Raw genomic sequence first — 57,671 nt, 5'->3', positions numbered from 1 at the left:
TGCACTCGAAAATGCATCTGAGCATCAACGGTCACAGTTAGAAAGGTTCCAGCAGGACTTACGCAGCATCGTAAATGAAGTGAACATGGAATAACAGGAAAAAGCGGAAGGGGAGCCTTCCGCTTTTTGTTCTTCTATTGATTCTTTTTTCGCTTCTTATTATTTTGCTTTTCAATTTCAGTCATCGGTTCATTTGCCATTTCTTCGTTATAGCCTGCGCCATTGCCCTGGGCTTTAGCGGCATTCGCTCCAGGAATGACATGATTTGCTTTTCTTTTTACCACAGTATTCACCTCCATCTGCCATATTTTTTCCCATAAGTCACTGTGCAATCCAGCTTTTTCATTTTAGTGAAATAGTTTTAGTCCGGAGAAGCTTTAAATGGAAAAGGATTTACCCATTGATAAAATCCCATAAAAATTGTTTTCATCATGTTTATGATTTTTATAATAAGAAAAACTTATCAATCACAATAACTTTCTTGTTATTTACTTATACACAAGGTTATATTAATATGAAATTGTGAGAAAAGTTAGGATGGAATACAAGATTCAAACTTTTCGACAATTACTTTTAATTAGTTTATGATGTTTACGTAGAAGAAGGGGGTAAACATATGTCAAACCAAGATATTTTTAACGCCCGCAGTTCATTTGAAGTTGACGGGAAACGCTATCATTACTATAGCCTGGCAGCATTAGAAAAGGCTGGAATCGGCAATGTATCAAAACTGCCTTACTCTGTGAAGGTTTTGCTTGAATCCGTGCTTCGCCAGCATGATGGCTTTGTAATCACAAAAGAGCATGTTGAAAATCTAGCAAAATGGGGAACCAGCGAAGTGAAAGAAGTGGATGTGCCATTCAAGCCTTCACGTGTCATTCTTCAGGACTTCACTGGTGTACCAGCAGTCGTTGACCTTGCTTCACTTAGAAAAGCAATGGCTGACATGGGTGGAGACCCAGACAAAATCAATCCTGAAAAGCCGGTTGATCTAGTTATTGACCACTCTGTACAGGTTGATAAATACGGAACTCCAGACGCACTTAATGTGAACATGGAACTTGAATTCGAACGTAATGCTGAACGTTACCAGTTCTTGAGCTGGGCACAGAAATCATTTGACAACTACCGCGCTGTTCCGCCGGCAACTGGTATCGTTCACCAGGTGAACCTTGAGTACCTTGCAAGCGTCGTTCACGCTGTAGAAAATGCAGATGGTGAATTTGAAACTTTCCCAGATTCGTTAGTAGGTACTGACTCACATACTACAATGATCAACGGTATTGGTGTTCTTGGATGGGGCGTAGGCGGTATCGAAGCAGAAGCTGGAATGCTTGGCCAGCCATCATACTTCCCAGTACCAGAAGTAGTAGGTGTTAAATTAGTAGGTGATATGCCTAATGGCGCTACTGCAACTGACCTTGCACTTAAAGTGACCCAGGTTCTTCGCAGTAAAGGTGTTGTTGGTAAATTCGTCGAGTTCTTCGGACCTGGCGTTGTTACACTTCCACTTGCTGACCGTGCAACTGTTGCAAACATGGCACCAGAATACGGTGCTACTTGCGGATTCTTCCCAGTAGATGGAGAAGCATTGGATTACATGCGTTTAACTGGCCGCCCAGAAGACCACATTAAAGTGGTTGAGGCATACTGCAAGGAAAACGGATTATTCTTCGATCCTGCATTAGAGCCAGTTTATACTGATGTAGTAGAAATCAATCTTTCTGAAATCGAAGCAAACCTTTCTGGTCCTAAGCGTCCACAGGATTTGATTCCGCTTTCCGCAATGCAGAAATCCTTCCAGGAAGCATTGACTGCTCCTGCAGGAAACCAGGGATTCGGCCTTGATAAGAAAGAAATTAATAAAGAAGCGGTTGTTGAGTTCGCTAATGGCGATAAAACTACTATGAAAACTGGTGCTATCGCAATCGCAGCGATCACTAGCTGTACAAATACATCTAACCCATACGTACTAGTAGGTGCAGGCCTTGTTGCCAAAAAAGCTGTTGAACTTGGAATGGAAGTTCCTAAGTTCGTTAAGACTTCGTTGGCACCAGGTTCAAAGGTTGTAACTGGATACCTTCGCGATTCAGAATTGCTTCCTTACCTTGAAACTCTTGGTTTCAACCTTGTTGGTTATGGATGTACGACATGTATCGGTAACTCCGGTCCATTAAAGCCGGAAATCGAAAAGTCTGTTGCTGAAAGTGATCTTCTAGTTACTTCTGTCCTTTCCGGTAACCGTAACTTCGAAGGACGTATCCATCCGCTTGTAAAAGCAAACTACCTGGCTTCACCGCCGTTAGTAGTTGCTTATGCACTTGCTGGTACTGTGGACATCGATCTTCAGAATGACCCAATCGGAAAAGATAAAGATGGAAATGATGTATTCTTCAAGGATATCTGGCCATCAACTGCAGAAGTGAACGAAGTCGTTCACCGCGTTGTAACACCAGAACTATTCCGAAGAGAGTACGAAACTGTATTCACTGACAACGAAAAGTGGAACGAGATCCAAACAAACAGCGATCCGCTTTACACTTTCGATGAGGAATCAACTTATATCGCAAATCCGCCATTCTTTGAAGGTTTAACTCCAGAGGCTGGGGAAGTTGCTCCATTGAATAACTTGCGTATTGTCGGCAAGTTCGGTGACTCTGTAACAACTGACCATATTTCTCCTGCAGGTGCGATCGGAAAAGATACGCCAGCTGGAAAATACCTTCGTGAAAAGGGTGTAGAGCCACGCGACTTCAACTCTTATGGTTCACGCCGTGGTAACCACGATGTCATGATGCGCGGAACATTCGCGAACATCCGCATCCGCAACCAAATCGCTCCTGGCACAGAAGGCGGCTTCACGACTTACTGGCCAACGAACGAAGTCATGTCCATCTTTGATGCTTGCATGAAGTACAAAGAGCAGGGCACAGGCCTAATGGTTATCGCAGGAAAAGATTACGGTATGGGATCATCCCGTGACTGGGCTGCAAAGGGTACTAACCTATTGGGAATCAAGACTGTTATCGCTGAAAGCTTCGAGCGTATCCACCGTTCAAACCTTGTATTGATGGGCGTTCTGCCTCTTCAATTCAAAGCTGGTGAAAACGCTGAAACTCTTGGCCTGACAGGAAGAGAATCATTCGATGTCCAGATTGATGAGAAAGTTCGCCCACGCGACATCATCACTGTGACTGCAACTGATGAAGATGGAAACAAGAAAACTTTCGAAGCTCTTGTTCGTTTCGATTCAGAAGTAGAAATCGACTACTACCGTCACGGCGGCATCCTGCAAATGGTACTTCGTGATAAGTTAAAGGCATAAAATAATACAGACAGAACCCCCTGGTCGTAATGCGGTCCAGGGGGTTTTTAATTTTTCAAGAAAAAGATTTGAGGTGAACGGTACCCTCATGAGGAAGGAATGGTATGCACAGGGTACGATACTGTGAGAACGGTACCCTTATGAGGGAGGAAAGGCATGCATAAGGGTACGATACTAGGAGAACGGTACCCTTATGCGGGAGGAAAGGCATGCATAAGGGAACGATACTGCTTGAACGGTACCCTTATGAAGAAGGAAGTGCTTGCATAAGGGAACGATACTGCTTGAACGGTACCCTTCTGGGAAGGAATTGACTCCATGAATCTCTATCAATTCGTATAGTCTTCACATATTGGCCTTGTTCACTCTCTCAGATCACGAGTCTTACAAAATACGCGAAAACTTCTGATTAATCGACAACTTCTCCTATTGATATTTGCTCCCAAAGAGGTATGTTTAAGGTAGATGGAACATAAGGAGTGATTTCTATGGGCCTTGTATCAATTGTAGCGAGAGAAGATTTTATTTCATTGGTTACTGATTTTGGGATTCATCAGGTGATCGATGATATGAGGTTTAAAGAGTTAATACCGGATACTGCCTTCATTGCTTTTTCAGGTGATGAAGAATATACCTTGATGGCCGCCAGTGCTGCTGAAACTCTTATTAAGCAAGGATTCAGTCTTAAGGAGTTGGCAGAGTCAATCCAATCCTCAATCAATAATTCCATGCTATTAAATAATGGACGGCCGTTTGAAGCCGTGGTGGCTGGGTACTCACAAAATGGCGAGGCACAGTATCATATCATATCCAATGCTAAGCCTCTTGAATCCTATTATCCGCGTGCTGGTGAGAGTCTCTACTATGTAAATGGTCATGAACCGATGCTCGTGCTTGAGAGATCCCTGAAGATGTATGGAATGGGTACGGCTGATCAGGCACTAGCTGCGCAAATCCATTTATTCCAGGAAGCTGCTAAGTTCATACCGAATGTGAATAATCAAGCTGAGTCCTATATCCTCACAAAAGCAAATTAAAACAGCCTTGGAATTCAAGGCTGTTTTTCGCAGGCTACTATCATTGTTTCCGGTACTAGAATCTATACGAAAGACAAACTAACTGAATGTTAGTTTTCAAAGTGTGTAAAAATAAACGGATAAATTTCGCTTATTTTGCAAACGACCCTTATTTTATTAAAAATAAGGGTCGTTTTTCCGTCTAATTAATCCAAATCAAAGAAATTTATCTTTTTTTATAGCAGTTAACCGGAATATCTCCACTTATTTCACCTTAAAAAGGGTCATCTATATACAATAGCCGGAATATCTCCGCCTATTAAATCTCTTGCCTACACAAGAATCAACAATGAATGATTTTCGTCAGCCTTTCATTATTATAAGGCATATTGCAAAACAAAATTCCCAAGGAACAGCAATGCGATCATATAAAGGGCAGGCTGGATTTCCCTGCCTTTACCCATCAGAAGTTTCAATAGTGGATAAAGAATGAAGCCAATTGCCATGCCATCGGCGATGCTGTAGGTTAATGGGATCAACACAATAATTAAAAGTGCAGGGAAGCTTTCGAGAAGATCATCAAGCTTGATGTTCGTGATATTCTGAAGCATCAATATTCCTATTAAAATTAAAACTGGTGAAACTGCACTTTCCGGCACTACTTTGATCACAGGAATCAATACGATGGACGCAAGGAACAGGACACCAGTAATTATGCTCGTCAATCCTGTTCGGCCCCCAGCTGCTATCCCTGCAGCACTCTCTACGGAAGATACTGTCGGACTAGTACCGAAAATTCCCGCTGTAGCTACAGAAATCGAATTAGCCTGGAGGGATTTCTTGAATTTTTGAGGCTGTTTCAGCATTTTAGTATGCCCATGGATCAGTCCGATGTTCTCGAATATGACGACCATGGCAAGCGAAAAGGCTGTCAGCCAAAATACGAAATTACCCGCCTGGGCAAATGACATTTGACCAAAAACAGAAGTATATTCTCCAAATGAAGGCATGCTCCAAGAAACTCCGCCGCTTTTAAAATCCCCAAAGAATAATGAAAGGACAGATGTGAAAACAATACTCAATAATAGATTACCTGGAATATTTTTTATGAACAAAATCACCGTGACAATTAATCCAATCAATGTGATCAGTGCAGTGGAGCTGCTTAAGTCACCTATTTCCAACAAGGTGTGCTCTGAACTTGCAATAATTCCGCTATTATCAAAACCGATCAAAATCAATAGTATTCCAATGCCGACTGTAATGGCCTCTTTCAAAGAGTCCGGGATGGAGGCGACAATGGTCTTAGCCAGCGGAGTGAAGGCTAAAAGCATGAATAGAATACCCGAAACGAAAACCATGGCAAGTGCCTCTTGCCAAGAGAAACCGCCGGATTGCACGATTGTATAAGTAAACATCGCGTTTAAACCCATACCCGGAATCACTAGAATTGGAGTATTACTCCAGAATCCCATAAGCAAACACCCTGCGAACACGGTGAGGATCGTAGCGATGATCCCGGCTTCTAATGGTATTCCTGCTGCTGCTAATATAGTTGCGTTGACAATGATAATGTATACAACAGTTATATAGGAGATAAGACCTGCAGATAGCTCTCTACCGAACGTTGTATCATGTCCCTTTAAATCAAATAATTTATCCATTTTTTCTCCTCTCTTTTATAGATAAATTTTTCCGTTTTGAAACGAATGAAAATATCGTAACATAGACTTTATCTATATATAAAATATATAATTTATATCAAAACTATATCTTTTTTAAATAGAAGGAGATTTTAATGGATATTAGGCAAATGAGGTATTTCATCGCAATAGCAGAGGAAAGGAATATAACAGCAGCAGCCCATAAACTTCATATGTCACAACCACCCTTAAGCCTTCAATTAAAACAAATGGAAGAAGAACTAGGGGTAATGCTTGTTGAGCGGCACGGAAAAAAGCTTGAATTGACGGATAAGGGTGAATTGTTATACAGGCATGCACTGAATATTGTCCATGCATTCGAAGAAGTGAAGAATGAACTCCAAGAGACGGATGAAGGCAGGAAGGGGAATTTATCCATTGGAATCAATACACTTTCTGTACCGGAATTTCCTGAATGGCTGGAAGCATTTCATGCATCCTATCCGCTTGTTTATTTGCGAATCGTCCAGAATGATTCCGCGTACCTTGCTGAACTTGTGAAGAATCGGACAATTGAACTTGGTCTTGTCAGGCTGCCACTGGCCAATCAGGATTTGAATTACCTACATTTATATAATGAATCCTTCATTTTTGTTTGCAGGCAAAATGAGACAGAAAAGATTTCAATGGAAGAAATCAGTCATGTACCATTAATTCTTCCTTCGACAGAAGGGCTGGGAAGCTATAGTATCATACACGACGCTTTTACTAAAGCCCAGCTTCCGCTTCAAGTCATTAGCGAATGCTCGGACATGAATGTATTGATGCAATTGGTCTCCTCGGGAATTGGTTCGACTATAGTACCTGAATCAGTTTTTCAATCATATGGACACCCAAATCTCTTCGCACGGGAAATAACTGATGCTGGTTTGAGATCTTCTGTAGGGTTAATCTGGTTAAAGCAACATCACCTCTCCAGACCTGCAAGGAATTTTATTGATTTGGTAAAATTGAGGCTCGGGATCAATGATACTGGTCATGAATAGAAAGGTAATATTCTTCCAATAATAACTGCAAATTCTAAAAAGAAAGGAAGGTGTCCTGCTTTGAATATTTTTGAAGTCATGAAGGATGCTTTCAGCCCTTTTATGGACGGCGAAAAAAAGCCATTGCACGTTGGAGAAGTAATGAATTTATGGTTTTATCTCCATGGCACGGAACAAACCCTTAGATATGACCAGCACGCATATAATTTAGCCCAGGATCCAGAATTAAAAGAAAAAATCGTGGATATAATCAATAATGTACACAGGCCAATGATTGATGAATTGACTAAGTTTTTCAAGGATGAAGGAATCCCTCTCCCTGATGTTGGAGCAGAAAAGGTGGTTGGTGAATACCAGGCACTTCCTGAAGGAGCAAGAATGAACGATGAGGAGATTGCCAATCTGATCGCCTATAATCTAGTGGTCGGAATTACATCTGCTACAAGAGGAATCACCGAATCTGTCAGGTCGGATGTTGGCTATTTATTTGCAAAGTACCATATGATGAAAATCACCTTTTCTTTGACACTAAAAACACTTATGCAGGAAAAGGGCTGGCTGAGAGTACCGCCTTACTATATTACCGGAAAGAAGTAAAAACAGCGCCTAATAGCGCTGTTTTTAAATATTTTTCAACTCATGGTTTGCTTAGGTTTCAAGAAGTGTCTTTTCACGGTCCCGGGCTATTCCTGCTTTCCAAGTATAATTAGCTTCCTCCATTGATTGTATCCAACCGTGTACCTCTCGAATGGTCTCTTCGATTGGTCGAAAGGTAAGGTCGGATTGAAGGGCTTTGTCAATATTAATATGGAAGGCTCCTTTCCATGGTTCTTGATGCTCAGGCCCTAACGGTGTATTTTCCGGAATCCAAAGAGGCATCTCTGTCCAGGGTACAACATTATTTTCAAGAAGAAATTTCTCACCTGCCCAGTTAAATTCCGCATCACTGCCTGTAGATTCCTTGATTTTAGTGAAAAGATCCAGCAAAGGCATTGGTTTTCCTGTCACGTTGTAAGTGCCGGCATTTTTTTCCTCCATCATTTTTAAAATCCATTTCGACATGTCCTTCACATCAATTAATTGAATGTACGATGTTTGCGGATTTCCAGGAGCAAGCACTTGGCCTCCTTCAGAAATACGATTAACCCAATACGGCAGCCTGTCAGTATAGTCATTTTCTCCAACCAATTGTCCGGCGCGAATGTTTAAAACCCTTCCTGGCATGTTCCTTTCGGCTTCTTGTTCTGACAATGTTTTAAACTGACCATAATATTCTAATAAATCGCCATTAGGGTCCTTTGTGAGTTCATCTGCTTCTTCTAAAGGCATTGTTTGAACTGGGTAATCCTCTGTGATTCCTTTTAGAATCCAGTCCTTGTAAACTGAAATACTTGATACAAAGGCATAGAAGTCTGTTTGCGTTTTTAGAATTGATGTTAAGTTCCGAACAGAACTTGGTATTAGACCAGAAGTATCCAGAATGGCATCCCAATTACGTCCTTTTAGTTTATCTAAGTTTCCATTCCTATCGCCAATCAATACCTCAACATTTTGCAACACTTCATTATTATTTCCTCGATTAAATACTGAGATTTCATGGCCTTTTTTTTGCGCTTCCTCTACAAATGCCCTGCCAAGAAATCGGCTTCCGCCAATTACTAGAATTTTCATAATCAAGCCCCCAGTCTATCCGAATGATTTCTGATCAATCTTATTGCGTGTTTATACGATAACATATTAATAGATAATTTAGAAAATTTAATATTAGACAAAATTTTTTCTTAGGTCGATTTTTATTTGCTGTAAAGAAGAAAATTGTTAAAATGATATTTAGTTTCAGAATTGTCTTAAAAGGCAGAAGGAGGACCCATTTTGGAAGAAACATTTTTACAATCCGTTAAGTATGACGGTGAAAAGCTCTATATATTAGATCAAACAAAACTTCCCCACGTTACAGAATTCCTGGAAATCAGCAATATAGATGATGTATGGGATGCTATTAAACAGCTCAAAGTAAGGGGGGCTCCGGCAATAGGCATTGCCGCTGCTTACGGTCTGGTGCTAGGTATTATTGATGCCCCCGAGAAGGATTTTGAGACATTTTATACGTATTTCAAAAAGCAAGCGGATTACCTGGCTACATCTAGGCCGACTGCAGTCAATCTTTTCTGGGCACTCAAAAGGATGGATACTCGAGCAAAGGTTGAAAATAGAAAGCCGGTAAAGGAAATTAAAGAGCTATTGGAAGAAGAAGCTCATTTGATTCGCCAGGAGGATGAAAATGTATGCAGTTCCATTGGTGAGCATGCATTGACTTTATTTAAAGATGGGATGACTGTGTTGACTCATTGCAACGCCGGTGGAATAGCTACAGCAAAATACGGTACCGCGCTCGCTCCAATCTATTTGGCCAAGGAACGAGGAATGGATATCAAGGTATTTGCTGATGAGACGCGTCCTCTGCTCCAGGGAGCGCGACTGACAGCCTGGGAACTGATGCAAGCTGGAATCGATGTTACCCTTATCACTGACAGCATGGCAGCAATGGTGATGCAACAGGGAAAGGTACAAGCAGTCATCGTAGGTTGCGATCGCGTGGCAGCCAATGGGGACGTAGCTAATAAAATTGGTACCTATGGTGTTGCTTTACTTGCCAAAGCGCATAATATCCCATTTTATGTAGCTGCGCCACTATCGACAATTGACCTAGAAACGAAAACTGGCGAAGAAATACCGATTGAGGAACGAGCGGCAGAGGAGATTACTGCAGGCTTCGGAAAATCGACAGCCCCTGAAGGCGTTAAGGTTTTTAACCCGGCATTTGATGTAACACCTCATCATTTAATCACAGCAATCATAACAGAAAAAGGAATCATGCGTGGAAATTACAGCGAAGACCTGCCGCGCTTATTTGAAAAATAGCAAGCAGTATGCCAGGGATGCACTCCCTGGCATTTTTATGCTGCGCTTTTAATGTCGGCATAAGAACGGAATGAGAGGTGGAATACAAATGCTGGAGCTGCTTAAATTTCAATCGATGGTGAACCAAGATTCGGACCCATCGACTAGTGTCAGGGCAACTTTCAAATAAAATTCACATAATCCTCAAATATTCTCACATTTCCACTTTCATTATCTTTGTATACTTGGGATATCCTACTTGTAAACAAATCAAAGGGGGTTTTCCAATGATCAAAAAAGCGATTGGAGCAGGTATACTGGCTGGATTAGTGTTATTTGCAATTTTTCAGCAATTAAATACGGCCGATGAACCACTTGCAATTGAAGCATCTAATGCAACGACTGGCATCGGTGCCGGGATGGCAGCACCGAATTTCACATTGAAAAACCTTGATGGAGAAGAGGTCAGCCTGAAAGACTACAGAGGTAAAAAAGTGATGGTGAACTTTTGGGCCACATGGTGTCCGCCCTGCAAAGAGGAAATGCCGGCAATGGAGAAATTTTATAAGGAAAATTCAAAAGAAGTGGAAATTCTGGCAGTAAATCTTGATCCTCAAAATAATGTAAAGGGATTTGTCGAGGAGAATGGATTAACCTTCCCTATTTTACTTGATAAAGAAGGAAGGACGCAGCAAACCTATTCAGTCATATCCATTCCTACCTCATTGATTATTGATGAACACGGCTTGATTATTAAAAAGCAAATTGGTTCGCTGACATTCGAGCAAATGCAGGAACTTTTGAAGTAAATCCCACACCAGTTTGACTACTGGTGTATTTTTTATGGGAAAAATTGCTTGTAAGAACTATGGATTTATCGGGTATGAGTAAAATACGATTAAATTTTCAAAAAGTTGTAATAATTGCAACCGTTTCCGGACATAATAACTGTTACAATGATGACAAAGGATGGTGAACACGATGAGAAAACCAAGAAAGCGTTCTTTTCAAGAGCTTGTAATGGAAAATAAACGCCAACTTCTAAATGACCGTGATGCACTCGAGAAAATAGAGGCCAAGTTAGAACAAAAACACTTAGGCAAAGCTGAGTAACTATCATACATTACCATTTATGAATACCTCTTCTTTAGGAGAAACTTATTCTAGAGGAGGGATATACATGAGCAATCCTAAAAGGGACAGTAAGCATCATGTTCCAAGCCACCTTGGAACACAGCCACGTGGATTCAGCGGTAATAAAGGCAAGAAAATGAACGACAAGTCGGGTGAACATGCCCAGGTCATGCAAACCAAAGGCGAATAGTTGAATGAATACGCCTGCCATATAAATGGCGGGCTTTAATTTTTCCCGTGAAAAGATATCCACTGTTTTCCGCTAATAATCGATATGTGTAGTTGCATACTATTGATGTACTTTTTAAAAGGAGGTACATGACAATGGCACAAAATACACCAAAGCCAGACGATCGAAGCGATAATGTGGAGAAGCTGCAATCCATGATCCATCATACGATTGAGAACATGGAAGATGCAGAAGCTGCAATGGTCAATTCTAGTCCTGAAGACCAGCAAAGAATTAAGGAAAAAAATGAACGCCGCCGCGAGAGCATTGATGCTTTTCGGGCAGAAATCAAAGATGAAGCGCATAACCAGCAGTAAAGCGGAGAAGACTCGTCGTCAGGCGAGTCTTTTTCCGTTTGGTCAAAATTGTGATAATATACGGATTGTGAACAAAGTTTATAAATATTCATGACGAATGCCACATTTTCAAACTTTAAGATAAAGAAGTGATTAGGATGGACCAGCAAAAAAAACAAATTCCTGTGGATGAACAAATCAAGCTATGGGAAGAAGAGATACATACAAAAGGCTTTATTCAGGAGGAAGCAAGCTTAATCACGGCAATCAGGAGCTTGACTTTAAGTGAAGACAAACAAAGGCTGTCGAAAGCACTGACTCTTGCTGCACAATCTCGAGCACAACGAAACGGGTATGACTCACTAGTACTTGAGTGGTTAAGGGCAGCGATAGATCGTGACTCCACAAACAAAAAAGCAAAATCCCTGCTCGCCCGGAATCAATGGAAAAACAAAGGAAATCTATTTGACCAGCTCGTATATCCCCGAATCAGGGAAACAGATAATCGTGCCTTGAAAAAGAAAACAGCTGAGCAGTATATCGATATCTCGCAGCAATTCCTTTCTCATGCCGAAGAAGAGCTAGATGATTTAATAGGACAGAATTTTAACAAAGACACTGAAGCGGAGTCGAAGAAGTTCAGCAGGCTAACTGAATTGCTTGAAAAGGCTATAGAAGAAACGGCAGCTCTTTTGAAAGCAACAGAGCTATATGAAGAGTCAGTCACCGGTGTTTTTCATACAGCCATCCATTATGAAGAAATGCAGAAAAGACTGCAATCTCTTGAAGAAATAAGGCTGCTTTGGGAACTTGAATTCCAAGAGGATGATGATAGTGAAAGACAGGCTGAAAGCGATCCTCTCGCTGAACTAAATAAATTGGTGGGTCTCGAGTCGGTTAAAGAGAGAGTGAATGATTTTTATCGCTTTCTCAAGTATCAGCAAAAACGGAAAGAACTTGGCCTGCAAACTAAGGATGATCAAAGCTTGAATATGGTCCTGACCGGGAATCCGGGAACAGGGAAAACTTCGTTAGCTCGGTTGCTTGCAAAAATTTATCATCAGCTAGGAGTACTTCCACGAGAAGAAATAATCGAGGCAGACCGTTCCCAGCTTGTCGGAGCTTATGTCGGGCAAACAGAAGAAAATGTCAGGAAGGTCGTTGAGCAAGCACTTGGCGGGGTTTTATTCATTGATGAGGCATACAGCCTTAAACGTGAAGGACAGACTGGAAATGACTATGGTCAAACTGCAATCGATACCCTGGTATCACTAATGACTGGGAAAGAGTACGGGGGCAAATTTGCCGTTATACTTGCTGGGTATCCAGAAGAAATGCGACAATTTCTTGATGCAAATCCAGGCTTAAGATCACGTTTTCCTCAATCTAATTTGTTCCACCTTCCGGATTACTCAAATGATGAGCTGTTGCGAATTGCTGAGCTGGCGGCACAGGATAATGATTTTGCAATGACAGAAGGAGCAAAGCTAGAGCTCAGAGATCGCATTGAAAACGAAAGAGTAGATGATACCTTCGGAAATGCAAGGACAGTTCGGAATCTCGTGTTGGAGGCCATTTTCAAAAAGGGATCCAGACAGACAGAACAAGATGACTTTTCCACATATACATTGTTGGAAAAAGAAGATTTTGAATCTCCATCGAATCAATCAGCGGAAAGACCCCTAGACAGGCTGAACGCACTAGTTGGATTGGACACTGTAAAATCAGAAGTCACATCCTTAATCTCATTTGTCAGGATGCAGCAGCTGCGAAAGAATAATGGACTGCCAGCTGTGCCGATACAGCTTCACTCTGTTTTCACCGGCAATCCGGGCACAGGAAAAACCACGGTAGCAAAGATTTACGCAGAACTGCTGAAAGAATGTGGAATGCTGAAGCGTGGCCATCTAATCGTCAGCAGCAGGGCAGATTTTGTCGCTGGCTATGTCGGTCAAACAGCCATCAAGACAAAGAAAAAAATTCGTGAGGCTCTCGGAGGCGTTTTATTCATCGATGAAGCTTACTCATTGCTAGGTCAAAGCTCTGGTGATTTTGGCAAGGAAGTTATTGATACGATTGTCGATGAAATGACACGGCATAATGAAAATCTAGTCGTGATCCTTGCTGGCTATCCTGCGGAGATGGATTTGCTGCTAGAAAGCAATCCTGGTCTCAGATCAAGATTCAAGAAGTTTTTCCACTTTCCGGACTATAGTGTGAGCGATTTATTGCTAATCATCAAGAACTATGCTGGTAAATATCAATATAAGATCAGCGAAGATGTGGAATCGTTTTTGTCGGTGAAACTTTCGGAAGTCGATATGAAAGGGAACGGACGATTTGCTACGAATTTAGTGGATGAAGCTGTTCAATCCCAGGCATATCGTTTGATTGACCAAGAGCTTTTTGAGGATTTCGATGAAGATGTTTTATACTTAGACAAGCAGGACTTTGAAGCAGCTCTAAAAAAGATTATAGGATAAGGATATTTTCATAAGATTGTTTCTTGTATAACAAAGGCTCTATTAATGCCAATTGTTGTTTTTAAGCCCTGTTGATTGTAGTGGAAGGCGCCTAGACTCCTGCGGGCTTAGCTGGTCAGATGAGACCCCGCAGGAGCAAAGCGACGAGGAGGCTCAGCGCCAGCCCCGCGGAAAGCGAAGCGCCTGGAACGAAAATCAACAGCCTAGTTTAGCAGAGCCAAACAAAAAGAGGATTCATTCAAGTCCATTTGAGAAATTCTATATCATTAATTAAAGTAAAAACGAAGAAAAAATAACCTAATAACAAGAAGAATAAAGGGGAATACAAATGATCATTTCTACAAGGGAGATTGAGGTTCGATACGCAGAAACAGACCAGATGGGTGTTGTCTATCACGCAAATTATCTGGTGTGGATGGAGCTGGGCAGAACACAATTGATCAAAGAGCTTGGCTTTAATTATGCAGAAATGGAGAAGGACGGAATCATCTCGCCTGTACTCGATATTCAAGCATCCTATAAAAAACCATTGAGATATGGGGATACTGCAACGATCAAAACTTGGGTTGAGGAATATGATGGCATTCGCTCTGTCTATAAATATGAGATATTCAATGGTAACGGGGAGCTTGCTTTGACAGGCAGCTCAAAACATGTCTGTGTGAAGAAGGATAGCTTCCGTCCTATTTCTTTAAAAAGGAGCTTTCCTGACTGGCACGAAGCATATCTTCAGGCTATGAAAAAGCCTGAAGATGAAAAGGAGCAGGTCTGATTGGCTTTCGGGATCAAACGTCATGAGCTGGAAGAATGGAAAGCTAAAATCAAAAGAGGAGAGCTCGCCTTCCTGACACATTATTGGATTGATGAACGCTTTCCAGACTGCTCAACGGTGACGAAGGTTGGATGCAGGGACCTCGAAAAGCTAGCCCAGTGGGGGCGGAAATATGGTTTGCGGCCGGAGTGGATTGACAAAAGGAAGACCGATTATCCTCATTTCGATCTTTTAGGAACGAAGCAGGCTGAAATTTTAAAACAGGAAGGTATTGAGAACCCTCTTATAGTAGCTAAAAAATAAGGCAGGCGCTTTTCGCGTCTGCCTTACTTCTTCTCGAATTTAAAATCGGGTTCCTGCCCAACTGGGTGAAGTTCAACGTGCATATCATGTCCATCAAAATACCAAATATCTTTTTCTTCGATATAATAAGTGACACCATTCTTTTCTGTTTTTACACCAATATGATCAGGTTCTTCTTTCGATACACCTAATGAAAAACCTTTCTGAATGGAACTGAAGCCCCCGTACCGGACAAAAAATCTTAAATAGCTTCCGGATGAAAGGTCCATTTCATTTTCATACCATGCTGCAGCATCATCATTAATTGTAATTATCATATTGTTCTCCTTTCAAACCAGGTAGTCCGATTATAACATAAGCAATGCCTGGTCTTCATGGACCAGGCATTCACATTTCATTATTGGCTGTTTACGCATTGCTTATTCGCAAAGTTCATACATGGCTTTAGGTTTAGAAGCGAGTTTTCTAGCCGGTATTGCGATATTCGTAAGAAAACTACTTAATAAACTGTGTCATATGTTCCATGATTTCGTTATATTTACTTTTTGCTCCAGCGAGGCCAAATTGGCCGGCTTCTTCCAAAGGAACAACACGGTAATTGCTTTGTCTGCTACTTGAGACAAATGTCGGTAAGAATTCCGGGTTTTGCAGCACGATTTTATCGCCTTCCGGTGTGATGGTTTTCGTTACTTCAATCGTGGCAAGACCACCGATATCCTTATAGTCCCACATTTGGCCAGACAGGAAATTACCAAGTGAATAGACGACAAAAGCCTTTCTTCCGTCCGCAGCAGTCAGCCACTCCATAGGCTGCAAAACATGCGGATGATGGCCAAAGATGATGTCTACGCCTTCATCGACCAGAAACTGGGCAAGTTCCTTTTGATCAATAGTAGGGAAGCGTTGATACTCATTCCCCCAATGGATACTCATGACAACAATATCTGATTCAGTCCGGGCGCGGTGAATCTCAGCTTTCATTGCTTCCCGATCAATCAGGTTCACGAGATGATCCTTGCCGATTGGAACTGGGATTCCATTTGTTCCATAGGTGTAGGATAAATAGGAAACGCTGACCCCATTTTTGTTCAAGATCCGCAATTCTTGTTTGTCTGCATCATCCTTGAATGAACCAACGTAAGGGAGGCCGGATGCTTCCATATTACTTAACGATGCGAGGACCCCCTTTTCCGAGCGGTCAAGAGAATGATTATTTGCATTTGATACAATATCCACTCCGGCATCTATCAATGCCTCACCAACTTCAACAGGACTATTGAACATTGGATAGCTTGATAACCCGATTTCCTCTCCGCCAAGAAGAGTTTCCTGGTTCGCCAGTAAAAGATCAGGTTGCAATAAGTACTCTCTGACATGACTGAGCATTGGTTTGAAATCGTAGCCGGGACTCAAAAATGCATCTTCATAAACTGTATCGTGGATCAGGATATCACCAATTGCTCCGATTTTCACTGTTTCCACAAAACTCTTACCGGTCACATCATAGCTTCTCTCGAGATGTGACTTTTGAGATTTCATTTTAATGCTTGGTTCTTTGGCTTGTGCTTCATTGTACATCTGCAAAGTTAATACGGATGCCAAGATGCCTAAGCCTGCAAACAAGGCAATACCAAAAGGTTTTTTCTTCTTTTTTCTCATGTTAATCTCCCCAGATTAGAATGAGGCATATTTATTTTTTAGCCTCTAAGGATAATATATTATAAGAATGGTGTTAAATGTATAAATTTCATTGTGATTTTCATTATTTTGTCATAATTCGATAATTTTCATTAAAATTGTAGATTAAAGGCAGAAACTTTGAAAGGGTGAGAGGTATTGTTCAAAATAACCGAGAGCGCACATAAAATTTTGCGTCAGGCAATCAAAAATGAATGCAAGGAAGAGGAAATGCTATACGTCCGGTTGACGATGGGGATCGGTTGAGGTGGCCCGCAGCTTCGAGTTGCTCTGGAGGAGCAGCCATTAAAGAATGATCAAATTCATACATTCGATGGAGTGCCCATCCTGATTCATGAAGGCGATTCCGTTTATTTCAATGATACGAAACTAGATTATATAAAAGATGTTTTGGGAAGGGGGCAGTTCAAACTGTTAAAAATGTGATACGATATGTAAAAAAATGCGGTCCTTTAAGAGACCGCAATTTTTTAATGGAGATTTGTAACTATATTCTTTCCAAAACTTCCATTTGAAAAAGTTTTGTTTAAAATCCACATCAGACGAATCTTATATTACCATTCCGTGTTTTCCAGGAAATCCAATAATTCTTCCATATTTTTAATTTTGATTGGCGAAGGGTCATTTCTTTCATTGTCAGGAATATCAGTCAGGAATTCTACAATAAAATCATCTGGCGACGTTACCTCAGCGGTTGTGGTTGTATACACCCAATTTACGGCCTGCTTGATAACTTCTTCCATTACAATCCGCCTTCTTTCCTTAGTTATTACCTACATTTTACCAGTCACGGCAGATGGTTAATGGCTTTCAATATGACAATTTTTCGACGATTGCTGTTCAGGATTAAACGGCAGGAAGCGCGAATTTGAATATTGTTTTATTGTGTTCAATGGCAACACTCATTTGGCCGCCGTGACTTTCGATTATTTGCTTGCTGATCGCCAATCCTATCCCGGTTCCTTCTGCTTTTGTAGTGTAAAAGGGTGTGAAAATCTTGTTAAGAGATAATTGATCAATACCGCTGCCATTATCTATTACACTTACTGAAACGTTTTCCTCAAGCTTGCTTACAACCAATGTGATTTCAGGTCTTGTAGCAGGATTTCCTTCCACTGCTTCAAATGCATTTTTCAACAAATTCACCAACACTTGTTTAATTCCATTTTCATCAGCCCATACATATAGCTCGTCTTCGGGAAAGGTTCCTTTGAATTGGATATCCTTTAAAATTGATTCGCTCGAAAATAGCTTGAGTATACTTTCTGCTAACTTATTCATGGATAGCTTCCTTTTCTCAGGGGAGCCAGGTTTCAAAACAGAAAGAAATTCAGTGAGTAAGGTGTTGGCACGATTAATTTCATCTAAAGCCACATCAGCGAATTCCTTCTTGCGGTCAGCTTGAAGTTCCGGTTTAAGCAACTGGATAAAACCCTTGATCGTTGTCAGGGGATTCCTAATTTCATGAGCTAATCCGGCTGCCAAATGGCTGGCTGAAGCTGCTTGAAACTTACTTGTGGCAGTTTGGATAGCCTGATGCAGGTGCATTAAAGTTTGCTGCTTATCAATTATTTCCTGCTCCAGTTCCATGCTTTTACTTTCAAGCTCTGCTTGTTTGTGTTTTAAATCATCCATTGTCAACTCACCCCTTTTCATTTGAAGTTCATGAATCAAGAACGTTTTATCGTTTGGATACGTACTTGGGGAGACTGACTGTTTCATTTCTGTACTGAAATGAAAGGTTTTAAGGGGTTTTCCTGGTTTCATTTATATCCCTTCTTTTTTCGAATTGTTTGGGCATGGTTAGATTAAATAATTTCATCAGGAATTGACATACATATAAATTAGCAGCCTGAATTCGATTTCTTTCGAATGTATATGACATATATATTTAAATTATAACAGCAAAACCATTTATTTTTTTAAAAAGAACAAAAAATATCTTATAAAGAACTACTGGAGCAAAAGGGGCTATAATTGTTAATCTTGGCTGCCATTCTATTGTGGAATTTACGGGGACTTTGGATTTTATCCATAAAAATGCCGGCAAACACGGAAGGTTTGCCGGCTGTAGTTTCCTGTTCTAAAGCCATTTGATTTTCGGCTCTGTTTTATTGCGGATTCTCTCAATATTGGCTCGATGCCTGTAGATGACGAAACTGGCCAGGACTGCGACAACCATGATCAAAGGGAGGTCCTGGGTAAAGAGCGAGTAAATGAACGCGGCAATGCCGGTTAGAATGGAAGATAGGGAAACATACTTTGTTATGTACAGGCTGATGAAAAAGATTAAGAGCATGAATATGAATAATACCGGAATATATGCCAGCAAAACCCCACCTGAAGTGGCTACCGCTTTACCGCCTCGAAATCCTGCGAAGATAGGATACATGTGTCCAATCACCGCAAAGACCCCTACTAAAAGCATATGGAGATCATCCGTATTTAGCAGCAAGGGCAGACTTGCAGCAAGGGTTCCTTTCAACACGTCAGCGATACTTACTATTAAACCAGCTTTTACTCCCAGTGTCCTGAATGTATTTGTACCGCCTAAGTTCCCGCTTCCATGTTCACGAATATCTTTACCGTAGAACAATTTTCCAATAATAAGGCCAGAAGGTATTGATCCCAGCAAGTATGCCAGTATAATGACTATTACGTTTATTGCCATGAAATATTCTCCTTTTAAGATTTTAAGGTTCTTTTATTTTACCATGTTCTCTTAAAAACACCATGCAAATCTTGAACAAAACTGTTTTTGTCATTCATGATAGACGGATTTGCTTGCTAAGTTTATAACTTGCTGAATAAGTGAATAAGTAAGTAAATTAACTTAAGGAGCCCTTCTAAAATGAAGATTGGGAAAAGTTTATCTAAAAGAAAGCCATTATTGTTCATAATGATCCTTGCAATAATCCTGATCACTATAGCTGTCTACCAGACCAATAAAGATATCCCTGAAGGCTTATCATATGAAGGGAAAGTCCATAAGGTCAAGGATGTCCGCTTCTTATATGATTTAACCTATAAAGGGAAAGACGGTAAACAAAAGTACGAACATGAAATATTCGATACGATCATAAAGAGGATTGGTGAAGCAGAAGATTTTATTGTCCTTGATATGTTTTTATTTAATGGCTATTACAAGGAGGACATGGGCTATCCAGAAATAAGCGAATCCATTGGAGAAAAACTGATCGCCCAGAAGAAAAAGCATAAGGATCTTAAAGTAGTCTTTATCACTGATGAAATAAATTTGACTTATGGATCTCACAAATCAGGTGTTTTTAAGGAGCTGAGGGACCATGACATTAAAGTTGTATTCACGAACCTGGATCCTCTAAGGGATTCCAACCCATTGTATACGGCTTTTTGGCGGGTGTTTCTCCAATGGTTTGGCCAATCAGGAGAAGGGTGGATTCCGAATCCAATGGCAAAGAATGCGCCTGATGTGACGCTCCGCTCCTATTTTGAACTACTGAACCTGAAGGCTAATCACAGGAAAGTGTTCGTCACTGAAAAGACAGCGATCGTGGCATCCGCGAACCCACATGATGCAAGTGGGTTCCACTCAAATATCGCCTTTGAAACAAGTGGAAATATTATAGGAGATATATTGGAATCTGAGCAGGCAGTACTCAATTTTTCAGGAGGTGGCGATCTCCCTGAGTACACTACCCAAAAAGACGAAGGAGATATTAAGGTCCAGGTTTTAACGGAGGGGAAAATCCTCAAACATCTCCTGAACGAGCTGAAAAATTCTGGAAAAGACGATCATATTTGGATTGGAATGTTCTATCTTGCAGAAAGGAAAGTCATCGACGAAATTGACAAGGCTGCTGATCGCGGAGCAAAAATAAATATTATACTTGATCCTAATACCAACGCTTTCGGAAACCAGAAGTCTGGTTTGCCAAATATCCCGGTGTCGGAAGAGATCATGGAATTTGGCAGCGAAAATATTAATATAAAATGGTACAATGCTGGCCAGGAGCAATATCATTCAAAATTGATTTACTTTGACAGAGGAAAGAACAGTGTCATTCTCGGAGGATCCGCCAACTTTACCCGTCGGAACCTTAATGATTTAAACCTCGAAACCAATATCAAAATAGAAGCCGATCCTGATCGCCAGGTTATCAAAGATGTGGACCAGTATTTCAGTCGAATCTGGAATAATGAAGAAGCAAAGTTTACACTGGATTATGAAGAAAATAAGGACAAGATGACTCCATTTAAATATATTATCTATTGGATTCAAAGGATTCTATGGTTTACCAGCTATTAACATAAAGGGCATCCTAATGCGGATGTCCTTTTTCTAATGGATTGTTTTAATACAAAAGTTCATTCATTTACAGTATCCTTAAGTACGATATTATTAAAAGCGAAGGAAAAAGGATTTCATTTATAGAATTAGCATACATATAATTGCGCGGTTTACTATTTTGCCAAGAAGATGGAGATTGTATATGAAGACATTATTATCAGCCATTCAGTGGATGGCCTTTATCATTGCTGGTTCAATTGTAGCACCAATTGCGATCGCTGATTTATTTCAATTGAATGATTTGCAGACGACCGGATTGGTCCAAAGAACAATGTTTGTGTTAGGCATTTCGAGCCTGTTGCAGGCCCTTATAGGGCATCGTATGCCAATTAACGAGGGGCCCGCAGGACTATGGTGGGGTGTTTTTACAATATATGCAGGATTGAGTGCAACACTGTTTTCATCCAGCATTGAAACCCTGCAGGCATTAGAAGGAGCCATGATCATCAGTGGAGTTGTATTTTTTCTATTAAGTTTATTCAAGCTTATCGATAGACTGGCAGCTTTGTTCACTCCTGTAGTCAGTGGGATTTACCTTCTTTTGCTCGTGATTCAGCTAAGCGGCTCATTCTTGAATGGGATGGCTGGACTTGGCGGAGGTCAAGGCGAAGTGAGTCTTCCAATTGCTAGTTTTAGCATTTTTTTGGTAGCTTTCACTTTCTATCTAACAAGGCATCGTATTAAATGGATCAGCCAGTATGCTATCTTAATCAGCCTGGCCGCTGGCTGGGTGCTATTTAAGACTTTTAACTTGGGAAAAGCATATGAAGTATATACAGGGCCAGCATTTGCCATACCGGAAATTTTCGCATTTGGGAAGCCTATTTTTGATTCAGGTTTAATTGTGACGTCGGTTTTCATTACATTCCTGTTAATCACCAATATGTTGGCCAGCATAAGGGTTACTGGACAAGTTCTAAAGGATATGGGGTCTGATCGCACTGATTTCCGATACAGGGCCAGCGGTTTCACAGCTGGAATCAACCAGCTGCTTGGAGGGATTTTCTCGGCAATTGGGTCTGTCCCAATTTCTGGCGCCGCAGGGTTTATCTCAACTACTGGTATTACAAGGATTCTGCCTTTTATCATCAGTTCATTGTTGATCGTCCTTGCAAGTATGCTGCCGCACGTTATGTCTTTGTTCGCAGCTCTACCTGCACCTGTAGGCTACTCCGTTACTTTCGTTATATTCGTGAATATGACAGGGATCGCTTTTTCAGAATTTGATCGTGAAAACGATAAAAGCAGGATTCGAGTCGTGATTGGAACCGCCCTGATGGCAGGTGTAGGCGCGATGTTCATTCCGGGCGAGGCTTTTCGCAATATTCCGCCTGTCCTTGTTTCAATCCTTAATAACGGGTTAATCCTTGGCACTTTGCTCGCTGTTGCCGTTGATCGATTCACACTTCACCAGAAAAAGGGAAAGGAGAGATTTAAAGCTTTATAATTATTTAGGTATCACATGCCATGAGGCAAGTTGATTTGAGTCTGAATAGTAGTGCGATAAAATAATCATTAGGAACGAATTATTCCATAGGAGTGATGAAAATGGCAATCAACAATCCAGGAAGAGAAGAAATCGGCAAAATCCTTAAAAATTCAAAAAGGATTGCAGTTGTCGGATTGAGTGACAACCCTGAGCGGACTTCCTATATGGTTTCAAAGGCAATGCAGGCAGCTGGCTATGATATTATCCCAGTGAATCCGACTGTAGATGAAGTTCTAGGAATCAAAGCAGTTAAAACGTTAAAAGAAATTGACGGACACGTAGACATTGTCAATGTTTTCCGCCGATCAGAATATTTGATGGAGGTTGCAGAGGAGTTTGCCGAAATCGATGCGGATGTTTTCTGGGCACAGCTTGGCCTTGAAAATGAAGAGGCCTACAACTTCCTGAAAGATAAAGGATATACTGTGATCATGGACAGATGCATCAAGGTAGAACATGCTTTAACAAGGTAAATAGGTGCGTGAGGACTGATGTTCTCACGCTTTACTTTTTTTACAGCAAATATTCAGCCATACTATTACATAGTATTGTACTTCAAGGCGGGGATTTACATGGAGTTATTGAACAAGCAGCTAGCTCAGGAAATTGTAGACAGGACGATGGGGATCATCGGAAAGAATATCAATATAATGGATAATCGGGGTGTGATCATTGGCTCAGGCGACGAAAAACGCATAGATGACATCCATGAAGGGGCAGTCATCGTCATTCAACAAGGAAAGGGCTTTGAAATTACCGACCATGAAGCAAAAAGGCTCAATGGTGTTAAACCAGGTATTAATCTTCCTATACTCTTTGATAATAGGATCATAGGAGTAATCGGCATAACTGGATCACCAGATGAAATCAGAAGCTACGTAGAACTCGTACGGATGGCCGCTGAGCTCAGTCTTCAGCAGGCGGTTTTGATGAATGAAATTCAATGGGATGAAAGGCTTAAGGAGGAACTCGTCAGCCAAATCATCCATGCTGAAGGCAAACATGACTCGCTCTTCCTCGAAAGAGCTAGGCGCATTGGAATTGATCTTCAATTGGAGCGGGTCGCGATTGTCATCATGACTCCTGACAGGAAGAAAACTTACGCCTATTTAAAAAGTCGACTGAAAAAAGATGATCTATTATTGATGCAGGATGATAGGATCGTGGTTTTAAAGGTCGTACCGAGAGATGACATTGATCATTTCCTGAGAAAAACAACTGAAACATGGCTTAATGGTTTAAGAATGAATGAGCAAATCCAGGTAAAAATCGGGGTTGGCCAATTCCATGAAGGATTGCCAGGCTTCACGGAGTCATACAGACAGGCAGTCATGACATTGGATTCTGGTCTGAAATTATCTCCACAAAACAATATATACATGTTGGAGGAATATTATTTGCCAGTATTCCTTTTAAGCGCTTCTCACAAAGGGCTCACGGGGAATTTGCAGCCTTTTTATAAGAGTCTGATGGAGAAGGATGTTAAAGGCGAGCTCACTGAATCTTTGAGAGCTCTTATCGATACGAACGGCGACATGAATAAGGCTGCACAGAGGCTATTCGTACATAGGAACACGCTGCGATATCGACTTGATAAAATCACCGAAATAACAGGCAAGGATCCGCGAAAAACGACAGACCTTCTTCACCTTTATTTATCCTTTCTTAATCATGAGCTGGAATGAAATTGTGCAAATGCACAAAAGATCTGTACTATTACAGGTCTTTTTTTGATGATTTGACTAATGTAATATCAATAGACAGCGCTTACAATTGGGATACAAAAAGTTCTTAGGAGGTATCACCGTGGATATTCAAGTAAGCGCTTTCGGCGCAATTGTAGCACTAGTAGTAGCTATTTTCCTTATTTTAAAGAAAGTTTCACCAGCATATGGAATGATTGCAGGTGCCCTGATCGGGGGACTTGTAGGCGGAGTTGATGTCACGAACACCGTTGCCTTGATGATGGAAGGGGCAAAGGGAATCATTCCTGCAGTATTAAGGATTCTCGCTGCCGGTGTGCTGGCAGGCGTCCTAATTGAATCAGGTGCTGCTGCAGTAATCGCCGAAACAATCGTTAAGAAGGTCGGGGAAACACGTGCGTTACTTGCACTGGCAATCGCGACAATGATCCTTACTACTGTTGGCGTATTTGTCGATGTTGCTGTCATCACTGTTGCGCCAATCGCGTTGGCAATCGCCAATAAAGCGGGTATTTCCAAAACAGCGATCCTGCTTGCAATGATTGGCGGCGGCAAGGCTGGGAATATCATGTCACCGAACCCAAATGCAATAGCTGCAGCGGATGCGTTCCAAATCCCATTGACATCAGTAATGGCTGCGGGAATCATTCCAGCTATTTTCGGATTGACCGTTACGTATATTTTAGCTAAGAAGCTAGTGAATAAAGGTTCGATGGTAACAGCTCAAGAAAGTGAAACAACGGATAAAGGTAAGCACCCATTAGTAGTCCCGGCAATCGTGGCCCCATTAGTTACCATCATTTTGCTGGCCCTGCGACCATTATTCGATATAAACATCGACCCAATGATCGCCCTGCCAGCTGGAGGAATCGCAGGAGCGCTTGCGATGGGCAGGATCAGGCAAATCAATGACTATGCAATCGCTGGATTAAATAAAATGTCCGGAGTAGCAATCATGCTCCTTGGTACAGGAACACTCGCGGGAATCATCGCCAATTCAGGGTTGAAGGATGTCTTAATTAACAGCCTGGATGCGCTTGGTCTTCCAGCCTTCGTCCTTGCACCTGCATCTGGTATTTTCATGTCAGCGGCTACTGCTTCTACAACAGCAGGGACCGCAGTTGCTTCGCAGGTTTTCGGTTCAACCATATTGGAAATGGGTGTCACCGCACTAGCGGGTGCAGCCATGGTACACGCGGGTGCCACAGTCCTTGACCATCTTCCACACGGAAGCTTCTTCCACGCAACTGGAGGAAGTGTCAACATGGAGATTAAAGAACGTTTAAAATTGATACCTTATGAAACAGCAGTCGGTTTAACACTCGCAATGGTTTCGACACTAATCTTTGGGATCTTCAAGTTTTTCGGATAGATAAAAGCTTTGGTATATAGTACCTAGATTTTTAAAAATGGTCTGGATTTTTCTTGTAAAGTCCAGACCTTTCATTTCAGCGTATGGATACTGTAGTATTCAATGAGAGGAGAAACGAGCATGAAAATTGTAATTGCACCTGATTCTTTTAAAGAGAGCCTTACAGCGCTCGAGGCTGCTTTAGCAATCGAGAGTGGCATGAAAAAGATCCTCCCTGGAGCAAGTTTCGTAAAGGTACCTATGGCAGACGGAGGCGAAGGAACGGTCCAATCCCTTGTTGATGCCACAGGCGGAAAACTGGTCACCAAAACAGTGACAGGCCCACTAGGCGCTCCGGTTGAAGCCTTTTTCGGAATTTCAGGTGATGAAAAGACAGCTGTCATAGAGATGGCTGCTGCTTCAGGACTTCATCTTGTACCTTCATGTAACAGAAACCCTCTGGAAACGACTACTCGGGGTACAGGTGAATTGATTGCTACCGCTCTTGACTATGGTGTCGAGCATATCATTATTGGGATAGGCGGAAGTGCCACTAATGATGGAGGAGCGGGTATGGCTAAGGCCCTTGGTATCTTGCTGCTTGATTCAAATGGAAAAGAAATCGGCGAGGGCGGAGGAGCCTTAGGTTCTCTTGCTGCAGTGAACATGGCTGGGTTGGATAAACGGCTGGAAACAGTGAAGATTGAAGTTGCTTGTGATGTGGATAATCCCTTAACGGGCAAAAGAGGTGCATCACATGTTTTTGGACCTCAAAAGGGAGCAACGCAAGAAATGGTTGAATTACTGGATCACAACCTTCACCATTTTGCCCAGATCATTTGGAAGGACATCGGCAAGGACATCGAGAAAGTTCCAGGTGCCGGCGCAGCAGGTGGGCTTGGTGGCGGATTAATGGCGTTTCTGTCGGCGGAGTTAAAAAGAGGTGTTGACATCGTGATTGAGGCTGCTCAACTAGAAAGCCATATCCTAGATGCCGACTTTGTTATAACCGGAGAAGGAAAGATTGATGGTCAGACGATTTTCGGAAAGACTCCTATAGGCGTTGCCAAAACAGCTAAACGACACAATGTCCCGGTCATTGCGATTGCGGGCAATGTAGGTGCTGACAGTGAAGTTGTCCACGAGTATGGAATTGATGCCGTATTCAGCATAGTTCCAGGTGTTGTATCGCTTGAAGATGCCTTTAAAAACGCTCACACATTTGCAGAAAAAATCGCAGCAAATATCGCAACCATCATAAAACTTAGCAGATGACGAGAACTCGGAAAGAGCAACAGTAATAGGAATAAATATCTATTTTGATCAGATTCATGAAAAAACCGCGGGCTGAAATACAGCAACGCGGTTTTTTATGTTTAAAAAGGTTGGAAATCGAATAAATATAATTAAAGTACTATGTGAAAAATAAAAAAGCACCATACAAGGTGACTTCGGGAAAAGAGATTTGTAATAAAAATATGTACATAGTAAAATGACAGTTGGTACTTATTTAGCTTATCAATGAATACACAATAATTCTAGTATAACAATACCACAAAACAAGGTGGCAGTCAAGTATTAGAGCGTTGAGTCTGGAGTGATTTAAATGGAAGAAAAGCAACTGAAAGACTTGGTAATGGAACAAGAACGAGTTGAAGTCATCATTGAGGAAATTGATAAGAAAGCAGCGAAGTGGAATGAGAGTTCAAGTGATGTCGGCTCTGATGCTCTTCAAATCCGAAAAACCTTTTGGGAAGATGTTACGGTTAACTTTGATGAAGCTGATGATGTAGCGGAAACTTTTACTAGCATCAAGCAGCAGGCTGCTCTTTTATCAGAGCGTGAACGGACTCAATCTCAAATGATCAAGCAGCTGCAGACTTTGTCTCGCCTCAGGTTTTCTCCTTACTTTGGCAGAGTCGATTTTAAAGAAGACGGTGAAGACAAAGCGGAGCAAATATACTTAGGCATCGCCACTCTAATGGATGAACAAGAAGAAAACTTCTTGATTTATGATTGGAGAGCACCTATTTCCGGTCTTTACTATGATTACTCCCCCGGACCTGCGAAATATAAAACTGAAACAGATCTCATTGAAGGTACAATGGAACTAAAACGACAGTTCGTCATTAAAGGCGGAAAAATCTCAGCAATGTTTGAAACCGGGGTTACAATAGGAGACGAAATGCTTCAGGAAGTCCTTGGCAATAATGCCGATACCCAGATGAAAACGATTGTGGCTACGATCCAGAAGGAACAGAACCAGATTATCCGCAATGACTCAAGCAGTCTTATTGTTGTTCAGGGTGTGGCTGGAAGCGGAAAGACTTCTGCTGCTATGCAGCGTGTCGCCTACCTGCTATATAAGTACAGGAATATCATCACATCGGAAAATATCATGCTATTCTCACCTAATCCGCTGTTCAATAGCTATGTTGCTACAGTATTGCCTGAGCTTGGTGAGGAAAATATGCAGCAGGCCACCTTCCAGGAATATCTTTCAACGCGTTTCGGCAGCGAATATGAACTGGAAGACCCTTTTGAACAAATGGAGTTCATGCTTGAAGCCGAAAAAAACAAAAACTATTTTGATAGGATTGAAAGTATCCGATTTAAAGCAAGTTTGGCATTTAAAGACCTACTGGATCAATACGCTAAGAAACTGGCTGGCGAAACGCTAGTCTTTAAAAGTTTAGGCATTAATAAACGCGCCATCATCTCAAAGAAAGAAATCGCCGCATATTATGATTCGCTCGATCAGAGTATTTCAATTCCAAATAGAGTTCAGCTTGTTAAGGAATGGCTTTTAAAAGAGCTTAAGAGAAAAGCAAAAGCGGAATTGTCACAGGAATGGGTGGAGAAGGAGATTCAATTTCTTGAAAAGGAAGATTATCTAGAGGCATTCAAAACCAGTCAACAAAAACAAGGCGAAGCAGAGGATACCTTCCATGATCTTGATCGAGAGCAGAAATGGCTATCTGAAATGGTAGTCAAAAGACGCTTCAAACCACTATTCAATGCCGTGAAAAAATTAAAATTCATAAATAAAAGAGCCATTTTCATGGATTTCTTTAAGGAAGGCCATCTTATGGCTGAACCTTTACCGTTACCGGAAAATTGGAGTGCCATCTGTGAACAGTCCATAAGCAACTTGGAAAATAGATTTATTGCCTATGAAGATGCAACTCCTTTTCTTTATCTTCAGGATTTAATAGAAGGCAGGAAATCGAACACATCGATTCGGCATGTTTTCGTTGATGAAGCCCAGGACTATACTCCATTTCAGTTTGCTTATATAAAGATGCTGTTCCCTTATAGTAAGATGACACTGCTCGGAGATATAAACCAGGCAATTTATTCGGGGCCTACCGGGGCCCAGACGATTCTGGCGGATTCAGCACTTGATTTTGGAAAAATGGAACTTTACAGCCTAACAAGGACTTACAGGTCGACAAAGCAAATCGTAGAATTTACCCGCCAGCTAATCGAAGGTGGAGAAATGATTGAACCTTTTAATCGGACCGGACCAAAGCCGGTTATCTTCCAAAGCCTCGAAAGCAGGGACCATATTCTTAAAGTGAATGATTTGATTTCGGAGCTTCAAAGGTCGGGGCATAAAAATATCGCGGTTATTTGTAAAACAGCAAAGGAGAGTAAGGCTGCTTTCGAGGGTGTCAAAAAAGTAGTTGACGCGAGGCTGATCGAAAAAGGCACCATGACGTTTGAAAATGGAGTGAATGTGGTGCCGACATACCTGGCAAAAGGAATCGAGTTCGACGCGGTGGTCATTTATGATTCATCTGTCTATACAAGGACTGAGGAAAGGAAATTGTTATATACTGCCTGTACAAGGGCAATGCATGAATTATATATCCTTTCTAAAGAAGAACTTAGTCCGCTTATCGAAGAAGTTGATGAACAGCTATACAATCTGGTATAAAAGCTACAAGCCGTCCAATTAAGGGCGGCTTGTTACATGGTAATGGTTTACCTTAACCATTCAAATAAAGACTTCTCTCTTTTGTTGATGCTTGGCGTCTCTTTATTTGCTTCCTGCAGTGCTGAATTCACATCAATCAAGCCATTTCCAAACTGAACATCTTTTCCTTGCTCCCCAAGATCGATCGCAGAATTTTTGATGATCCTGATGACTTGAGAGCTTGTTAATCCAGGGTTAGCAGATTTTATAAGCGCTGCAAGGCCGGCGACATGTGGAGCTGCCATGGACGTCCCTGAGAGGGCTGCATACTGTTCATTAAAGTAGGTGCTGGGGATATAAACTCCTGGTGCGGCAATATCAATATAATCCCCATAGTTAGAAAAGCTTGCCCGGTTTCCATTATAATCTACCGCAGCAACACTTATGACTTCTGGATAGGCAGAAGGGTAGGTAGGCTGGTTTGATGAGTCATTGCCGGCTGCAGAAACCATGACCACATTATTCTCATAAGCATAACGGACAGCTTCTTCAAGAACTTTTGAAGGCTGATAATTGCCAAGACTAAGGTTAATCACATCGGCCCCATGATCAACAGCCCAGACAATCCCTTTTGAAATGTCAAAGGTGGTACCATACCCTTTTGCCCCCATTGCTTTTACCGGCATGATTTTACTGTACCATGTCATTCCGGCTACTCCTTCATTATTATTGGTTTCTGAAGCAATAATTCCGGCTACATGGGTTCCATGTCCATTGTCATCATCCGGCTCAGATTTATCATCAATCACATTGTAGCCCTTAACAAGTCGGTTTCTTAAATCAGGATGATTCAAATCAACTCCCGTATCAACAATCGCTATTTGGATTTCTTCATTTCCACGGGTCACGTTCCATCCTTGTTCCGTCCCGATCACCGGTAAATTCCATTGATAGTTCTCCTGGTAAAGAAGGTCATTAGGTCCACTCACTTCATTTTGCATCAAGATAAAATTTGGTTCAACATACTCAATATTTTGTCTCTGACTAAAATATTGAATCATTTCAGGCGTTTCCATCGCAGTCGATCTAAAAATATAGATTGAATTCAGATGCTTGATGACCCAGCCCTTGATATCCCGGGTTATTTCATCTATTTCTTCCGCGCTTGGTTCACTAGCAAAGTCTACTGTGGCTTCATGGTCATAATAATGACTTGTGTTTTTTTTATTATGAAAGATTAATGTGATTTCATCTTGGGTATCAAGTTGTGTCTTGATTTTCTCACCCATCTTTACATTGTTTATCTTTGCCATGGACCGTTCGAGCATGATTGGTTGTCCTGCTGACTGAATTTGTTGCCCCTGTCTATTTTCATCAGTGTCACTTCTGAATACACCGCCGGCAGTAACAGCAAGAAGAAGGAGCAGTGCTGTTCCAAGAAAGAACACCTTCGTGCTTCTCATATTGAATGTCCTCCATAAAAAGAATTTGTTCTTATGTTGCAGTACATCTCGAAAAAATAACGGCGGAAATCGCTGGGAGTTTGATTCAGGAGCGGGTATTGCAAGTATGGCGGGTGAGAATCATAATTTAAACAGCATCCAGGACGACATAAAACCTTCACATAAGTATCCAAAAAACTGATTTTTTATGACAAAATTCCAATTAATTCTTGAAATCCGTTTGCCAAATTCCAATTAATCGCTACAATTAAGCATAGACGCCATTCTTATGGTAAAATAAATAAGAGAACAACTGTTCTGATCGAGATGAAAGGCTGTTTTACTAAATTTTTTGTTTATAGTGGAAGGCGCGAAGACTCCTCCGAAAATGCTAACGCATTTCCATCGTGCGTGGGAATATTCGAGGAAGCCAATCAATGTCCTGCGGGATGAGAAAGTCACGGAAGACCCCACAGGCGCTAAAAACGCCGAGGAGGCTCCCGGACTTCCCGCGGAAAGCGAAGCACCTGGAACGAAAAACAATAGCAAATATAGAAGCCTTTATCAAAAAAATGAATACTTAACGAATTCATTGACACTATACATAAAAACCGTCAATGTTGTTTGCAAGAAATGAAAGGGGTATGTTCGTGGCAAGAAATCAGCAAGCTTTTGATTATAATGATGATGCCATACAGGTACTTGAAGGCCTTGAAGCGGTGCGCAAAAGGCCGGGTATGTATATCGGCAGCACAGATACAAGAGGACTTCATCACCTCGTTTATGAGATCGTAGATAACTCGGTAGACGAAGCACTCGGCGGCTACGGTAATCAGATCATCGTCAAAATCCATAAAGATAATTCCGTCAGCGTCCAGGATAAAGGCCGAGGTATGCCTACAGGTATGCATAAGCTTGGCAAACCGACTCCAGAGGTAATCCTTACTGTCCTGCATGCAGGGGGTAAATTTGGACAGGGCGGATATAAAACGAGCGGTGGATTGCATGGTGTAGGTGCTTCCGTTGTTAACGCATTATCAGAATGGCTGGTTGTCACCATAAAACGTGATGGCTTTGTCTATGAACAGCGTTTTGAGAATGGCGGCAAGCCAGTGACTACACTTGAAAAGATCGGAAAAACAAACCAAACAGGAACAACCATCCACTTTAAACCAGACCCTGAAATATTTTCTACATTAACTTATAACTATGATACCCTTTCGGAACGCCTTAGAGAGTCTGCCTTTTTGTTAAAAGGGTTAAAAATAGAGTTGGTCGATGAACGCAATGATGTTAAGGATGTCTTCCATTTCGAAACAGGAATTCAGGCTTTCGTTGAATATTTGAACGAAGAAAAAGATGTGCTTCATCCTGTTGTCAGTTTCGAGGGGGACAACAGCCAAATAGAAGTTGAGTTTGCTTTTCAATTTAATGATGGGTACTCAGAGAATGTACTTTCATTCGTAAACAATGTCCGAACAAAAGATGGCGGAACACATGAAGCTGGTTCCAAAACAGCTATGACCAGGGTATTCAATGAATATGCCCGTAAGGTTGGATTGCTTAAGGAAAAAGACAAAAACCTTGAAGGAGCAGATATCCGGGAAGGATTAGCAGGCATTGTCTCTGTGCGTATTCCTGAAGAGCTGCTTCAATTTGAAGGCCAGACAAAGGGTAAGCTTGGAACGAGTGAGGCAAGATCTGCTGTCGACTCTGTCGTTTCAGAGCATCTTTCTTATTTTCTTGAGGAGAATCCGGATATCAGTACATTGCTGATCAAGAAGTCCATCAAGGCCTACCAGGCTCGAGAAGCTGCACGCAGAGCACGTGAGGATGCAAGAAGCGGGAAGAAGCGAAAGAGATCAGATGCCATACTATCTGGTAAATTGACTCCAGCTCAGTCCAAGAATCCTGCCAAAAATGAACTTTACTTAGTAGAGGGTGACTCTGCTGGCGGATCTGCCAAGCAAGGTCGTGACAGAAAGTTCCAGGCGGTGCTCCCACTCCGCGGTAAAGTGATCAACACAGAAAAAGCAAAGCTGCAGGACATCTTCAAGAACGAAGAAATCAATACGATCATCCATGCGATTGGAGCGGGTGTAGGGTCTGACTTCAATGTAGAAGACATCAACTATGACAAAATTGTCATCATGACGGATGCTGATACGGACGGAGCTCATATCCAGGTGCTGTTATTAACGTTCTTTTATCGTTATATGAAGCCACTGATTGAAGCCGGAAAGGTATTCATAGCACTGCCGCCTTTATATAAGGTCAGCAAGGGTACCGGCAAGAAAGAAATCATCGAATATGCCTGGAGCGACGAAGAGCTGAAGGATGCGATGAAGAAGGTCGGCAAAGGCTATATCATCCAGCGTTATAAGGGTCTCGGGGAAATGAACGCAGACCAGTTATGGGAAACGACCATGGATCCTGAAACCAGGACATTAATCCGCGTACGAATTGACGATGCAGCAAGAGCAGAACGCAGAGTGACGACACTTATGGGTGATAAGGTAGAACCACGCAGGAAATGGATCGAATCCAATGTGGCATTCGGACTTGAGGAAGATGGAAACATCCTTGAAAATGAAAATATCTCAGTTGCAGAGGAGGCAGCAGGCGAATGAGTTCAGTCGAAAAGTTTCGCGACCTCCCTTTAGAAGACGTTTTAGGCGACCGTTTTGGCCGCTATAGTAAGTATATTATTCAGGAACGTGCACTTCCTGATGCCAGGGATGGGCTTAAGCCTGTCCAACGCCGAATTTTGTATGCTATGCACGTGGAAGGCAATACAAGTGAAAAAGGCTTCCGTAAATCTGCGAAGACTGTTGGTAACGTAATTGGTAACTACCACCCGCATGGTGATTCTTCTGTTTATGAAGCGATGGTGCGGATGAGCCAGGATTGGAAAGTGCGGAACTATCTGGTCGAAATGCATGGAAATAACGGAAGTATCGACGGTGACCCCCCAGCCGCAATGCGTTATACCGAAGCGAGATTATCGGCCATTGCCGGTGAGCTGCTAAGGGATATTGAAAAAAGAACGGTGGAATTCATTCCAAACTTTGATGATACGTCCAGCGAGCCAACCGTGCTTCCAGCGATGTTCCCTAACTTGCTGGTCAATGGTTCAACAGGTATTTCAGCGGGTTATGCGACGGATATACCGCCCCATAATTTATCGGAAGTGATTGATGGGGTTATCATGAGGATGGACAACCCTGCTTGCACGATTGAAGATTTGATGGAAGTCATTAAGGGTCCTGATTTTCCTACAGGGGGAATCATCCAGGGCATCGAAGGCATTGCAAAGGCATACAAAACCGGAAAAGGAAAGATCATCGTTCGCGGCAAAGCTGAGATTGAAGATATCCGTGGCGGCAAGCAGCAGATTGTCATTACAGAAATCCCATATGAGATCAATAAAGCCAATCTTGTTAAACGGATCGATGAATTCCGACTTGACCGAAAAGTGGAAGGCATAGCAGAAGTGCGTGATGAGACTGACCGCACCGGTCTGCGTGTCGTGATTGAATTAAAAAAAGATGCGGACGCAAATGGTGTATTGAATTACCTATATAAAAATAGCGATTTGCAGATCACTTATAACTTCAATATGGTGGCGATCAACAAGAAAAGGCCTGTATTAATGGGACTTGCCGAGCTGCTTGATGCTTACATTGACCATCAGAAGGATGTTGTTACAAAACGTTCCCAATATGATCTTCAAAAGGCGCGTGACCGACAGCATATCGTTGAAGGGCTCATTAAAGCTTTATCAATACTGGATCAGGTCATCACAACGATCCGTGCATCCAAGGATAAACGTGACGCCAAAGATAATTTGATTAAAAAATTCGAATTCACCGAGGTCCAGGCAGAAGCGATCGTATCCTTGCAATTATACCGCCTGACTAACACCGACATCACTGCCCTTCAAGCCGAGGCAGAGGAGCTTGCCAAGAAGGTAGAAGAGCTTACCGCAATTCTTGGCAGTGAGAAAAAGCTTCTATCCGTAATCAAGAAAGAACTGAAGGATGTCAGAAAGCGCTTCTCAGATGAGCGCCGAACAAAAATCCAGGATGAGATTGAGGAAATCAAAATCAATCTTGAAGTTCTCATTGCTAGTGAGGATGTCATTGTTACTGTGACGAAGGACGGTTACGTTAAGCGAACCAGCCAAAGATCATATGCCGCGTCCAATGGGCAGGATTTTGCCATGAAGGATACCGACAGGCTACTGTCACAGTTGAATATGAATACAAAGGATGTCTTGCTCTTGTTCACGAATAAAGGCAGCTATCTATACTTGCCGGTCCATGAACTGCCTGACATCCGCTGGAAAGACCTTGGCCAGCATGTAGCAAATCTTGTACCGCTGGATCGTGATGAAGAAATCATAAAAGCTGTTCCTGTCACAGATTTCGAACAAAACGCATTCTTTGTATTTGTGACCAAGAATGGCATGGTGAAAAAATCAGAATTAAGCCTTTACAAAGCCCAGCGCTATTCGAAGCCGCTGACTGCGATCAATGTCAAGGGTGACGACAAAGTGATCGATGTGCATGTAACCAATGGTGAGAATGATCTATTCCTTGCCTCGAACCTAGGCTACGCCCTATGGTTCAGTGAAGAAGAAATCAGTCCGATCGGAATCAGGGCTGCTGGAGTGAAAGGGATGAACCTGAAGGACGGAGATTATGTTGTCGGCGGGAAAATGATTGACAACAATCAAAGTCACTCCATCGTCATCGCTACACAGCGCGGTGCCGTTAAGAAAATGAAGCTATCAGAGTTCGAGAAAACCTCGCGGGCGAAACGCGGTGTTGTAATGCTTCGGGAGCTGAAAGCAAATCCACACCGCATTATTGGAGTGGAAGCTGTCAGAGATGAGGATGAAGTATTCTTCCAAACAGAAAAACAGCAAATTGTATCCTTGAAGGCTTTAGAATTAAGATTCAATGATCGTTATTCAAATGGCTCTTTCCTTGTGGACGAGAGCGAAACTGGCAAGCTAACAGCTATTTGGAAAAGCGAAGAAGTGAAAGAAACAGAAAACAAATAAAAGATTACTTAAAAACACAGGGTCATTCCTGTGTTTTTTTGTTTTCATTATTAAAACCAGGGTAAATAATTAGATGACTTAAAGTGCAAAGCTTGAAATGGAAGTTTAGTGCCATTGTGCTTGGACAGCATTTTTGGTACATTAAAAACTATATGTAAATAGCTTTGCGAGAAAATGAAAAGGAGTTTAATATGGAGATCCTTAACAACATCATATCGGAACTAAACAACTATATGTGGAGCTATATCTTAATAGCTGTACTAGTTGTGCTCGGTACATATTTTACTTTCAGGACCAGGTTTGTCCAGTTTAAATTCTTTCCTGAAATGATTAGGGTACTTAAAGACCCAGCTACCGTTTCATCTGAGGGAAAAAGAGGCAGGTCTTCATTTCAGGCATTTACTGTCAGCCTAGCTTCAAGGGTAGGAACAGGAAACCTCGCTGGTGTGGCGACAGCCGTGTCTGCAGGGGGACCGGGGGCTATATTTTGGATGTGGATCATTGCCCTTGTAGGTGCAGCTTCAAGCTTCATCGAAAGTACTCTTGCTCAAATCTATAAGGTCAAGGATACCGACGAGGCTGAATATCGTGGCGGACCAGCTTATTATATGGAACGCGGTTTAAATAAGAGATGGCTGGGGATTTTATTTGCGATCATCATTGTTTTCACGTTTGGTTTGGTTTTTAGTTCTGTTCAATCCAATACGATTTCCCTTGCATTTGACCAGGCATTTGGATTCGATCGCTTATGGATGGGAATCATTTTGGCAGTTATGACTGCAGCAGTCATTTTCGGGGGCATCAAAAGGATTGCTTTTGTTTCACAAATCATCGTGCCAATCATGGCGGTCATCTATTTGATTCTTGCTATGTTCATTGTAATCATGAACTTCAGTGAAATACCTGCTATGCTCTCACTAATCGTCAAGAACGCTTTTGGCTTACAGGAAGTGGTTGGCGGAGGAATGGGAGCAGCGGTGATGATGGGAATCAAACGAGGGTTATTCTCCAATGAGGCTGGAATGGGTAGTGCACCAAATGCAGCGGCTACAGCTGCAGTTACACACCCAGTAAAGCAAGGTCTCATCCAAACATTAGGCGTATTTACGGATACTTTACTGATTTGTACGGCAACAGCCTTCATCATCATTATGTCTGGTGAATATACCAACCCAGATTTAGACGGAATACAATTAACCCAGGCAGCATTGACAGCGCATGTCGGTTCATGGGCACCAACATTCGTCGGCGGAGCTATTTTCCTCTTTGCCTTCACCTCCATTATCGGGAATTACTATTATGGTGAAACGAATATTGAATTCATCAAGGAAAGCCCTACAGCTTTGTTTATTTACCGTCTTGCTGTTATTGGAATGGTTCTATTCGGTTCAATTGCCGAGTTAGCCATTGTCTGGAATCTAGCAGATCTTTTCATGGGGATCATGGCATTGATCAATCTAATAGTCATCACCTTGTTGGCTAAGATTGCGATGGCAGCATTAAAGGATTACAGGGAACAGCGAAAACAAGGGAAAGACCCAGTATTTTATGCTGACTCAATCGAAGGATTGACTGGAATTGAATCTTGGGAATACCGAAAGTCTGCAGAATCTAAGAATAAGTAATGAAAATCAACCCTTCTGAAAGAATTCAGAAGGGTTTTTTGTGCATTTTTTTACCATATATGGAGATGTTAACTATAACGGGGTGATGCTTAATGAAAAGGGAATTACTAATAACATTCAGTGCCTTCTTTTTTATGTCGTTAACTGCCCTAACTGGCGCATATGCAGGAGAGTCCAAAGAGAAAACGGTGACGATTTCGGAAGATAAAGTTGATAATACAGGCGATGGGAAAATGGATTTGGTTTATGTAAAAGGTGTACCTTTTGAAGAGGGTGCGCAGTATCTCAAGCGTATTTACTTGAAAATAAGAGCTTCTGACGGGGAAATATATAAAATTGACCTTGAAGCTGGCTATGACCCAACCACTATTTATAAAGACATGAATCATGATTCCGTGAAGGACATACTGATCAGTGTTCCTACGGGAGGAAGCGGGGGTCTGTCCAATTTTTATCTTTATAGTTTAAAGGATTTTCAGGTTACCGATCTGACTGTTCCAGAGACTTTGGCAGTCAGCAGCCAATTCGAGGATGATTATAAGGCTTCCATTTCAATCGAGGAAACAGGCCAATCATACAGCTTTGATTTAAGCAACAGGAAAGAGGAGTATGAACGGCTTGGTCTATATCAGGATGGAAAATTGAATGAGCCAACGGAACTTATGGTTCTGCCATTCGGAACATTAAAGCCTATTAAGCTTAAGAACGATCGTTACGGATTAAAAGGGAGCCAGAGGATTAATGGTGCGTATAATGCAGATGGAATTGCCAATCTGGAATCAACCTGGTTATATGAGAATGGAAAATGGCAGGTAATAAGCGCTGAAGTCAAGGAGCTGGAAGCTCAATAAATAGGCATCTGTCACGTATTTCTGATGTCTGGCATATGCTATCGGAAAAGGATTCTTTTATTGGGAAGGAGCCTTCTGACGTGAGCAAATTCAAGCCAGAAAAATTGAAAGTTACCTTTATTCCTCCTGCAACTGCTTTTTTACCTATAGACGGCAGGAAGTATACTTTAACTCATTCAGACATCACTGGAGAATTATTTCTCAGCATTGGTAATGCTTATGATTACCAGGCCATTAATTATGAAATGCGAGATGAAGTATTAGCCGACTGGATCACGATCAATGGAGAATACTTGCTGTATGGAAAAGTGTATATCAGCAACGGAGAATACGATCTGAATATGTCAAGAATCCGTTATATGGTATTTAAGAAAGAATTGGAGTTAGCATTAACTGCGATTGTTTATGGAGACAAAAGCTTCTTCACATATTATCCATGGCTGCTGGATGCGCCGATTTACGTACAATTTTCCTCAGTATACCCAGAATTTAATCAAATAGCTTATTACGGTACACCGAGGACGTACCTGAATAAAGTGAATAAAAAAACAATGCCAGAAGCACAGGTATGAATCCTGTGCTTTGTTGTATTAAAGAAAGAAGAATAGATAATAATGTTATGTAAACTAAGGAAGATATTTTAAATTGAATTTGAGAGATAGGTAAAAATTATTAGTTGTAGGACTAATACTGAATCCAAGAGAAATAAGCCAGATTGAACAGACTGAGTAAACTAATCCAAGAAAAAATATATGCTAGCAATTATAATTTCCAAAATGAGCAGTATAAAGATATTAAATAAAACCTAACTGTATAGAGACAAATTAACATGATAATAAAATTAATTTAATTGAGTGATAAAGTAAAACAGAACTCTAATTAATTATGTAAGGATCACGAAAATTTTGTTTCTGTCTCACTAGTTTAAGTATACTTAGGTATTGAGACACCATCTTAATTCATTTATTCAACTTCCTAGAATTTATGTTATGTAAACTAGAAAAAAGAGATTTTTATATGAACCGATGTTGATCCATCCTCCCTCTGAATTTATAAAGCAAACACGGAAAATCAGCTCGACAATCATCTAACTGTTTCCGTGTTTTATCCTGCTCCTATTCCTCGATCTTATGCGAAACAAATTCACTATGTTGATTTACGTTGGTGTATGTAGATCGTCCTAAATAAAGCGGTATATTCAGTTCTTTAAAATTCGGCATTCCATTTTCAAGGAATTTAGCTGAATCCCTGTAAAACTGGACGATGTTTGCGACGAACCAATCATGATCTCCGTAACTATTGCGATCGATAACTTCACATTCGTAAGCTATATATGCATCCTGCAGTATTGGTGAATTGGTTGCGGATCCATGATCGAAACGGATGTTCGCCTCTTCAAATTTGTTGACCTTTGAACCTGAATAGACACCTGCCTGTTGAATTAGACTTGAATATTCATAGGGCAGAAAATTAATAGCGAATTTGCCTGCGGATTTCAGCAGCTGATAAGTATGGCGCTCACGGCCTATGGCGACCCCATAAATTGGCGGCTCATAAGAAATATAGGAATGCCAGCCGGCTGCCATGATATTATTCTCACCGTTATGGCATACAGTAACAAGTGCGACCATTCCTGGATAACTATGCATGACTGTTTGATTGATTACTTGAAGCATGAAGTCTCCCCCTTTTAATTGCCTATGGAGCATGGGCAACTGTCCATTTTTGCTGTTTTAATTCCCTGTAATTCCTCCCTTTTACATGGAGTTCTGCTTTTTTAGAAATATATTCTATTATAGCAAAAAAACTGAAATTTCGTATTGCGAAGTAAATTCAAAATCTTTAAAATAAAACAGAATGACTATACTATCTGTAGATTAAGGGAGATTCTATGAACCGCAAAGTTTTTCTTTATGTAAAAGCCTTTTCTGACCTTGGGACCTTTATGGATTTAATTGCAATCAATGTATTGATGTATATTGCTACCGGAAGTCCTGCCTGGCTTGCTGCTACCATGGCATTCCGGACATTGGGCGGAGTTTTATCCAGCTTGTTTTCAGGCGTCCTTGCAGATCGTTTTAATCGCAGGAAAATTATGATATGGACCGATATTTTTAGGGCAATCATCATCCTGAGCTTGATTCCCTTCCCTAATCCAGTGATGATCTTGATTGTCTGCTTTTTGATTGGCTTGACGAGCAGCTTTTTTGCTGTCAGCTACAGTGCGGAAATCCCGCAAATCTTTGGCCAGGATAAGATTTTGGAAACAAATGCTCTTATCTCACGATTGACATCGATCAGCCTGGTTTTTGGGTTCATCGGGGCTGGGGTAATCACAGATTTTCTCGGTTATCAGGTTACATTGATTATCGATGCTGCAACTTATCTGATATCAGCAGGAGTATTGATCAAAATGAAGTGGCAATCTACTAAGCCGGACAAAGCAAAACTGATTTCAAATGGGATCAAGGAGAAAGTATCTCAGATTGGCAGAGATCTAAAAGAAGTGTATTCTTTCATCCTTTCCGTACCGATGTTATTGTACGTAAATGTCGTTTTCCTAGTTGGGTCATTTGCTGGTGCCTCCCATAATCTCGGTATTCCTTTACTGGCAGAATCAATTAATTCCAGTAAACAAAGCTTGATTTACGGGCTGATATGGGGTGTCTGGGGCATCGGCTCTGTGTTAGCCACCCTGCTTTTGCCGAAAATGAAAATTATACAAGGGAACAGCTTGTATCGTACATATTTTATAGCAGCCATTCTAATGTCGACAGGTTTCATTACTTTTCTATCAAACATGAATCTTTGGATTGTTCTCATGTTTGCGTTCTTTACGGGGATTTTTGATGCATGCTTCACCACCTTGCACGCAACGATTCTCCAAAAAACGGATAATAGCATTAGAGGAAGAATATTCGGCGTTGGCATGCTTTTGAAATCTTTAGGGTTTGCACTTGGTTTTGTTCTTGCCCCATTCCTGCTGGAAGCTCTGTCGCTGGCGAAAATGGTTTGGGTCTTCCATGGTACCTTAATCACGACAAGCATGTTGGTAATGATTTATTCGGGGTGCAAACAAAATAAACTTAATGAGATCAAGCATAGTATATAGCTTGGCGATTAAAAAGAACTCCCGGCATCGATTGAGCGGGAGTTCTTTTTGTCTAGCTTTTAGTTGTATCTGTCCCCATGAATATCGAGGTGAAATCCTCTATAAATGCAGGAATGTCAGCCTCCATTCCAATCCAGTCTAAATCCTCTTCAGGCTCCTGCTCCGGTTTTGGCCTGAAGTCTGCCATGCTTTTCCCTCTAGCCCTTCCAAATAATTCTACGGTGACTCTTCTTGGAAGATATTTTACAAGATTTTTGTTCACCAGAGCACTTAAGGTGATTACATCATGAAGTGGCGCTCCCTGGATGCCAGGTACATTCTTTTTATAAGCTTCGAAGTAATAATCATAGACTGGTTTGATCAGATCCTTAAAAGGAGACTGGCTGTTTTCGGCAAGAAAATTGATTACTGTCGGTGGAACGATCGCTTTATTGGTGATGTTCAACGGATGCAAGAAAACATTCCTTGCCTTTTCCAGTACTTGATTCGCGGCAATCGGGTCGGCGTAAAAATTAGCCTCTGCTTCAGCAGTGACATTGCCTGGAACTAGGAATGCTCCCCCCATGATATAGACAGCACTGACTGTTCTGAACGCTTCTTCGCCATATAGGATAAATGGGATTGCCAGTTCCGTTTGCCTTCCCACTCCGACGATTACCAGATTATCGGGGTACTGCTTGACAATATCAAGAATTTTATTAATATCATAAACCTTTACTTCCCCCAGGTTTTCTGGGGGCCTGATCGGGCCAAGGCCTTCAGGTCCATGAATCTCGGGATAAAAAGTAGCCAGCTCACCGGATAAAGGACCAGATGCTCCTGCGATGATCGGAATATCCTCTCTACCTCCCAGCTTCAATAAATAGGCGGTATTATTAATCGCTTGCTTCTTCGTAATATTTCCGTAGCCAGTAACAACGCCGACAACATTAAGTTCAGGATGCAGCAAGGCATACATTAAAGCCAATGAATCATCCACCCCTGAATCTGTAAACAATAGAATATTATACATAGCACCCACCCTTTGATCTTCCCTCATGTATGATATCTATTCCAATTTGATTCTGAATATAATTCGTTTCGCTTATTCAGTTGTTTTTTGGCAAAAAATAGTTTGTCGCCCTTCCTGCTCATTTTCTTCAAAGAAGAGAATCTTCCATTCTTGGAATTCATTTAGCAGTTCATTCGAGTTTAGTTTGTATTGGTTAGAGACTTGTTGTTTCCCAGTTGAGCCATTCTTATAAAAGGTTTCAAAAAACAAATATCCGCCTGTAGAAAGAACTTGCTTTATGAGCAGAAATAAAGATCTGTCTAAATAGTATGTCATTACGGCTAAATCATATTTATGGCCGCTAAGAGCAGTTGTTTCTTTGGTAAGGTCAGCGACTGCAGCCGTGATATTCAGCTTATGATGATCCGCCTGCTCTTTAACATATTGAATGGCAACTTCTGAAATATCAATAGCCGTCACTTCATAGCCCCGCTCCGCCAAATACATACTATTTCCTCCCAGGCCAGAAGCGAGGTCGATTGCTGATCCTTGGTTCAGGTAGGCACTCAACTCTACCAGCCTTCTATTAGGTTCTGGAAGAATCTGATCAGTCAGCCTGTCACTATATTTTTGATTCCACTTTTCTTTTGAGTCCATATTCAGTCACTACCTTCAAAAATCTTATTAAAAAATATACCATACATGGATGGCTCTCTTATCTATAATTTGCATTTAAAAATATCAGGGGAAAATTTCGCTATCTCTTTCGAAAATAGTCATACTTTAAATATATCTAAATATTTATAATTATCAATAATTTTAGTAAGCGCTTTCATTTTCATTATTTTACTTTTTAGGAGGAGATAAAATGTCGCTGACTCGCAAGATTCTTTATGGGATGGGTTTGGGTATCATTGTTGGTCTTATTTTTAACTTAGCCTTCCCTGGAGTGTTCGAAACAGTCAATAGTTATTTATTTGTTCCCCTTGGTAAAATCTTTGTCAATTTGATCAAAATGCTTGTCGTTCCAATTGTTATTGTTTCTTTGATACTTGGAACTGCAGGAATTAGCGATCCTAAGAAACTTGGCAGAATTGGCGGAAAGACGATATCTTTCTTTCTAGTCACGACAGCAATTGCCTTGGTATTGGCCATTGGGATTGCCTTGCTGGTGCAACCAGGTTCGGGCACCTTCCAATTGGATGGGGCAACCTTCGAAGCTGCTGAGGCACCGCCTGTCATTGAAACATTATTGAATATCATCCCGGCCAATCCTCTTGGTGCGATGGTCGAGGGCTCGATGCTTCAAGTAATCGCTTTTTCCATCATCATTGGATTTGGAATCGCAAGAGTTGGCGAAAGAGCATCCGGACTAATCAAACTGGTCGAACAGGCAAATGAGGTCATGATGTATTTGGTTCAGGCAGTCATGAAATTTGCCCCATATGGCGCTTTCGGTTTGATTGCTACCGCGATTGGCAGCCAGGGGTTAGAGGCAATCTCCGCGATGGGCAAATATATGTTCGTTGTATTGTTCGTCCTACTGCTCCATATGGTCATAACATACGGTTCGGCGGTATCATTACTTGGAAAACTGAATCCAATCAAGTTTATAAAAGAATTCTCACCCGCAATGATTGTTGCATTCAGCACATCCAGCAGTGCGGCTACCTTGCCTATTTCAATGAAAACACTGCAAAATAATCTCAAAGTTTCCAAAAGCGTAAGTGGTTTCGTACAGCCGCTTGGAGCTACCATCAATATGGATGGAACGGCAATCATGCAAGGGGTTGCGACTATATTCATTGCCCAGGTTTATGGAGCTGATCTTGGAATCGGGCAGCTGTTGACAGTCATATTAACTGCTACACTGGCAAGTATCGGAACAGCTGGCGTTCCTGGAGTGGGATTGATCATGCTGTCAATGGTTTTAACTTCTGTAGGCCTGCCTGTGGAAGCTATCGCTCTAGTGCTAGGGGTGGATCGTCTCCTTGATATGTGCAGAACTGCAGTGAATATTACCGGAGATGCCGCCTGCGCAGTCTATGTTGCCCGCACTGAAGGTGAAACCTTAGGAGAAGTTGAAATTGACGAGAATGTAACAGCATAAATAATTAATGAACAGCTGCTCTTCTTTAAGAGCAGCTGTTTCATTATGCCTGGTTTAAAACCGCCATGTATTCTCTTACATTTCATGGGTGTTACAATATTCATCAATTAACTTTTCGATCTGATCAAGCTCCGGTCCTTGCCCATTAAAAGTAAATTTGATTTCCTCGATAAATTCTCCTTTATGGTAAACATGAATAGCTCCATCCTGACTGATTACACTGTATTCTGGTTCAAATACATAACCGCTTCGTTCAATTGCTCCCATTCTTTCATCCCTCCTATAGTGTATCCCTTTTGTATTCCCTAATGAATTGCGAAAATACCACTCTTTTAGCTTTTATCTCATTCAAAAGCTAATTCTTTTACAATCATGATTAAAGGGTAGATTATATACATATGGTTTTAAACAACCCTTGAATAAATAGGATCTAATTTAATACTTATTTAGGAGGTATATCTGATGAAAGTACTTGTCGTAGGTGCTAATGGCCAGATTGGCAAACACCTTGTCGATTTGCTTAATGAAAGCACCGATCATGAAGTAAGAGCGATGCTGAGAAAACCTGAACAAACAGCTCAGTTTGAGGAAAGAGGAATAGAAACTGTCATTGCAAGCCTCGAAGGTTCTGTTGAGGATATCGTATCTGCAGCAAAAGGCTGCGAGGCGGTGGTATTCGCAGCAGGCTCAGGTGGACATACAGGTCTTGATAAAACACTTTTAGTAGATCTGGACGGTGCGGTGAAAACGGTAGAAGCTTCAGAACAGGCTGGAATTGACCGATTCATCATGGTCAGTGCCCTCCAGGCAAACAACCGTGAAAACTGGGCCGACGTCATCAAACCTTATTATGTCGCAAAGCATTATGCTGATCGGGCTTTGCTCCAGAGCAGCCTGAACTACACCATCATCAGGCCGGGCGGATTATTGAACGAACTTGGAACAGGTAAAATTGAAATTGCCGATAACTTGAAAACTGGCAGCATCCCAAGAATTGATGTAGCAAAAACCATTTTGGCTTGCCTGAATGAAAAGAATACATTCAAAAAATCATTCGACTTAATTTCCGGTGATACTGAAATTGAAGAAGCCATTAAAGAAGTTTAATATGAAACAAAAAGAGAGTTTACCTCAACGCATGGTAAACTCTCTTTTTTACACTATGTGGCTCATTGCATTAACGCACACAGTTCAATTCGTGTCACTAACTTGGAGGGTAATAGCCGGCAGTTGAATATTTTTTTCAACAAAAATTATCGCGACCATATGTCTTAATTTACTTTCAATCTTTTCTTTGATCTCAAAGTTTACGACAGGTATTTCAATAAGGAACTCCATTGCCTTGCTATTAAAATCGATAAAACGGATATCTGGCTCCGGGTAATCAAGGACTCCCTCTTCGTTTTCCTTGATTTCATTGACTGCTTGTTCAAGCAATGCCTGTACTAGATGTGTATCTGTCCCAAAAGCGACGCTTACCTTCACCTGGGCCATCATCCTAGCACTAGTTCGATTCTTGACGATCTGCTCGATAAAATACTGATTCGGAACAATCAATGTCCCCTCTTTTGCCGTCCGGATAATTGTGGATCTCAAGCGGATATTCTCAACCCGGCCGACTGTGTTATTGATTTGGATGATTTCTCCTACCTCAATCGGCCTTTCAAACAATATAATGATACCTGATACAAAGTTACCGGCAACATTCCTCATTCCGAAACCAATACCAATACCTAGAACACCAAAAACTGCCCCGATAGCTGTGAGATTAATCCCTACACTTGTCAAGCTGACAGCTAGGGCTGCAAACATAACAGTATAATAAATGATTTGATTGAACGTATACCCTAATCCCCTGTCCACTCCATAATACTCATAGACAGAAGATAATATATACTTATTCAATAGTTTAATAAGCCTGTGCGCAAGTGACACGATCAGGAAGGCTATGACAATCAGCAAGACTGTTACATCCACTTCCCCATGTGTATATAGCGGGTAAAATAACCACTTTGTCTTCGAAAAAGTTAAAAGAAGCAAAATGATGATTCCATAAAAAGTTACCCAATCCGCAAGGGAATCTATGATGGGTAGTGCCCTTTGAAAAAATCTCGAATTTTTTGCTGCCGAATACTTAGCGATCTTCTTGATCAGCCAATTTCCTATTATTATTATCACTAAAAATATCGCCAGTCTAATTATTTCCCCGCGCGAAATGTCCCGAATAAATGTATCTACCATGTGTACCACCTGCAATCTCAATATATGAGTCTATTCCTGTAAAACAAGAGGGTTAAACGTCTGAGGTTGGAAAGCGTGAAGCAATTTCAGGAATACGCAACCGTACAAGATATATGGTCGCTATGCAGAGTGTAAGACAACCAAGTTATGGTGTAATAGGCGTTAAGAAATTTAGCCTTTCTTATTATAAGAAATCTGTGTCTAGGTGAATTTAGAGGAATTTCTACTTACACATAGAAATATATAGTAAATAATATTAGGAGGTTGAAAATGGAGTTTAAAGATTATGAAGAATTCTGGCCTTTCTATTTATCGCAGCATAGTAAACGTTCTACAAGAGGATGGCATTTTGTCGGTACCAGTTTCGTTTTCGTATTTATAATCTCTGCATTGATCACTTTGAACTTCTGGTTGGTATTGCTGGCGCCAGTTACTGCTTACGCGTTCGCATGGTTTAGCCATTTCTTTATTGAAGGCAACAAGCCAGCTACATTCGGGCACCCAGTCTGGTCACTCCGTGCAGATTTCCGCATGTACCGTTTAATCCTATTAGGTAAATTGGACAAGGAACTGGCCAAATATAAATTGGCCGCATAAAGGTATTATTCCTGAATATCAAAAACTAAAAACAAACCCATTCCAATGTAGAATGGGTTTGTTTTTGTAAAGTTTATTTAAGCTAAATCAACATTATGGTAGACCTGCTGGACATCCTCTAAATCTTCCAGGGCATCAACCAACTTCTCGAATTGAGCCTGTGATTCTTCGTCAAGATTAATTTCATTTTGAGGCAGCATGGTCAGTTCAGCAACAGTAAAGTCGGTGATTCCAGCATTCCTGAACGCTTCTTGGATAGCGTGGAATTGTTCAGGTTCGCCATAAATAATGATGGAATCGTCTTCTTCAAGGATATCGCGTGCATCAACATCCGCTTCCATCAATATTTCGAGCGCCTCATCAGCTGATTTACCTTCAAAACCGATTACCGCAGTTTTGTCGAACATATAAGAAACGGAACCAGCTACTCCCATGTTGCCGCCGTTCTTTCCAAAGGCCGCGCGAACATTTGAAGCTGTACGGTTTACATTGTTTGTAAGTGCATCAACAATCACCATTGAACCATTAGGACCAAAGCCTTCGTATCGAAGCTCATCATAACTTTCTTCACCGCCGCCCTTGGCTTTTTCGATTGCGCGATCAATAATGACTCTTGGTACATTATATGTCTTCGCTCTTTCAAGGACGAACTTCAGTGCCTGGTTGGATTCTGGATTTGGCTCTCCTTGTCTGGCTGCAACATAAATCTCAAGCGCGAATTTTGAATAAACCCTGCTTGTATTTGCGTCCTTGGACGCCTTCTTCTCTTTAATGTTGTTCCATTTACGACCCATATTTTCCACTCTCTTTCAACTTATATCAGATAACTGCATAATTTCAACATGATGCAGCTGCTGCTCACAGATAATATTATACCTTAAATGAAAGATTTGTTAAGAGGTTAGTAAACATCAAGCCAGCAAAGGATTGTCCCCCTCACCATCTAAAGTAATTCTTCCGCTATCAGTTCATAAGATTTTATTCGGTCCTCTGGTGCATGTGTGATAGACAATATCATAAATTCATCAGGTTTATATTTCTTATATAATTCAAGCAATCTCTCTTTTACTTGCTTAGGATCTCCTATGAGCATTTTTTGCTTCATGTTTTCTAGTGTTTCATATGCTTCTCCAGATAACTTGAATTCCTTAGCGGTTTTAATAGAAGGTATGCCGGATGGACCTTCTCCACTTCCCTGCTGTATGCTCCAAATTAGAGAACTTAAGGCGATTTCTTCTGCTTGTTCAGAAGTATCAGCGCATATTGCCGAAACACACAAAATGGTTTGCGGAGATGGGGTACTTCCTGGTTTGAATGACTCATAGTAAGCTTGTAATATGTCCTGTGGGTCCTTATCGCTCATAAACAACCCGAACGCATAAGCCATACCATATTCAGCCGCTAGCAAAGCACTTTTTTTGCTCGTCCCAAGAAGCCAGGGTTCTGGACGGACATCGGGTAAGGGTGCAGCATTTATTTTAGCGTGTTCACTGTTTTCAGGGTGATTGTTGCTGATGAAATGGAGCAAGTCCTTCAATGATTCGGGCAGTTTCCAAACATTTTGCAGGAAGTTGTCTGACAAAGCATTGGTCACTTCAGCAGACCCCCCTGGTGCACGGCCGATACCAATATCGATCCTGTCCGGAAACAATGTGGCAAGTAAATTAAAAAGCTCCGCGACTTTGTATGGTTTATAGTGTGGAAGCAAAACAGCGCCAGATCCAAGCCGGATCTTGTTTGTCTTTGCACCAATATAAGGGAGCATCACTTCAGGTGCTGGACATGCCAGGCCAGGTATATCATGGTGCTCTGCCATCCAGAAACGCGTATAACCCAGACTTTCAGCAGTCTGCGCAAGCAATACGGATTGTTCCAGAGCTTCTCTTGCTGTCTGGCCTGCTGAGATAGGAGCCTGATCAAGTATGCTTAATCTCATGGCTTACTCCTCTACTTCCCTTAAAACTAGTTTGAAGGTTCCAACCTGCCCGCTTTTATACAGGTTGGTCATGGATGTTGAATACTCAATGATTTTCCCTCTAAATGCTTTATCCTCAGCCGGGACCTGTACATGGAATTCTCCTGCATACAATAATGTCGTTACTTGATGATACTCCTCACTTTTCACGGTAAACTCCACTGAGATGAGATCAAGCCCACTTATCGTGTCCGCGTTATATTTAAGGATTACGATGGGATGTCCATCTAATAAAATTGTATCAACCAAATTAGTCCACTCCTTTAACAAGCTTCATTCCATTCTATCATTTATGAATGGCCTAAAAAAAATCCTGTCCTAAGTGGGACAGGCGGATCATTATATTTCTGCTAGAAAATCCTTCATTACCTTAACAAGTTCTTCAGGCTGTTCATACATGCTCATATGGCCAGCATTTTGGATGACCTTCTCCTTTACCTTTTCCGTCGATACAGTGAATGTTTTTTCTGGGGGGATGATTTGGTCCTGTTCGCCTGCTATCAGGAGTACGGGAAGATTAGTCTCCTTCAACACATGGTTTCGGTCGGGGCGGTTCTTCATTGCCAGCAAGGCGCTGACAAGTCCCTTCTCACTCGTCTTCAACCCGATGTTGACAGTCTCGTCGATTTCCTTTGCATTCACTTCTGTATTTTCAGGAGAAAAAAGCTTCTTTGAAAGTCCATCGATGAATGACTCTGCTCCTTCTTCCTGGATTTTCTTTGCATTGGTTTCCCTGGCTTCCTTTGCTTCCTCCGAATCTGGATTTGCCGTCGAATGCACCAAAGAAAACCCGTTTAAATATTGAGGGTATGCCTCTGCAAAGGCCAGTGTGATATACCCGCCAAGAGAATGGCCGAACATGGTTACTTTATTAACCTCTAAATGATCCAGGAATTCCTTGATTGTTCCTGCCATGTCTTCAATTGCATATCGATCCTTGCTCATGCCGGACTCTCCGTGTCCAGGCAAATCGATTGCAATGACCCTGTTTTCGGTTGCCAATTGTGGAATGATTTTATCCCAATATTCCTTGCTCCCCGCAAAACCATGTATAAGGATCATCGGTTTTCCTTTGCCTTCATCATAATAGCTTACTTCAATATTCCCAATCCTTGCTCTTTTTAAGTCCATAGCGATCTGCTCCCATCATTAAGTATAGTTATTATATTCCCTCCATACTCATTTATTAATCTATCACTTGTATATATAGGCTGATTTTTCCACAGCTATAGAGGTGTTTTCTCTGTTACAATTTTGAGGTTGAATAAACTCGGGAGGATCTTTTAATGAAAAAAACTTTCCTGCCTCTGTTGATTGTCATATTCACCTTCATTGGGGGCTTTATATCTGGAACAATATATTCAAATTCTCAAAAAAACAATCCGGTAGCAAGCAGTGCTCAAGCTGCACATTCAATCAAAGTTCCTGGTTTCAAAAAAGAACCGAAGTTGAAAGAACAAGAATCCAAGGTGTTAATAGGCTATGTCCAGGATTTCAGGAATCCTGACGATATTGATTACGACAACTTGACACATGTGATTTTTTCGTTTGCCCATCCAAACAAGGATGGCAGCATGCTGATGAATGGTGATCATGCCGTCAAAAATTTAAGGGCAGTTGTTGCTAATGCGCAACAATATGATACCAAGGTCATTTTGGCCATCGGTGGCTGGTATCATATAAATGGCGGAGAATCTTATGACTATTTTAAGGCAGCTATCTCAAGCCCTGCCTCAAGAAATAAACTAGTTCACGAGCTTGTGAGTTTTACAGAGAAAGAAAAGCTTCATGGAGTCGACATCGATTTCGAGCACCCGCGCTCACAAGAAGATGCCCGCTATCTGGCTGAATTTGCTAAAGAGTTAAGTGAACAGTTGACGCCTAAAGGGAAAGAACTGTCTATAGCGGTAAACGCCAAGGTCCATAGCGTAACAGGGACAGAAATCCATTCAGTAGTATTTGAGCCATCCATGTTCAAGTACTTTGACCATGTCAATTTGATGGCATATGACGGCCAATGGGACGGAGAGTATAATGCAGCCAATCTATCACCTTACTCTTATTCTGCTAATATAGTAGCCTACTGGACGGCGCTATTCGACAAGCAAGGATACTCGAGAGAAAAGCTGACCCTGGGAGTGCCTCTCTATGCTCAGCCTGAAAACCCTTCGGTCAAACAGGTTTCATTCGAAGCTCTCATCAATCATCACCCCGATAATGCCAGTAAGGATCAGGTTGTGTTGAATGGAACGACATACCATTATAATGGCCATTCCACATTGATAAAGAAAACCGATCTTGCTCTCTCTCAAAAACTGGGCGGAATGATGCTTTGGGAAGCGGGATTGGACGCAAAAGGGAAGCATAGTGCTACAGCCTTAATTGCAGGAGAACTAAAGAAACAAGAAAATACACGTTACTATACGAGGAAATAAATCGAGGAAGCCGCAATTGGCTTCCTTTTCTTTATAGTCCATGGTTCTGTAGGACACCGTTTAGTTATTGCATGAATAAGTTAGCAGTAAAGAACTTTACGGTGGTGAACAAATGAATGAAATTACCGGCAATTTTATCCGGTCCAATTATTAGGAGGGTCGAACCTTCTTCCGTATATATTTGGATCGCATTAAGCTCTAAGGTTGAAATCGATGCTCAAATATTCCAGATCGAGTCTAGTAGTGACGAAAAGTATCAATATATACCTTTACGTACACACACTGAGGCAAACACCTTTAAAGCGGGCGATAATCTATATATCTATTTGCTTAAGATTTCCCCTGATCTTTCTCAATTTCCTCCTTGCACTCTCCTCGGTTATGATTTGATTCTTAAAAAAGGGCGACAAGTCCGTACCCTAGGCAGTTATAACCTGCTGAATCCTGAAAATCCCCGCTCAATCGTATACGGAAATCTTAAGTATCCTTCGTTTACTATCAACCATGAAAGCGAACCTGATAACTTGCTTTATGGCTCTTGCCGAAAGCCCCATGGCCATGGAGATGACGCTCTTTTTGCAGCAGATGTACTGGTTGAAAACAATCACCTGGATCTTACAGAAAGACCCAATGCTCTATTTTTAATGGGAGACCAAATTTATGCTGATGATGTTGCAGATCCTCTCCTTCCGATCATGACTGAACTTGGAAAGGATTTGGTCGGAAACTGCGAAAGGGATAAATTGAATGAACTGATCCCAGAAAATTTAATTCCCCGGCTGGACAAGGTGAATGGAAGGCAATTCTTGATTGAACATCTCGCCAATTTTTCAACAAGGAAAGGTGATAACCATTTGATTTCTTTTGGTGAATATGCGGCAATGTATATGTTCAGCTGGAGCCCCGAAGTCTGGGATTATATCCATGAGAAGGAGCTTCTCCTTTCTTTTCAACAGATAAAAGAAAGGGATAAACTCCACCTCAAAATGGATTGTGAAAAAAAGAGAAAAAAGGAATTATCCAGGCTGGAATCAAGGTACGAGGAGCAGATGGATCATGTCAGGGACTTTGTTGTCTCACTGTCTGCTGCAAGACGCTTAATGGCAAACACGCCAACCTATATGATCTTTGATGATCACGACCTGACCGATGATTGGAACATATCCAATAAGTGGACTTCTGCTGTAAGAGATTCCGCTTTAGGGAAGCATATCATCGGTAACGGACTTGCTGCCTACTGGCTATTCCAGGGCTGGGGCAATGAACCCGAAAACTTTGACAGTGAATTTTTAAAGCAAGTTAAAAACTTTATTTCATCCAGCAATGATTCAGATGGCTATATGAATGGTTTGAATCATCTATGGGACTTTCATTCCTGGCATTTCATTGCACCAACCATTCCAAAAACCGTTTTCCTGGATACAAGGACCCAGCGGGAGTTCGACCCGAGACCGGAGGGTGTTAAACTCGGCAGCGTGATTGAAGAAACAACACGTACACCTCTATTGATCAGCGAAGCAGGCTGGAAAGATATAAGCCAAAAATTATTGCAGAGCGGCTGGAAAAGAAAAACGCCGCTGAATATCGTTTCTCCCACTCCCTTTTATGGGATGGGATTAATTGAATCCTTTCTCCACAAGTACGTATATCCCTTCAAAGTTTTGGGTTTCCCCGTCCAGACTTCTTTTGATTTTGATGGCTGGAAATATAATGGCAAAGGCTTTCATGCTTTTATATCACAAGTCGTTTCCTGGGACCCATCGTACTCTATATTGCTGTCCGGAGATGTCCACTTCTCCTCATCCGTTAAATCGGATGTCCTGTTCCATTCCGGCGAAAAACAATCATTCTACCAATTTACAAGCAGCCCTATCCATAATGAGAGCTTTACCGGATTATGGGGAGTCTTAATGAAGTCGGTTCTTTGGCTCAACGCCCGCAAACGTCGAGAACAGTCCCTTTACCGCAGCTGTGGCGAATCGTTGGTTCTTGCTCTTGGTAAAAATGATGAAAAACAGGACGAACAACTTTTGTGGGAAGAAAATATAAATTATAATTCTTTTGAAGATGGAAACATTGCCGAAACAAAAAATTCTATCGGTTACCTGAAGACCGAAAAAAGCAGCCTGGAAAATACCTTGCTTATGACAATGGATTATAGCGAAAGTATTGAATAATTAGTTGACCGTAGAGTTATCATCTTCTGTTGCACCTATTAAATCGATACCTAATCCAATCGACAATGGGACTTTGAATTTTTTTCAATATATGATCCTTATCAAAAGCTGCACCTAAATCATACTTTGACGTAAAATAACCCAGGGCTTATGCCTCTGGGTTTTTTAAATAAGAAATTATAAATACAAAGAGGATCTGGACTAAGAATCAATCTCTTCAAACTCTTTAATCTTCTCGAGCTTTTCTACGAGCACCATGCATTTTTTATCGCCGATTTCGTAGATAAACATTTTATGGCCGTTTTCTTTAAGGAGCTTCTTGAATTGGATTTCGCCAGATAAGTCATATCCATTCGCCAAGTCAGTAATTTTCTTCAGTATTTGCTCCCTGGTGGGTTCGTTAGTAGATGCTATTTTGATAGGTATGGGAATTCCTTTAATTTTAAAGGTGACAAGGATGACGCTATCCAATGGAATCAACTCCTTCCAAAAAACAATTCGACAAACTCGTTTGATTTCCTTCTATTTACAACATTTTTACGTAAACCTGCTTGCCTATAATCAATAATACCAAAAAAAGAGAAAGGATTAACCTTTCTCCTGTGCATTACTCTTCTTCATTCATCATTTCATCAAACGCAGAAGAAACTTTTTCGAATTCTTCATCAGACTCAATGGCTGCTAAATCTCCATCCTCATCCACTTTTAAGAAAAAGATATCGATATCTTCATCTGTTTCCGTTTGCAGATCATCCACGAAGCTTACTGCTGCATAGTCAGTGCCTTCTATAGTCACTGTCCCAATAACCTCTACCTCTTGCTCTGCATCATTTTCATCACTTATTGTGAATACTTCGCCAACTTCAAGTTTTTCCATGGAAATGCCCTCCTGTCGTTTAAAAAAACTTTTATCCAATTACAACTAAACCACATTCTTTTTAAGACTAAGTTAAATTGACTGATAATGCCGGTCTAACGCATATTTATTTTTGTGATAAAAATGCATCTATATCCTTTTTATTATCATTAAAAACTTTGTGCCCTAGCTCCTTTAATTTTGCCATACTTGTAAAATCGTCAAACGGTACTTCTTCCGATAACTCTGAATTAATGCGGAAGTAATGATTCCCTAGCAAAAGCCTGCAGTGATAAGAAACGGATTCAGAGGACAAGTCCATTGCCAGATCCAATAACTTTGGCGTAACCTTCAATGAAGGAAATTGGAACGGGAGCCACTGGCGGATTCCCCAGTGTCGTTCCTCCTCCATTGTAAAATCGATCTTCTGTTGGCCTGTCCCAATTGACATAATCTGAATGTCATTGAGACCAATTTTAAAATGATGCAAGGCTTCAGTTACACAAACCAATGAAGGGTTATTGGCCCATAATCCCCCATCTATCGAAAGATATTGATTGTTTACATTGTTTGGCGGGAAGTAGATGGGTGCTGAACAGGACGATAGGACGGCATCCCACAAGTTTATTGATAACTCTTTTTCGGAAGAGTGTCCAAAGTCTGATCGATGGACATAGGGTTTTCCATGGGTTATATCAACAGCTGGTATCAATAAAGGTTTTTCAATTTGAGCGAGAGTGATATCCTTGAAGGCCTGTTTTAATAGCCGACGTAAATAACTGTCACTATAGACACTTTTGAAGAGGCCGATTTTTGATTTCCTTAAAAAGATCTTCTCTCCGTAGGTCTCGTACCTACCCATCACCTCTTGCATTGAAGTATTCAGGGCAGCTGAAGCCGCGATGATTGCACCTGTACTTGTCCCTGAGATCACATCAAAAAGTTCGCCAACAGGCTTCCCAAACTCTTCTTCTATATTTTGAAGGATGGCAATTGGGAAAATGCCCCTTATTCCCCCACCGTCAATGCATAGCATTTTCATGAAATTCCCCCGGTTCGTCCTTGCTGCTATCATTCTTCCCATTCCGTCATAACAATATAATCAAACTCATCAAACAAAAAAGAACTGCCATCGTGAAGGCAGCTCTTCTAGAATGATAATATTATGATACTTTTTCTTTCTCATGGTTGAAGGAATATTCCTCTTCCCAGTACTCAGCGTTCTTGATACCAAGCTTTTTGGAATTGAAGACCGGATCGATACCTTGCTTTCTCTGTTCCTCATAATCCTTCAAAGCAATCAATGCCGGTTTTGCAAGAAGTACAATGGCAATCAGGTTGAGCCATACCATCAATCCCAGTCCAGCGTCACCAAGAGCCCAAGCGAGTGACGCCTCTTTCACCGCTCCGTAGAAAGTTGCTCCGAGGATGACCACTTTTAGGATGAGCATTGGAACTTTGCCATTTCTTCCCCTGAGAAGATAGGCGATATTCGTTTCAGCCATATAATAGTATGCCATGATGGTTGTGAAAGCGAAGAAGAATAGTGCGACAGCAACGAATTCTGCTCCGAATCCAGGAAGAACCGCATCAACTGCAGCCTGTGTATAACCAGGACCGGCTTCCACTCCCTGAAGGTTTTCGACGATGAATGCTCCATCAGCGCCAACAGTGTTGAACATTCCAGTGAAGAGGATCATGAATGCTGTAGCGGAACAAACGAATAAAGTATCGATGTAAACTGAGAATGCCTGAACTAGACCTTGCTTAGCAGGGTGTGATACTTCAGCAGCAGCAGCTGCGTGAGGTCCTGTTCCCTGTCCTGCTTCATTGGAATAAATTCCGCGTTTTACACCCCAAGCAATCGCGCTTCCAAGAATACCGCCAAACATTGAGTCAGCACCGAATGCACTTTTGAAGATTAAACTGAACACCGCAGGAACTTCTGAGATATTCATTCCAATGATGATAAGAGCAACAAGGATGTATCCTACGGCCATGAATGGTACTGTATATTGAGCAACAGTCGCAATCCTTTTAACACCACCGAAAATGATTAAAGCCAATAATGCAATTACAACAAATCCTGTCACCGTTTTGCTAACGCCAAAAGCGTTCTCAAGACCAAGTGCTATAGAGTTGGACTGAATCCCTGGCATCAAAAGTGACATTGCCAGCAAAGCAGCCACAGCAAAGGCAATAGCGAACCACTTGATACCAAGTCCTTTTTCAATGTAGTAAGCTGGACCGCCTCGATAAAGTCCATCTTGTTTAACCTTGTAAATCTGCGCCAAGGTTGATTCAACAAAAGCGCTTCCTGCGCCGATGAACGCAATCGTCCACATCCAGAATACAGCACCAGGACCACCCATTGCGATCGCAGTGGCAGTACCTGCAATGTTACCAGTTCCTACACGGCCGGATAAAGCAATAGATAAGGCCTGAAAAGATGAAACACCCGCATCGGAACTTCTTCCTTTGAACATAAGTAATACCATGTCTTTAAGTAATCTGACTTGCAAAAATCGTGTCAGGATCGAGAAGAGCAAACCG

The 57,671-nt window shown here is 41.4% G+C and carries 53 protein-coding genes (2 of these 53 cut by a window edge); 31 read left to right on the top strand and 22 right to left on the bottom strand.

All coding sequences use genetic code 11. The annotated features are described in order from the left end of the window. Window positions 1-94 carry the final stretch of a hypothetical protein gene (locus tag LGO15_RS13145; RefSeq protein WP_167830859.1) on the top strand. 164 nt of this gene lie to the left of the window's left edge, so the window shows 94 of its 258 coding nt (coding positions 165-258); its start codon lies beyond the left edge, outside the window; it ends in the stop codon at window positions 92-94. Between the two features lie 40 nt (window positions 95-134). Here LGO15_RS13145 and sspO read toward each other — a convergent pair whose 3' ends face one another. Then, window positions 135-284 (bottom strand): small acid-soluble spore protein SspO, encoded by a 150-nt coding sequence (gene sspO, locus LGO15_RS13140; RefSeq protein ID WP_167830858.1) that lies wholly within the window; start codon window positions 282-284, stop codon window positions 135-137. 332 nt (window positions 285-616) lie between these two features. Between sspO and acnA the strand changes: the two genes are divergently transcribed. Beyond that, window positions 617-3,325, top strand: a complete 2,709-nt coding sequence (gene acnA / locus LGO15_RS13135; protein ID WP_167830857.1) for an aconitate hydratase AcnA — start codon at window positions 617-619, stop codon at window positions 3,323-3,325. A 488-nt stretch (window positions 3,326-3,813) separates the two neighbouring features. Then, on the top strand, window positions 3,814-4,362 hold the full coding sequence (locus LGO15_RS13130) for a hypothetical protein (RefSeq protein ID WP_167830856.1): 549 nt from the start codon (window positions 3,814-3,816) through the stop codon (window positions 4,360-4,362). A 356-nt stretch (window positions 4,363-4,718) separates the two neighbouring features. On the opposite strand, the gene LGO15_RS13125 is transcribed toward LGO15_RS13130, so the two are convergent. Further along, window positions 4,719-6,005, bottom strand: coding sequence for an NCS2 family permease (locus tag LGO15_RS13125; protein WP_167830855.1), 1,287 nt, complete (start codon window positions 6,003-6,005; stop codon window positions 4,719-4,721). Window positions 6,006-6,139: 134 nt separating this feature from the next. Here LGO15_RS13125 and LGO15_RS13120 point away from each other — a divergent pair, with 134 nt between their 5' ends. Further along, window positions 6,140-7,030, top strand: coding sequence for a LysR family transcriptional regulator (locus LGO15_RS13120; RefSeq protein WP_167830854.1), 891 nt, complete (start codon window positions 6,140-6,142; stop codon window positions 7,028-7,030). A 60-nt stretch (window positions 7,031-7,090) separates the two neighbouring features. Further along, window positions 7,091-7,627, top strand: coding sequence for a DUF3231 family protein (locus tag LGO15_RS13115; RefSeq protein WP_167830853.1), 537 nt, complete (start codon window positions 7,091-7,093; stop codon window positions 7,625-7,627). Between the two features lie 51 nt (window positions 7,628-7,678). Here LGO15_RS13115 and LGO15_RS13110 read toward each other — a convergent pair whose 3' ends face one another. After that, entirely contained in the window at window positions 7,679-8,701 is a 1,023-nt protein-coding gene (locus LGO15_RS13110; RefSeq protein WP_167830852.1) for an NAD-dependent epimerase/dehydratase family protein, read from the bottom strand. Window positions 8,702-8,902: 201 nt separating this feature from the next. On the opposite strand from LGO15_RS13110, the gene mtnA reads away from it, so the two are divergent. The 8 genes from mtnA to LGO15_RS13070 all read left to right on the top strand — a co-directional run bounded on the left by mtnA (window position 8,903) and on the right by LGO15_RS13070 (window position 15,148). Further along, complete coding sequence (mtnA, locus tag LGO15_RS13105; RefSeq protein WP_167830851.1) at window positions 8,903-9,952, top strand: S-methyl-5-thioribose-1-phosphate isomerase; 1,050 nt, start codon at window positions 8,903-8,905, stop codon at window positions 9,950-9,952. A 266-nt stretch (window positions 9,953-10,218) separates the two neighbouring features. Beyond that, the gene (locus LGO15_RS13100) at window positions 10,219-10,740 is read left to right on the top strand and encodes a peroxiredoxin family protein (protein WP_167830850.1); all 522 of its coding nucleotides are present in this window, start codon (window positions 10,219-10,221) and stop codon (window positions 10,738-10,740) included. 172 nt (window positions 10,741-10,912) lie between these two features. After that, a complete protein-coding gene (locus tag LGO15_RS13095) occupies window positions 10,913-11,044 on the top strand; it encodes an FbpB family small basic protein (RefSeq protein WP_144480839.1) in 132 nt (43 codons plus the stop codon). A gap of 67 nt (window positions 11,045-11,111) precedes the next feature. Further along, window positions 11,112-11,255, top strand: a complete 144-nt coding sequence (locus LGO15_RS13090; RefSeq protein WP_102262870.1) for an acid-soluble spore protein N — start codon at window positions 11,112-11,114, stop codon at window positions 11,253-11,255. A gap of 134 nt (window positions 11,256-11,389) precedes the next feature. Further along, the gene (gene tlp, locus LGO15_RS13085; RefSeq protein ID WP_167830849.1) at window positions 11,390-11,611 is read left to right on the top strand and encodes a small acid-soluble spore protein Tlp; all 222 of its coding nucleotides are present in this window, start codon (window positions 11,390-11,392) and stop codon (window positions 11,609-11,611) included. A 137-nt stretch (window positions 11,612-11,748) separates the two neighbouring features. Beyond that, entirely contained in the window at window positions 11,749-14,073 is a 2,325-nt protein-coding gene (locus LGO15_RS13080; RefSeq protein ID WP_167830848.1) for an AAA family ATPase, read from the top strand. Window positions 14,074-14,401: 328 nt separating this feature from the next. Further along, window positions 14,402-14,845, top strand: coding sequence for an acyl-CoA thioesterase (locus LGO15_RS13075; protein ID WP_167830847.1), 444 nt, complete (start codon window positions 14,402-14,404; stop codon window positions 14,843-14,845). Beyond that, window positions 14,846-15,148: a hypothetical protein gene (locus tag LGO15_RS13070; RefSeq protein ID WP_167830846.1), complete on the top strand. Its 303-nt coding sequence runs from the start codon at window positions 14,846-14,848 to the stop codon at window positions 15,146-15,148. A 23-nt stretch (window positions 15,149-15,171) separates the two neighbouring features. Here LGO15_RS13070 and LGO15_RS13065 read toward each other — a convergent pair whose 3' ends face one another. From LGO15_RS13065 to plsY, 5 genes are all read right to left on the bottom strand, one after another. Continuing rightward, complete coding sequence (locus LGO15_RS13065) at window positions 15,172-15,465, bottom strand: HesB/YadR/YfhF family protein (RefSeq protein ID WP_167830845.1); 294 nt, start codon at window positions 15,463-15,465, stop codon at window positions 15,172-15,174. A gap of 178 nt (window positions 15,466-15,643) precedes the next feature. Further along, complete coding sequence (locus tag LGO15_RS13060) at window positions 15,644-16,807, bottom strand: CapA family protein (protein WP_167830844.1); 1,164 nt, start codon at window positions 16,805-16,807, stop codon at window positions 15,644-15,646. Window positions 16,808-17,400: 593 nt separating this feature from the next. Then, the gene (locus tag LGO15_RS13055) at window positions 17,401-17,589 is read right to left on the bottom strand and encodes a hypothetical protein (RefSeq protein WP_167830843.1); all 189 of its coding nucleotides are present in this window, start codon (window positions 17,587-17,589) and stop codon (window positions 17,401-17,403) included. A 103-nt stretch (window positions 17,590-17,692) separates the two neighbouring features. Next, window positions 17,693-18,613 carry a two-component system sensor histidine kinase NtrB gene (locus tag LGO15_RS13050; protein ID WP_226085002.1) on the bottom strand — a complete coding sequence of 307 codons (921 nt, stop codon included), beginning with the start codon at window positions 18,611-18,613 and terminating at the stop codon, window positions 17,693-17,695. Between the two features lie 316 nt (window positions 18,614-18,929). After that, on the bottom strand, window positions 18,930-19,517 hold the full coding sequence (gene plsY / locus LGO15_RS13045) for a glycerol-3-phosphate 1-O-acyltransferase PlsY (RefSeq protein ID WP_226085001.1): 588 nt from the start codon (window positions 19,515-19,517) through the stop codon (window positions 18,930-18,932). A gap of 180 nt (window positions 19,518-19,697) precedes the next feature. Between plsY and LGO15_RS13040 the strand changes: the two genes are divergently transcribed. The 7 genes from LGO15_RS13040 (at window position 19,698) to helD (ending at window position 29,659) form a co-directional block, all read left to right on the top strand. Beyond that, window positions 19,698-21,134 carry a phospholipase D family protein gene (locus LGO15_RS13040; protein ID WP_226085000.1) on the top strand — a complete coding sequence of 479 codons (1,437 nt, stop codon included), beginning with the start codon at window positions 19,698-19,700 and terminating at the stop codon, window positions 21,132-21,134. 184 nt (window positions 21,135-21,318) lie between these two features. Then, window positions 21,319-22,623, top strand: a complete 1,305-nt coding sequence (locus LGO15_RS13035) for a purine/pyrimidine permease (protein WP_226084999.1) — start codon at window positions 21,319-21,321, stop codon at window positions 22,621-22,623. A 101-nt stretch (window positions 22,624-22,724) separates the two neighbouring features. Next, window positions 22,725-23,138 (top strand): CoA-binding protein, encoded by a 414-nt coding sequence (locus LGO15_RS13030; protein WP_226084998.1) that lies wholly within the window; start codon window positions 22,725-22,727, stop codon window positions 23,136-23,138. A 99-nt stretch (window positions 23,139-23,237) separates the two neighbouring features. Further along, window positions 23,238-24,350 (top strand): sugar diacid recognition domain-containing protein, encoded by a 1,113-nt coding sequence (locus tag LGO15_RS13025; RefSeq protein ID WP_226084997.1) that lies wholly within the window; start codon window positions 23,238-23,240, stop codon window positions 24,348-24,350. Window positions 24,351-24,471: 121 nt separating this feature from the next. Beyond that, on the top strand, window positions 24,472-25,740 hold the full coding sequence (locus tag LGO15_RS13020; RefSeq protein WP_226084996.1) for a GntP family permease: 1,269 nt from the start codon (window positions 24,472-24,474) through the stop codon (window positions 25,738-25,740). 120 nt (window positions 25,741-25,860) lie between these two features. Further along, window positions 25,861-26,994 carry a glycerate kinase gene (locus tag LGO15_RS13015; RefSeq protein WP_167830835.1) on the top strand — a complete coding sequence of 378 codons (1,134 nt, stop codon included), beginning with the start codon at window positions 25,861-25,863 and terminating at the stop codon, window positions 26,992-26,994. A gap of 331 nt (window positions 26,995-27,325) precedes the next feature. Then, window positions 27,326-29,659 (top strand): RNA polymerase recycling motor HelD, encoded by a 2,334-nt coding sequence (gene helD / locus LGO15_RS13010; RefSeq protein ID WP_167830834.1) that lies wholly within the window; start codon window positions 27,326-27,328, stop codon window positions 29,657-29,659. Window positions 29,660-29,706: 47 nt separating this feature from the next. Here the strand turns inward: helD and LGO15_RS13005 are convergent, their stop codons facing one another. Beyond that, complete coding sequence (locus tag LGO15_RS13005) at window positions 29,707-31,101, bottom strand: S8 family peptidase (RefSeq protein ID WP_167830833.1); 1,395 nt, start codon at window positions 31,099-31,101, stop codon at window positions 29,707-29,709. 629 nt (window positions 31,102-31,730) lie between these two features. Here LGO15_RS13005 and parE point away from each other — a divergent pair. The 5 genes from parE to LGO15_RS12980 all read left to right on the top strand — a co-directional run bounded on the left by parE (window position 31,731) and on the right by LGO15_RS12980 (window position 39,196). Continuing rightward, the gene (parE, locus tag LGO15_RS13000) at window positions 31,731-33,710 is read left to right on the top strand and encodes a DNA topoisomerase IV subunit B (protein ID WP_167830832.1); all 1,980 of its coding nucleotides are present in this window, start codon (window positions 31,731-31,733) and stop codon (window positions 33,708-33,710) included. After that, the gene (gene parC, locus LGO15_RS12995) at window positions 33,707-36,148 is read left to right on the top strand and encodes a DNA topoisomerase IV subunit A (RefSeq protein ID WP_167830831.1); all 2,442 of its coding nucleotides are present in this window, start codon (window positions 33,707-33,709) and stop codon (window positions 36,146-36,148) included. The genes parE and parC overlap by 4 nt, the downstream gene beginning before the upstream one ends. A 191-nt stretch (window positions 36,149-36,339) precedes the next feature. Further along, on the top strand, window positions 36,340-37,773 hold the full coding sequence (locus tag LGO15_RS12990; RefSeq protein ID WP_167830830.1) for an alanine/glycine:cation symporter family protein: 1,434 nt from the start codon (window positions 36,340-36,342) through the stop codon (window positions 37,771-37,773). A 92-nt stretch (window positions 37,774-37,865) separates the two neighbouring features. Then, window positions 37,866-38,624 carry a hypothetical protein gene (locus tag LGO15_RS12985; RefSeq protein ID WP_167830829.1) on the top strand — a complete coding sequence of 253 codons (759 nt, stop codon included), beginning with the start codon at window positions 37,866-37,868 and terminating at the stop codon, window positions 38,622-38,624. Between the two features lie 80 nt (window positions 38,625-38,704). Beyond that, window positions 38,705-39,196, top strand: coding sequence for a staygreen family protein (locus tag LGO15_RS12980; protein ID WP_167830828.1), 492 nt, complete (start codon window positions 38,705-38,707; stop codon window positions 39,194-39,196). 543 nt (window positions 39,197-39,739) lie between these two features. On the opposite strand, the gene LGO15_RS12975 is transcribed toward LGO15_RS12980, so the two are convergent. Further along, a complete protein-coding gene (locus tag LGO15_RS12975) occupies window positions 39,740-40,300 on the bottom strand; it encodes a flavin reductase family protein (protein WP_226084995.1) in 561 nt (186 codons plus the stop codon). Window positions 40,301-40,515: 215 nt separating this feature from the next. On the opposite strand from LGO15_RS12975, the gene LGO15_RS12970 reads away from it, so the two are divergent. Beyond that, window positions 40,516-41,736 (top strand): MFS transporter, encoded by a 1,221-nt coding sequence (locus tag LGO15_RS12970; RefSeq protein WP_226084994.1) that lies wholly within the window; start codon window positions 40,516-40,518, stop codon window positions 41,734-41,736. Window positions 41,737-41,788: 52 nt separating this feature from the next. On the opposite strand, the gene LGO15_RS12965 is transcribed toward LGO15_RS12970, so the two are convergent. Together LGO15_RS12965 and LGO15_RS12960 are read right to left on the bottom strand one after the other, a co-directional pair. Next, window positions 41,789-42,748 (bottom strand): nucleoside hydrolase, encoded by a 960-nt coding sequence (locus LGO15_RS12965; protein ID WP_226084993.1) that lies wholly within the window; start codon window positions 42,746-42,748, stop codon window positions 41,789-41,791. A gap of 72 nt (window positions 42,749-42,820) precedes the next feature. Continuing rightward, on the bottom strand, window positions 42,821-43,384 hold the full coding sequence (locus LGO15_RS12960; protein WP_226084992.1) for a class I SAM-dependent methyltransferase: 564 nt from the start codon (window positions 43,382-43,384) through the stop codon (window positions 42,821-42,823). Between the two features lie 211 nt (window positions 43,385-43,595). Here LGO15_RS12960 and LGO15_RS12955 point away from each other — a divergent pair, with 211 nt between their 5' ends. Beyond that, on the top strand, window positions 43,596-44,837 hold the full coding sequence (locus tag LGO15_RS12955; protein ID WP_226084991.1) for a dicarboxylate/amino acid:cation symporter: 1,242 nt from the start codon (window positions 43,596-43,598) through the stop codon (window positions 44,835-44,837). Between the two features lie 75 nt (window positions 44,838-44,912). On the opposite strand, the gene LGO15_RS12950 is transcribed toward LGO15_RS12955, so the two are convergent. Then, window positions 44,913-45,104 (bottom strand): YbxH family protein, encoded by a 192-nt coding sequence (locus tag LGO15_RS12950; RefSeq protein ID WP_167830822.1) that lies wholly within the window; start codon window positions 45,102-45,104, stop codon window positions 44,913-44,915. A gap of 195 nt (window positions 45,105-45,299) precedes the next feature. On the opposite strand from LGO15_RS12950, the gene LGO15_RS12945 reads away from it, so the two are divergent. Beyond that, window positions 45,300-45,944 carry an SDR family oxidoreductase gene (locus tag LGO15_RS12945; protein ID WP_226084990.1) on the top strand — a complete coding sequence of 215 codons (645 nt, stop codon included), beginning with the start codon at window positions 45,300-45,302 and terminating at the stop codon, window positions 45,942-45,944. An 84-nt stretch (window positions 45,945-46,028) separates the two neighbouring features. On the opposite strand, the gene LGO15_RS12940 is transcribed toward LGO15_RS12945, so the two are convergent. Beyond that, on the bottom strand, window positions 46,029-47,078 hold the full coding sequence (locus LGO15_RS12940) for a mechanosensitive ion channel family protein (protein ID WP_226084989.1): 1,050 nt from the start codon (window positions 47,076-47,078) through the stop codon (window positions 46,029-46,031). Window positions 47,079-47,348: 270 nt separating this feature from the next. Between LGO15_RS12940 and LGO15_RS12935 the strand changes: the two genes are divergently transcribed. Then, window positions 47,349-47,675, top strand: a complete 327-nt coding sequence (locus LGO15_RS12935; RefSeq protein WP_167830819.1) for an Mpo1-like protein — start codon at window positions 47,349-47,351, stop codon at window positions 47,673-47,675. A 77-nt stretch (window positions 47,676-47,752) separates the two neighbouring features. Here the strand turns inward: LGO15_RS12935 and LGO15_RS12930 are convergent, their stop codons facing one another. The 4 genes from LGO15_RS12930 to LGO15_RS12915 all read right to left on the bottom strand — a co-directional run bounded on the left by LGO15_RS12930 (window position 47,753) and on the right by LGO15_RS12915 (window position 50,781). After that, window positions 47,753-48,469, bottom strand: a complete 717-nt coding sequence (locus LGO15_RS12930) for a YebC/PmpR family DNA-binding transcriptional regulator (RefSeq protein ID WP_167830818.1) — start codon at window positions 48,467-48,469, stop codon at window positions 47,753-47,755. Between the two features lie 149 nt (window positions 48,470-48,618). Continuing rightward, window positions 48,619-49,611 (bottom strand): LLM class flavin-dependent oxidoreductase, encoded by a 993-nt coding sequence (locus tag LGO15_RS12925; protein WP_226084988.1) that lies wholly within the window; start codon window positions 49,609-49,611, stop codon window positions 48,619-48,621. Between the two features lie 3 nt (window positions 49,612-49,614). After that, window positions 49,615-49,899 carry a DUF3219 family protein gene (locus LGO15_RS12920; protein WP_226084987.1) on the bottom strand — a complete coding sequence of 95 codons (285 nt, stop codon included), beginning with the start codon at window positions 49,897-49,899 and terminating at the stop codon, window positions 49,615-49,617. A gap of 90 nt (window positions 49,900-49,989) precedes the next feature. Further along, a complete protein-coding gene (locus LGO15_RS12915; protein ID WP_226084986.1) occupies window positions 49,990-50,781 on the bottom strand; it encodes an alpha/beta fold hydrolase in 792 nt (263 codons plus the stop codon). A gap of 155 nt (window positions 50,782-50,936) precedes the next feature. On the opposite strand from LGO15_RS12915, the gene LGO15_RS12910 reads away from it, so the two are divergent. Continuing rightward, window positions 50,937-52,085, top strand: coding sequence for a glycoside hydrolase family 18 protein (locus LGO15_RS12910; RefSeq protein ID WP_226084985.1), 1,149 nt, complete (start codon window positions 50,937-50,939; stop codon window positions 52,083-52,085). 116 nt (window positions 52,086-52,201) lie between these two features. Beyond that, complete coding sequence (locus LGO15_RS12905; RefSeq protein ID WP_226084984.1) at window positions 52,202-54,262, top strand: metallophosphoesterase family protein; 2,061 nt, start codon at window positions 52,202-52,204, stop codon at window positions 54,260-54,262. A gap of 201 nt (window positions 54,263-54,463) precedes the next feature. Here the strand turns inward: LGO15_RS12905 and LGO15_RS12900 are convergent, their stop codons facing one another. The 4 genes from LGO15_RS12900 to LGO15_RS12885 all read right to left on the bottom strand — a co-directional run. Next, window positions 54,464-54,733 carry a hypothetical protein gene (locus LGO15_RS12900; RefSeq protein WP_167830812.1) on the bottom strand — a complete coding sequence of 90 codons (270 nt, stop codon included), beginning with the start codon at window positions 54,731-54,733 and terminating at the stop codon, window positions 54,464-54,466. A gap of 136 nt (window positions 54,734-54,869) precedes the next feature. Then, window positions 54,870-55,139: a DUF1292 domain-containing protein gene (locus tag LGO15_RS12895; protein WP_167830811.1), complete on the bottom strand. Its 270-nt coding sequence runs from the start codon at window positions 55,137-55,139 to the stop codon at window positions 54,870-54,872. A 106-nt stretch (window positions 55,140-55,245) separates the two neighbouring features. After that, window positions 55,246-56,160 carry a CBASS cGAMP-activated phospholipase gene (locus LGO15_RS12890; RefSeq protein WP_167830810.1) on the bottom strand — a complete coding sequence of 305 codons (915 nt, stop codon included), beginning with the start codon at window positions 56,158-56,160 and terminating at the stop codon, window positions 55,246-55,248. 121 nt (window positions 56,161-56,281) lie between these two features. Beyond that, window positions 56,282-57,671, bottom strand: partial view of an alanine/glycine:cation symporter family protein gene (locus LGO15_RS12885; RefSeq protein WP_167830809.1) — the 3' portion only. The gene runs 71 nt beyond the window's last position; the window shows 1,390 of its 1,461 coding nt (coding positions 72-1,461); its start codon lies off the right edge, out of view; the stop codon is at window positions 56,282-56,284.

The organism is Mesobacillus sp. S13 (assembly GCF_020422885.1).
Taxonomy (GTDB): Bacteria; Bacillota; Bacilli; order Bacillales; family Cytobacillaceae; genus Mesobacillus; species Mesobacillus selenatarsenatis_A.
Note: the sequence above shows the minus strand (reverse complement) of the source record. Positions and strands in the feature narration are given on the sequence as shown.

What these genes read in the sequence shown, in the direction of transcription:
- LGO15_RS13050 (WP_226085002.1), bottom strand. Translation starts at nt 18,613, where the DNA reads ATGAAACCAGGAAAACCCCTTAAAACCTTTCATTTCAGTACAGAAATG.
- LGO15_RS13030 (WP_226084998.1), top strand. Translation starts at nt 22,725, where the DNA reads ATGGCAATCAACAATCCAGGAAGAGAAGAAATCGGCAAAATCCTTAAA.
- LGO15_RS12970 (WP_226084994.1), top strand. Translation starts at nt 40,516, where the DNA reads ATGAACCGCAAAGTTTTTCTTTATGTAAAAGCCTTTTCTGACCTTGGG.
- LGO15_RS13080 (WP_167830848.1), top strand. Translation starts at nt 11,749, where the DNA reads ATGGACCAGCAAAAAAAACAAATTCCTGTGGATGAACAAATCAAGCTA.
- LGO15_RS13125 (WP_167830855.1), bottom strand. Translation starts at nt 6,005, where the DNA reads ATGGATAAATTATTTGATTTAAAGGGACATGATACAACGTTCGGTAGA.
- LGO15_RS13060 (WP_167830844.1), bottom strand. Translation starts at nt 16,807, where the DNA reads ATGAGAAAAAAGAAGAAAAAACCTTTTGGTATTGCCTTGTTTGCAGGC.
- acnA (WP_167830857.1), top strand. Translation starts at nt 617, where the DNA reads ATGTCAAACCAAGATATTTTTAACGCCCGCAGTTCATTTGAAGTTGAC.
- LGO15_RS12895 (WP_167830811.1), bottom strand. Translation starts at nt 55,139, where the DNA reads ATGGAAAAACTTGAAGTTGGCGAAGTATTCACAATAAGTGATGAAAAT.
- LGO15_RS12915 (WP_226084986.1), bottom strand. Translation starts at nt 50,781, where the DNA reads ATGGACTTAAAAAGAGCAAGGATTGGGAATATTGAAGTAAGCTATTAT.
- LGO15_RS13015 (WP_167830835.1), top strand. Translation starts at nt 25,861, where the DNA reads ATGAAAATTGTAATTGCACCTGATTCTTTTAAAGAGAGCCTTACAGCG.
- LGO15_RS12930 (WP_167830818.1), bottom strand. Translation starts at nt 48,469, where the DNA reads ATGGGTCGTAAATGGAACAACATTAAAGAGAAGAAGGCGTCCAAGGAC.
- LGO15_RS12925 (WP_226084988.1), bottom strand. Translation starts at nt 49,611, where the DNA reads ATGAGATTAAGCATACTTGATCAGGCTCCTATCTCAGCAGGCCAGACA.
- LGO15_RS12945 (WP_226084990.1), top strand. Translation starts at nt 45,300, where the DNA reads ATGAAAGTACTTGTCGTAGGTGCTAATGGCCAGATTGGCAAACACCTT.
- LGO15_RS13005 (WP_167830833.1), bottom strand. Translation starts at nt 31,101, where the DNA reads ATGAGAAGCACGAAGGTGTTCTTTCTTGGAACAGCACTGCTCCTTCTT.
- LGO15_RS12910 (WP_226084985.1), top strand. Translation starts at nt 50,937, where the DNA reads ATGAAAAAAACTTTCCTGCCTCTGTTGATTGTCATATTCACCTTCATT.
- LGO15_RS12955 (WP_226084991.1), top strand. Translation starts at nt 43,596, where the DNA reads ATGTCGCTGACTCGCAAGATTCTTTATGGGATGGGTTTGGGTATCATT.
- plsY (WP_226085001.1), bottom strand. Translation starts at nt 19,517, where the DNA reads ATGGCAATAAACGTAATAGTCATTATACTGGCATACTTGCTGGGATCA.
- LGO15_RS12975 (WP_226084995.1), bottom strand. Translation starts at nt 40,300, where the DNA reads ATGCTTCAAGTAATCAATCAAACAGTCATGCATAGTTATCCAGGAATG.
- tlp (WP_167830849.1), top strand. Translation starts at nt 11,390, where the DNA reads ATGGCACAAAATACACCAAAGCCAGACGATCGAAGCGATAATGTGGAG.
- LGO15_RS12990 (WP_167830830.1), top strand. Translation starts at nt 36,340, where the DNA reads ATGGAGATCCTTAACAACATCATATCGGAACTAAACAACTATATGTGG.
- LGO15_RS13090 (WP_102262870.1), top strand. Translation starts at nt 11,112, where the DNA reads ATGAGCAATCCTAAAAGGGACAGTAAGCATCATGTTCCAAGCCACCTT.
- LGO15_RS13025 (WP_226084997.1), top strand. Translation starts at nt 23,238, where the DNA reads ATGGAGTTATTGAACAAGCAGCTAGCTCAGGAAATTGTAGACAGGACG.
- LGO15_RS13075 (WP_167830847.1), top strand. Translation starts at nt 14,402, where the DNA reads ATGATCATTTCTACAAGGGAGATTGAGGTTCGATACGCAGAAACAGAC.
- helD (WP_167830834.1), top strand. Translation starts at nt 27,326, where the DNA reads ATGGAAGAAAAGCAACTGAAAGACTTGGTAATGGAACAAGAACGAGTT.
- LGO15_RS13130 (WP_167830856.1), top strand. Translation starts at nt 3,814, where the DNA reads ATGGGCCTTGTATCAATTGTAGCGAGAGAAGATTTTATTTCATTGGTT.
- parC (WP_167830831.1), top strand. Translation starts at nt 33,707, where the DNA reads ATGAGTTCAGTCGAAAAGTTTCGCGACCTCCCTTTAGAAGACGTTTTA.
- LGO15_RS13100 (WP_167830850.1), top strand. Translation starts at nt 10,219, where the DNA reads ATGATCAAAAAAGCGATTGGAGCAGGTATACTGGCTGGATTAGTGTTA.
- LGO15_RS12950 (WP_167830822.1), bottom strand. Translation starts at nt 45,104, where the DNA reads ATGGGAGCAATTGAACGAAGCGGTTATGTATTTGAACCAGAATACAGT.
- LGO15_RS12985 (WP_167830829.1), top strand. Translation starts at nt 37,866, where the DNA reads ATGAAAAGGGAATTACTAATAACATTCAGTGCCTTCTTTTTTATGTCG.
- LGO15_RS12890 (WP_167830810.1), bottom strand. Translation starts at nt 56,160, where the DNA reads ATGAAAATGCTATGCATTGACGGTGGGGGAATAAGGGGCATTTTCCCA.
- LGO15_RS12965 (WP_226084993.1), bottom strand. Translation starts at nt 42,748, where the DNA reads ATGTATAATATTCTATTGTTTACAGATTCAGGGGTGGATGATTCATTG.
- LGO15_RS13095 (WP_144480839.1), top strand. Translation starts at nt 10,913, where the DNA reads ATGAGAAAACCAAGAAAGCGTTCTTTTCAAGAGCTTGTAATGGAAAAT.
- LGO15_RS12960 (WP_226084992.1), bottom strand. Translation starts at nt 43,384, where the DNA reads ATGGACTCAAAAGAAAAGTGGAATCAAAAATATAGTGACAGGCTGACT.
- LGO15_RS13065 (WP_167830845.1), bottom strand. Translation starts at nt 15,465, where the DNA reads ATGATAATTACAATTAATGATGATGCTGCAGCATGGTATGAAAATGAA.
- LGO15_RS12905 (WP_226084984.1), top strand. Translation starts at nt 52,202, where the DNA reads ATGAAATTACCGGCAATTTTATCCGGTCCAATTATTAGGAGGGTCGAA.
- LGO15_RS13040 (WP_226085000.1), top strand. Translation starts at nt 19,698, where the DNA reads ATGAAGATTGGGAAAAGTTTATCTAAAAGAAAGCCATTATTGTTCATA.
- LGO15_RS13035 (WP_226084999.1), top strand. Translation starts at nt 21,319, where the DNA reads ATGAAGACATTATTATCAGCCATTCAGTGGATGGCCTTTATCATTGCT.
- LGO15_RS12940 (WP_226084989.1), bottom strand. Translation starts at nt 47,078, where the DNA reads ATGGTAGATACATTTATTCGGGACATTTCGCGCGGGGAAATAATTAGA.
- LGO15_RS13055 (WP_167830843.1), bottom strand. Translation starts at nt 17,589, where the DNA reads ATGGAAGAAGTTATCAAGCAGGCCGTAAATTGGGTGTATACAACCACA.
- LGO15_RS12935 (WP_167830819.1), top strand. Translation starts at nt 47,349, where the DNA reads ATGGAGTTTAAAGATTATGAAGAATTCTGGCCTTTCTATTTATCGCAG.
- LGO15_RS13120 (WP_167830854.1), top strand. Translation starts at nt 6,140, where the DNA reads ATGGATATTAGGCAAATGAGGTATTTCATCGCAATAGCAGAGGAAAGG.
- LGO15_RS13110 (WP_167830852.1), bottom strand. Translation starts at nt 8,701, where the DNA reads ATGAAAATTCTAGTAATTGGCGGAAGCCGATTTCTTGGCAGGGCATTT.